52 protein-coding genes and 2 pseudogenes (1 of these 54 running past the window's edge) are annotated in these 56,108 nt (G+C 73.1%); 19 read left to right on the plus strand and 35 right to left on the minus strand.

The features are described 5' to 3' along the window. From ACTWPW_RS34830 to ACTWPW_RS34840, 3 genes are all read right to left on the minus strand, one after another. A partial coding sequence (locus ACTWPW_RS34830) for a serine/threonine-protein kinase (protein ID WP_443171124.1) occupies positions 1-1,269 on the minus strand: 1,269 nt, incomplete at its 3' end. Positions 1,270-1,665: 396 nt separating this feature from the next. Then, positions 1,666-3,288: an alpha-L-arabinofuranosidase C-terminal domain-containing protein gene (locus ACTWPW_RS34835; protein ID WP_443171125.1), complete on the minus strand. Its 1,623-nt coding sequence runs from the start codon at positions 3,286-3,288 to the stop codon at positions 1,666-1,668. 1 nt (position 3,289) lies between these two features. Next, positions 3,290-3,610 carry a carbohydrate ABC transporter permease gene (locus tag ACTWPW_RS34840; protein WP_443171168.1) on the minus strand — a complete coding sequence of 107 codons (321 nt, stop codon included), beginning with the start codon at positions 3,608-3,610 and terminating at the stop codon, positions 3,290-3,292. 331 nt (positions 3,611-3,941) lie between these two features. On the opposite strand from ACTWPW_RS34840, the gene ACTWPW_RS34845 reads away from it, so the two are divergent. Next, positions 3,942-4,925 carry an endonuclease/exonuclease/phosphatase family protein gene (locus ACTWPW_RS34845; protein ID WP_443171169.1) on the plus strand — a complete coding sequence of 328 codons (984 nt, stop codon included), beginning with the start codon at positions 3,942-3,944 and terminating at the stop codon, positions 4,923-4,925. Positions 4,926-4,935: 10 nt separating this feature from the next. Here the strand turns inward: ACTWPW_RS34845 and ACTWPW_RS34850 are convergent, their stop codons facing one another. Next, positions 4,936-5,130 carry a hypothetical protein gene (locus ACTWPW_RS34850; RefSeq protein WP_443171172.1) on the minus strand — a complete coding sequence of 65 codons (195 nt, stop codon included), beginning with the start codon at positions 5,128-5,130 and terminating at the stop codon, positions 4,936-4,938. A gap of 13 nt (positions 5,131-5,143) precedes the next feature. Beyond that, positions 5,144-5,677 (minus strand): annotated as a pseudogene (locus ACTWPW_RS34855) (SDR family NAD(P)-dependent oxidoreductase); the annotation flags it as partial. 146 nt (positions 5,678-5,823) lie between these two features. Here ACTWPW_RS34855 and ACTWPW_RS34860 point away from each other — a divergent pair. Both ACTWPW_RS34860 and ACTWPW_RS34865 read left to right on the plus strand, forming a co-directional pair. Beyond that, positions 5,824-6,627, plus strand: a complete 804-nt coding sequence (locus tag ACTWPW_RS34860; protein WP_443171126.1) for an SAM-dependent methyltransferase — start codon at positions 5,824-5,826, stop codon at positions 6,625-6,627. A gap of 307 nt (positions 6,628-6,934) precedes the next feature. Beyond that, positions 6,935-7,231, plus strand: a pseudogene (locus tag ACTWPW_RS34865) (hypothetical protein); the annotation flags it as partial. 299 nt (positions 7,232-7,530) lie between these two features. On the opposite strand, the gene ACTWPW_RS34870 reads toward ACTWPW_RS34865, so the two are convergent. Both ACTWPW_RS34870 and ACTWPW_RS34875 read right to left on the minus strand, forming a co-directional pair. Next, positions 7,531-7,983, minus strand: coding sequence for a hypothetical protein (locus ACTWPW_RS34870; protein ID WP_443171127.1), 453 nt, complete (start codon positions 7,981-7,983; stop codon positions 7,531-7,533). Positions 7,984-8,025: 42 nt separating this feature from the next. Continuing rightward, positions 8,026-8,220 carry a hypothetical protein gene (locus tag ACTWPW_RS34875; RefSeq protein ID WP_443171128.1) on the minus strand — a complete coding sequence of 65 codons (195 nt, stop codon included), beginning with the start codon at positions 8,218-8,220 and terminating at the stop codon, positions 8,026-8,028. A gap of 20 nt (positions 8,221-8,240) precedes the next feature. Here ACTWPW_RS34875 and ACTWPW_RS34880 point away from each other — a divergent pair, with 20 nt between their 5' ends. After that, complete coding sequence (locus tag ACTWPW_RS34880) at positions 8,241-8,921, plus strand: MMPL family transporter (RefSeq protein WP_443171129.1); 681 nt, start codon at positions 8,241-8,243, stop codon at positions 8,919-8,921. A gap of 907 nt (positions 8,922-9,828) precedes the next feature. Here the strand turns inward: ACTWPW_RS34880 and ACTWPW_RS34885 are convergent. Then, on the minus strand, positions 9,829-10,314 hold the full coding sequence (locus tag ACTWPW_RS34885) for a wax ester/triacylglycerol synthase domain-containing protein (RefSeq protein WP_443171130.1): 486 nt from the start codon (positions 10,312-10,314) through the stop codon (positions 9,829-9,831). A gap of 157 nt (positions 10,315-10,471) precedes the next feature. On the opposite strand from ACTWPW_RS34885, the gene ACTWPW_RS34890 reads away from it, so the two are divergent. After that, a complete protein-coding gene (locus tag ACTWPW_RS34890) occupies positions 10,472-11,302 on the plus strand; it encodes a phosphatase PAP2 family protein (RefSeq protein WP_443171131.1) in 831 nt (276 codons plus the stop codon). On the opposite strand, the gene ACTWPW_RS34895 is transcribed toward ACTWPW_RS34890, so the two are convergent. From ACTWPW_RS34895 to ACTWPW_RS34910, 4 genes are read right to left on the minus strand one after another with little or no spacing between them, the layout of a single operon-like run. Further along, positions 11,244-12,305 (minus strand): NAD-dependent epimerase/dehydratase family protein, encoded by a 1,062-nt coding sequence (locus ACTWPW_RS34895; protein WP_443171132.1) that lies wholly within the window; start codon positions 12,303-12,305, stop codon positions 11,244-11,246. The genes ACTWPW_RS34890 and ACTWPW_RS34895 overlap by 59 nt on opposite strands. Further along, positions 12,302-13,468, minus strand: coding sequence for a hypothetical protein (locus ACTWPW_RS34900; RefSeq protein ID WP_443171133.1), 1,167 nt, complete (start codon positions 13,466-13,468; stop codon positions 12,302-12,304). The genes ACTWPW_RS34895 and ACTWPW_RS34900 overlap by 4 nt, the downstream gene beginning before the upstream one ends. Then, on the minus strand, positions 13,434-14,654 hold the full coding sequence (locus ACTWPW_RS34905) for a beta-ketoacyl-[acyl-carrier-protein] synthase family protein (RefSeq protein ID WP_443171134.1): 1,221 nt from the start codon (positions 14,652-14,654) through the stop codon (positions 13,434-13,436). Before ACTWPW_RS34905 ends, ACTWPW_RS34900 begins: the two co-directional genes overlap by 35 nt. Beyond that, positions 14,654-14,902: an acyl carrier protein gene (locus ACTWPW_RS34910; protein ID WP_375112208.1), complete on the minus strand. Its 249-nt coding sequence runs from the start codon at positions 14,900-14,902 to the stop codon at positions 14,654-14,656. The genes ACTWPW_RS34905 and ACTWPW_RS34910 overlap by 1 nt, the downstream gene beginning before the upstream one ends. 204 nt (positions 14,903-15,106) lie before the next feature. On the opposite strand from ACTWPW_RS34910, the gene ACTWPW_RS34915 reads away from it, so the two are divergent. Beyond that, entirely contained in the window at positions 15,107-16,300 is a 1,194-nt protein-coding gene (locus tag ACTWPW_RS34915; RefSeq protein WP_443171135.1) for an aminotransferase class I/II-fold pyridoxal phosphate-dependent enzyme, read from the plus strand. A 112-nt stretch (positions 16,301-16,412) separates the two neighbouring features. Further along, entirely contained in the window at positions 16,413-17,369 is a 957-nt protein-coding gene (locus ACTWPW_RS34920; protein ID WP_375112206.1) for an NAD(P)H-dependent flavin oxidoreductase, read from the plus strand. Here the strand turns inward: ACTWPW_RS34920 and ACTWPW_RS34925 are convergent. Then, positions 17,366-17,533, minus strand: a complete 168-nt coding sequence (locus ACTWPW_RS34925; RefSeq protein WP_443171136.1) for a hypothetical protein — start codon at positions 17,531-17,533, stop codon at positions 17,366-17,368. The two genes, ACTWPW_RS34920 and ACTWPW_RS34925, sit on opposite strands and share 4 nt — an antisense overlap. Before the next feature lie 73 nt (positions 17,534-17,606). On the opposite strand from ACTWPW_RS34925, the gene ACTWPW_RS34930 reads away from it, so the two are divergent. From ACTWPW_RS34930 to ACTWPW_RS34945, 4 genes are all read left to right on the plus strand, one after another. Beyond that, the gene (locus ACTWPW_RS34930; RefSeq protein WP_375112205.1) at positions 17,607-18,851 is read left to right on the plus strand and encodes a PP2C family protein-serine/threonine phosphatase; all 1,245 of its coding nucleotides are present in this window, start codon (positions 17,607-17,609) and stop codon (positions 18,849-18,851) included. Positions 18,852-18,936: 85 nt separating this feature from the next. Continuing rightward, the gene (locus tag ACTWPW_RS34935; RefSeq protein WP_443171137.1) at positions 18,937-19,833 is read left to right on the plus strand and encodes an aldo/keto reductase; all 897 of its coding nucleotides are present in this window, start codon (positions 18,937-18,939) and stop codon (positions 19,831-19,833) included. Between the two features lie 59 nt (positions 19,834-19,892). Continuing rightward, complete coding sequence (locus tag ACTWPW_RS34940; RefSeq protein WP_443171138.1) at positions 19,893-20,639, plus strand: alpha/beta fold hydrolase; 747 nt, start codon at positions 19,893-19,895, stop codon at positions 20,637-20,639. Continuing rightward, positions 20,636-22,027 (plus strand): hypothetical protein, encoded by a 1,392-nt coding sequence (locus tag ACTWPW_RS34945; protein ID WP_443171139.1) that lies wholly within the window; start codon positions 20,636-20,638, stop codon positions 22,025-22,027. Before ACTWPW_RS34940 ends, ACTWPW_RS34945 begins: the two co-directional genes overlap by 4 nt. Here the strand turns inward: ACTWPW_RS34945 and ACTWPW_RS34950 are convergent. From ACTWPW_RS34950 to ACTWPW_RS34965, 4 genes are read right to left on the minus strand one after another with little or no spacing between them, the layout of a single operon-like run. Next, positions 22,024-24,075 (minus strand): hypothetical protein, encoded by a 2,052-nt coding sequence (locus ACTWPW_RS34950; RefSeq protein ID WP_443171140.1) that lies wholly within the window; start codon positions 24,073-24,075, stop codon positions 22,024-22,026. The two genes, ACTWPW_RS34945 and ACTWPW_RS34950, sit on opposite strands and share 4 nt — an antisense overlap. Beyond that, entirely contained in the window at positions 24,072-25,358 is a 1,287-nt protein-coding gene (locus ACTWPW_RS34955; protein ID WP_375112200.1) for an ABC transporter substrate-binding protein, read from the minus strand. The genes ACTWPW_RS34950 and ACTWPW_RS34955 overlap by 4 nt, the downstream gene beginning before the upstream one ends. A 37-nt stretch (positions 25,359-25,395) precedes the next feature. Continuing rightward, positions 25,396-26,247 (minus strand): carbohydrate ABC transporter permease, encoded by an 852-nt coding sequence (locus ACTWPW_RS34960; RefSeq protein WP_443171141.1) that lies wholly within the window; start codon positions 26,245-26,247, stop codon positions 25,396-25,398. Further along, positions 26,237-27,205 carry a carbohydrate ABC transporter permease gene (locus tag ACTWPW_RS34965; RefSeq protein ID WP_375112198.1) on the minus strand — a complete coding sequence of 323 codons (969 nt, stop codon included), beginning with the start codon at positions 27,203-27,205 and terminating at the stop codon, positions 26,237-26,239. Before ACTWPW_RS34965 ends, ACTWPW_RS34960 begins: the two co-directional genes overlap by 11 nt. Before the next feature lie 277 nt (positions 27,206-27,482). Here ACTWPW_RS34965 and ACTWPW_RS34970 point away from each other — a divergent pair, with 277 nt between their 5' ends. Continuing rightward, the gene (locus tag ACTWPW_RS34970) at positions 27,483-28,562 is read left to right on the plus strand and encodes a LacI family DNA-binding transcriptional regulator (protein WP_443171142.1); all 1,080 of its coding nucleotides are present in this window, start codon (positions 27,483-27,485) and stop codon (positions 28,560-28,562) included. Between the two features lie 251 nt (positions 28,563-28,813). On the opposite strand, the gene ACTWPW_RS34975 is transcribed toward ACTWPW_RS34970, so the two are convergent. Next, a complete protein-coding gene (locus ACTWPW_RS34975; RefSeq protein WP_443171143.1) occupies positions 28,814-31,357 on the minus strand; it encodes a beta-galactosidase in 2,544 nt (847 codons plus the stop codon). A 30-nt stretch (positions 31,358-31,387) separates the two neighbouring features. Then, entirely contained in the window at positions 31,388-32,020 is a 633-nt protein-coding gene (locus tag ACTWPW_RS34980; protein ID WP_443171144.1) for a TetR/AcrR family transcriptional regulator, read from the minus strand. Positions 32,021-32,129: 109 nt separating this feature from the next. On the opposite strand from ACTWPW_RS34980, the gene ACTWPW_RS34985 reads away from it, so the two are divergent. The 3 genes from ACTWPW_RS34985 (at position 32,130) to ACTWPW_RS34995 (ending at position 35,084) form a co-directional block, all read left to right on the plus strand. After that, on the plus strand, positions 32,130-33,440 hold the full coding sequence (locus ACTWPW_RS34985) for a cytochrome P450 (protein ID WP_443171145.1): 1,311 nt from the start codon (positions 32,130-32,132) through the stop codon (positions 33,438-33,440). A gap of 98 nt (positions 33,441-33,538) precedes the next feature. After that, a complete protein-coding gene (locus tag ACTWPW_RS34990; protein ID WP_443171146.1) occupies positions 33,539-34,609 on the plus strand; it encodes a C40 family peptidase in 1,071 nt (356 codons plus the stop codon). A gap of 118 nt (positions 34,610-34,727) precedes the next feature. Continuing rightward, entirely contained in the window at positions 34,728-35,084 is a 357-nt protein-coding gene (locus ACTWPW_RS34995; protein WP_443171147.1) for an ArsR/SmtB family transcription factor, read from the plus strand. Positions 35,085-35,112: 28 nt separating this feature from the next. On the opposite strand, the gene ACTWPW_RS35000 is transcribed toward ACTWPW_RS34995, so the two are convergent. Continuing rightward, positions 35,113-35,562 (minus strand): hypothetical protein, encoded by a 450-nt coding sequence (locus ACTWPW_RS35000; protein ID WP_443171148.1) that lies wholly within the window; start codon positions 35,560-35,562, stop codon positions 35,113-35,115. A gap of 218 nt (positions 35,563-35,780) precedes the next feature. On the opposite strand from ACTWPW_RS35000, the gene ACTWPW_RS35005 reads away from it, so the two are divergent. Further along, complete coding sequence (locus tag ACTWPW_RS35005) at positions 35,781-36,593, plus strand: peptidoglycan recognition protein family protein (RefSeq protein WP_375112190.1); 813 nt, start codon at positions 35,781-35,783, stop codon at positions 36,591-36,593. Positions 36,594-36,899: 306 nt separating this feature from the next. Here the strand turns inward: ACTWPW_RS35005 and map are convergent, their stop codons facing one another. Then, positions 36,900-37,763, minus strand: coding sequence for a type I methionyl aminopeptidase (gene map / locus ACTWPW_RS35010; RefSeq protein ID WP_375112189.1), 864 nt, complete (start codon positions 37,761-37,763; stop codon positions 36,900-36,902). Positions 37,764-37,965: 202 nt separating this feature from the next. Here map and ACTWPW_RS35015 point away from each other — a divergent pair, with 202 nt between their 5' ends. Further along, positions 37,966-38,316, plus strand: a complete 351-nt coding sequence (locus ACTWPW_RS35015; protein ID WP_443171149.1) for a peptidase inhibitor family I36 protein — start codon at positions 37,966-37,968, stop codon at positions 38,314-38,316. A gap of 55 nt (positions 38,317-38,371) precedes the next feature. On the opposite strand, the gene ACTWPW_RS35020 is transcribed toward ACTWPW_RS35015, so the two are convergent. Continuing rightward, the gene (locus ACTWPW_RS35020) at positions 38,372-39,286 is read right to left on the minus strand and encodes an alcohol dehydrogenase catalytic domain-containing protein (RefSeq protein ID WP_443171150.1); all 915 of its coding nucleotides are present in this window, start codon (positions 39,284-39,286) and stop codon (positions 38,372-38,374) included. A 62-nt stretch (positions 39,287-39,348) separates the two neighbouring features. Then, entirely contained in the window at positions 39,349-40,215 is an 867-nt protein-coding gene (locus ACTWPW_RS35025) for an NmrA/HSCARG family protein (protein ID WP_443171151.1), read from the minus strand. Positions 40,216-40,325: 110 nt separating this feature from the next. Between ACTWPW_RS35025 and ACTWPW_RS35030 the strand changes: the two genes are divergently transcribed. After that, a complete protein-coding gene (locus tag ACTWPW_RS35030) occupies positions 40,326-40,895 on the plus strand; it encodes a TetR/AcrR family transcriptional regulator (protein ID WP_375112185.1) in 570 nt (189 codons plus the stop codon). Between the two features lie 37 nt (positions 40,896-40,932). Here ACTWPW_RS35030 and ACTWPW_RS35035 read toward each other — a convergent pair whose 3' ends face one another. The 10 genes from ACTWPW_RS35035 to ACTWPW_RS35080 all read right to left on the minus strand — a co-directional run bounded on the left by ACTWPW_RS35035 (position 40,933) and on the right by ACTWPW_RS35080 (position 53,183). Next, positions 40,933-42,345, minus strand: coding sequence for a sensor histidine kinase (locus ACTWPW_RS35035; protein ID WP_443171152.1), 1,413 nt, complete (start codon positions 42,343-42,345; stop codon positions 40,933-40,935). A 288-nt stretch (positions 42,346-42,633) separates the two neighbouring features. Next, complete coding sequence (locus ACTWPW_RS35040; protein WP_443171153.1) at positions 42,634-46,362, minus strand: S8 family serine peptidase; 3,729 nt, start codon at positions 46,360-46,362, stop codon at positions 42,634-42,636. 142 nt (positions 46,363-46,504) lie between these two features. Beyond that, the gene (locus tag ACTWPW_RS35045; protein ID WP_443171154.1) at positions 46,505-47,311 is read right to left on the minus strand and encodes an MBL fold metallo-hydrolase; all 807 of its coding nucleotides are present in this window, start codon (positions 47,309-47,311) and stop codon (positions 46,505-46,507) included. A 52-nt stretch (positions 47,312-47,363) separates the two neighbouring features. Continuing rightward, entirely contained in the window at positions 47,364-47,981 is a 618-nt protein-coding gene (locus ACTWPW_RS35050) for a VOC family protein (protein WP_443171155.1), read from the minus strand. 133 nt (positions 47,982-48,114) lie between these two features. Then, the gene (locus tag ACTWPW_RS35055; protein ID WP_375112180.1) at positions 48,115-48,744 is read right to left on the minus strand and encodes a cysteine hydrolase; all 630 of its coding nucleotides are present in this window, start codon (positions 48,742-48,744) and stop codon (positions 48,115-48,117) included. Between the two features lie 197 nt (positions 48,745-48,941). Next, complete coding sequence (locus ACTWPW_RS35060; protein ID WP_443171156.1) at positions 48,942-49,640, minus strand: SDR family oxidoreductase; 699 nt, start codon at positions 49,638-49,640, stop codon at positions 48,942-48,944. 128 nt (positions 49,641-49,768) lie between these two features. Further along, positions 49,769-50,494 (minus strand): NADPH-dependent F420 reductase, encoded by a 726-nt coding sequence (locus ACTWPW_RS35065; protein WP_443171157.1) that lies wholly within the window; start codon positions 50,492-50,494, stop codon positions 49,769-49,771. Between the two features lie 99 nt (positions 50,495-50,593). After that, positions 50,594-51,658: an LLM class flavin-dependent oxidoreductase gene (locus ACTWPW_RS35070; RefSeq protein ID WP_375112178.1), complete on the minus strand. Its 1,065-nt coding sequence runs from the start codon at positions 51,656-51,658 to the stop codon at positions 50,594-50,596. A gap of 144 nt (positions 51,659-51,802) precedes the next feature. Then, the gene (locus tag ACTWPW_RS35075) at positions 51,803-52,366 is read right to left on the minus strand and encodes an NADPH-dependent FMN reductase (RefSeq protein WP_364122549.1); all 564 of its coding nucleotides are present in this window, start codon (positions 52,364-52,366) and stop codon (positions 51,803-51,805) included. Between the two features lie 394 nt (positions 52,367-52,760). Next, positions 52,761-53,183 carry a winged helix-turn-helix transcriptional regulator gene (locus tag ACTWPW_RS35080; protein ID WP_364122547.1) on the minus strand — a complete coding sequence of 141 codons (423 nt, stop codon included), beginning with the start codon at positions 53,181-53,183 and terminating at the stop codon, positions 52,761-52,763. 156 nt (positions 53,184-53,339) lie between these two features. Between ACTWPW_RS35080 and ACTWPW_RS35085 the strand changes: the two genes are divergently transcribed. After that, the gene (locus ACTWPW_RS35085; RefSeq protein WP_443171158.1) at positions 53,340-54,653 is read left to right on the plus strand and encodes a serine/threonine-protein kinase; all 1,314 of its coding nucleotides are present in this window, start codon (positions 53,340-53,342) and stop codon (positions 54,651-54,653) included. 78 nt (positions 54,654-54,731) lie between these two features. On the opposite strand, the gene ACTWPW_RS35090 is transcribed toward ACTWPW_RS35085, so the two are convergent. After that, positions 54,732-55,604 (minus strand): aldo/keto reductase, encoded by an 873-nt coding sequence (locus ACTWPW_RS35090; protein ID WP_375112176.1) that lies wholly within the window; start codon positions 55,602-55,604, stop codon positions 54,732-54,734. A 363-nt stretch (positions 55,605-55,967) separates the two neighbouring features. Further along, positions 55,968-56,108, minus strand: partial view of a winged helix-turn-helix transcriptional regulator gene (locus ACTWPW_RS35095; protein WP_443171159.1) — the end only. 321 nt of this gene lie beyond the right edge of the window; 141 of the gene's 462 nt are visible here — the last part of the coding sequence; the start codon falls outside the window, past its right edge — the gene reads right to left on this strand; the stop codon is at positions 55,968-55,970.

Below are 56,108 nucleotides of genomic sequence, written 5' to 3' on the forward strand. Positions count from 1 at the left end.
GATCACGGCCGCGCTCGCCAGCGTCAGCCCGCCGTCGTCGTCCTCCGCCAGCAGTCCCGCGTCCAGGAACCCGCCGAGGGGCGGGACCGGCTCGGGCGGCTCGCCGGGCTCGGCACGGCGCGGGCTGCGACCGTCCTCGCCGATCAGCCTGAGGAACGTGGCCGGCACCCGCTCCCGCTCCCCGGCGGAGAGCTTGCGGTACGCGGCCTCCGCGGCGTCCCCCAGCGCGGGCGGCCCGGCCAGGCCCGCCGGCACCCGCAGCCCCCGGGCCCGCTCCTCGCCCCGGACCAGCAGCTCCTCCAGGGTGAGCTCGTCGCCCTCGCCCAGGAAGTCGCCACCGGCGTGCTCGCCGCCGCGGCCGAGCCCCCGGCCGGGCCCGCCGCTGTGCCCGCCGCTGTGCCCGCCGCTGTGCCCGCCGCCGCCCGTCGAGCCGGAACCGCCTGCCGGGGCGGCGTCTCCAGCGGAGACGGTGCCGGCAGGTGGGGTGAGCAGGCGCAGGAGGAGGGCCTCGGCGGTGGGGCGGTTCGCCGGGTTCTTCGACAGGGCGGCGGCCACCGGCCGGCGCAGGACTTCCGGCAGTGCGGTCAGGCCGGGGACGGCGTGCGGGGCTCGGTGGATCGCCGCCGCCGCGTCGCCGCCCGGATGGGGCGGGAGGCCGGTGGCGGCGAACAGGATGATCGCGGCCCAGGCGTACACGTCGGCCTCCGGGCCCGCGCACCCGCCGCCGAACAGCTCCGGCGCCAGGTAGTGCGCGGTGCCCGGCAGGTCGTGCGAGGAGGTGCCAGTGAAGGCCAGGATCCGGGCCGCGCCGAAGCCGACGACCCGGGGGCCGTCCGGGCCGAGCAGGACGTTGTCCGGCCTGAGGTCCCGGTGCACGGCGCCGGCGGCGTGGATGGCGGTCACGGCGGTGGCCGTGCCGGTGGCCAGCCGGCGCAGGTCGTCGCCCGCCAGCGGGCCGTGCTCCGCCACCACCGCCCGCAGCGTCGGCCCGGCCACGAACTCGCTGACGATGTACGGCCGCTCGGCGTCCAGGTCGCAGTCCAGCACCCGGGCCGTGCAGAAGGAGGCCACCCTGCGTACGGCCGCCACCTCCCGCCGGGCCGGCCCGCCGGGGAAGCCGCCCTCGCGCAGCACCGTGACCGCCACCCGGTGGCCGGCCTCGTCGTAGCCCTCGTACACGTCGCCCTGCCGGCCGGAGCCCAGCCGTCCGGCCAGCCAGTAGGCCCCGACGCGGGCCGGGTCCTGCGCGGAGAGCGGGACGCGGGCCATCGCGGACCTCCGGGGAGCGGCAGGGCGGCCGGGCACGCGTCACGGTAGACCGGGGGCGGGCCGCGTGCCTCTCACCGCGGGCGTCTCGGTTCCGTTCCCGCCAGGAGTGCCCCTCCCCGACCGCGCGGCGGTCAGCAGCCCGTCGGTCTCCTGCTCGGTGCCGGTACCCCGCGCCACCCCTCCTCCGCCTCGGGCCGCAGGCCGAGCCCACCGATCTCCGACAGCACCACCGGCCGGCCCCGGCCGGGCAGGCTCGCCGAGCAGGGGCGACGCCGCGCACGGGCGGCCGGCCGGTCGGTCGGTGAGGACGCGCGCGGGCGGCCGGTGGGTCGTGAGAACGCGGCGCGCGGGCGGACCAGCTGGGGGCGGGGGTGGTCGGTCACGGTCTTCCCGATCTCAGAGGGCCAGCACGATCACCGAGTGCGGGGCGACGGTCCAGGCCCCGCCGCTCGCCTCGACGTCTCCCAGGTCACGTACGGCGATCGTGTCCGGCGCGCCGAGCGTGTTGACCGCGCCGAGGCCGGGCACGTCGGCGCCCAGGCTGCGGACGCGGGCGGTCGCGGGCGTGTTCGCCGCGGCGCCGTCGAGCACGATCCGCAGCTGCAGGGCCGCGTCGCGGTGCCGGTTCACCACCGCGACCCGGACCGAGCCGTCGTCGGCGCGGGTGGCCGACACGTCCAGGTAGGGGACGGTCATGGGCGCGGTGAGCAGCCGGCCGTCCGGGCCGCGGTTGTCCCCGAGCCGGACCGCGGCGGTCCGCGCGGGCCCCTCCACCTCGCAGGGCAGCACGGTGCGGCCGGTGTGGTGGCGGTAGAGATGCCACACGTGGTAGATGGCCGACCGCAGGGCGCCGCCGGGGCGGGCGACGACCAGGCCGTTGGCGTTCACCAGGTTCACCGGGTTGGCCATGGCGACCGGCGCGGGCAGGCCGGCGGTGCGGTGGACGGCGTGGAACACCCCGGCGCAGAAGAGCGCGTCGGCGACCGTCCTGGGGCTCCACCGGTTCACCCGGACCTTGCCGGGCCCCTCCACCTCGGGGGTCTCGCGCGGGGCGACGCCGCCGTCGTCGCCGGGCAGCGGCTGCGGCCACGCCTCCGGCTCCAGGTGGCGCATCGTCCACTCGTCCAGCGCGAGCGCGGGCGGGCGGTCGAGGCCGGCGTCGGCGGCCACCGCGGTGACGAGCTGGGAGTAGGTGTGGATCTCGCGCTCGAAGTAGAGCGACTGGGCCACGACGGCGTCGTAGTCGTCGCCGGTCCACAGGTGGGTGCCGGCCCCGTACAGGTGCAGGGACAGGTGGTCGAGCAGCGAGCCCGCGCGCTTGAGCAGCGGGCGCGTCCACTCCTCCTGCCGCCACGGGATGCCGACCCCGACCAGCCGGATCCCGGGGTCGACCAGGCGCATGAACAGGGCGTGCTCGCGGGCCGCGGCGGCATACTCCTCGGCCGTGCGGTGGCCCATCTGCCAGGGGCCGTAGACCTCGTTGCCGACACCCCAGTAGCGCACGTTCCACGGCTCGGCCCGGCCGTTCTTCGCGCGGCGGGCGGTGAGCGTGGTGTGCCTGGCGGCGTTGGTGTACTCGATCCAGCGCACCGCCTCGTCGACGTCCCGGGCGGAGTGCACCAGATACGGCTCCGCGCCCACCGCCTCGCACCAGGCCAGGAACTCGTCGGTGCCGAACCGGTTGGACTCCTGCCCGCCCCAGGCCAGCTCCAGCCGGCTGGGCCGGGACTCGCGCGGCCCGATGCCGTCCTCCCAGTGGTAGGCCGAGGTGAAGTTGCCGCCCGGCCAGCGGATCGGGCCGGGCCCGAGCTCGCGGCAGAGCTCCAGCACGTCGGCGCGCACGCCGTGCAGCGGCCCCGGATCGGTGACGGACAGGGGCGAGCCCTCGTCGAACACCCCGCCCTCGATGTTGCCGAAGAACGCCGACTCCAGGAAGTGCCCGTAGATGTCGTCGTCGACGCGACCGGCGGGACGGCGGGTGTCGATGGTGACGAGCGCCTCGGGACTGGGGACAGGCATGTCAGGAAGACTCCGTTCTGGTCATTGCTGCACCGCTCCCGCGATGCTGTCGACGAACTCGCGCTGCACACGGGCCCCCGCCGGTGAGGGTCCGCATCAGGTCGAAGACGTTGAACGCGGCCACGGTGTCGATCAGCGTGATGATCACCAGGAACGGGACCAGCAGCGGCATCCTCACGTGCCCGAACTCCGCCCAGGCGCCCGCGCCGTCGATCATCGCGGCCTCGTGCACGCCCTGCGGGATCGTCTGCGGCGCGGCGAGCCGGTAGATCAGGGTGATGCCCAGCCACTTCCACACCCACACCGCGATGCCGGCGTACAGCGAGGTGTCCGCGTCGGCCGCGAGGCTCGCGCCGGACTCGCGGCGCTGTCAGCGCTCGGCGTAGGCCCTCTGGTCGTGGTCCGCCGTGCCGGTGAGGGGGCGGGGCGATGCAGCCGGTCGCGGGAAACCCGCCCGTCGCATGGAGTCGGCCCGTCTCGTAGGCCTGCCGGTCTCGTGAAGTCGGCCGGTCTCGTGAAGCCGGCCCGGGCCGGCACGTGTCGCCTCCGCTCACCTCCGCTCGCCTCCGCTCACTTCCGCGAATCGATCGGGCACGAGGGGCCGATCCTCATGTGGCGTTAAGAATGGCCGCTTACCGTGGGCGGCTGTGTTGATGCGAGATGACGTGGAGACGGAGCGGCGGGTGCGGCCCCGCCGGGTGTGGCGGGTACGGCTGGCCGCCGGGCTGGCGGTGCTGTTCGCGGCGGGGACGGCCGTGCGGGCCGGTGGGCTGGAGGCCGGGGCGTTCCTGGTGCCGATGGTCTCCTTCACCCCTTACTTCGCGCTCGCGGCACTGGCCGGGCTGGGGGTCGCGGTCGCCGCGCGGAGCCGGGCCGCGATCGCGGTCATGGTCGCGGTGTGCGCCTGTCTCGCCTGGCTCGTGGTGCCGCGGGCGGTCGGCGGGAGCGAGGTCCCGGCCGGGGGTCGTCCGCTGCGGGTGCTGACCGCCAACCTGAACGGCGGGCGCGGGGACGCGACGGTGATCGTCGACCTGGTACGCCGGTTGAACGTGGACGTCCTGAGCATCCAGGAGCTGACGTACTCCGCCCGCGACCGGCTGGCGGCGGCCGGGCTCGAGGCGCTGCTGCCGTACCGGATGGGCCGGGCCGACTTCCGCGGCCCGGAGGGCAGCGGCCTGTACGCCCGCCACCCCCTGCGCGAGCGGACCGGCCTGTTCCAGCCGGTCGGGCACCACATGCCGGTGGCCGAGGTGTCGCTGCCCGGCGGCTCGGCCGTGGAGGTGGTGGTCGTGCACCCGGTCGCGCCGGTGCCCTCGACGGTGCCGGAGTGGGCGGCCGGGGTCGCCGCCCTGCCGCCCGCGCCCGCCTCGGGACCGCCGCGGATCCTGGCGGGCGACTTCAACGCGACCCTCGACCACGCGGTGTTCCGGCGGCTGCTGGACACCGGCTACACCGACGCCGCGGCCTCCACCGGTCAGGGCCTGAACCCCACCTGGCCGCAGGGCCGCGCGCTGCCGCCGCTGGTGACCATCGACCACGTGCTGACGGACGCGCGGGCCGGGGCGGTGGACGTGCAGGTGTTCGACGTGCCGGGCTCCGACCACCGCGCCCTCTTCGCCGATCTGCGGGTGAAGTGACGGGGGCCGTTCAGGAGCCCATCGGAGGAGAGATCATCTTCCGGCCGGCGGTGGCGCCGCCGTCCACCGCGACCGAGGCGCCGGTCTGGTACGGGAAGTCGTCCGAGGCCGGCCCCAGCACCGCCCGGGCGATCTCCCCCGCCGTGGCCATGCGCTCCATGCCGTCCACGTGAGCGGCCCCCAGGCGTCCCGGTACCGCGCCCACATCTCGTCCGTCAGCCCCGGGGGCCGGACGAAGGGGGTGTCGGTGGTGCCCGGCAGGATGGCGTTGACCCGGATCCCGCGGGTGCCGTACGCCAGGGCCGCCGACTTGACGATCCCCTGCACCGCGCGCTTGCCGGCGGCGTACGCGGCGCCGTTCGGGCGGGCCTGCTCGGCGGCCGACGAGGCGGTGCAGACGATTCCAGCGTGATCGCGTGCGGCTCGGCCGAGCCGCCGATCCCGGCGTTGTCGAAGGCGACGTCGAGGCGGCCGTACCGGGAGGCGACCCGGTCTACGAACGCCTTGACCTGGCTCTCCACGCGTACCTCCGCCCTGACGTAGACCGCCTCCCCGCCGGAGCGGCGGATCTCCGCCTCGACCTCCTCGCCGAGCTGCTCGCGCCGGCCGCAGAACCCCACCCTGGCGCCCTCCCCGGCGAACGCGACCGCGGCCGCCCGGCCGATGCCCGAGGTCGCGCCGGTGATCAGCACGACCTTGCCCCGGAAGCGCCCCCGCGCGGCCACCGGGGAGTCGATCAGCACGGGGACCATGCTGCTGAACGGCCCGCCCGCCCGGATTCCCCCCGCCGTCTCGGCTTTCCGGCCAGTAGGAGGGGACCGCGCCGCGAAAAGGATCGGTACGGCGTGATCTTTCACGTCATATGATCGTCCCCCACCCTTGTCTCCGGAGGTCCCGCATGACCGAGGCGCACCCCCACCCGCGGATCGACACGTCGGTCCCCCATTCCGCGCGCGTCTACGACTACTGGCTCGGCGGCAAGGACAACTTCGCCGCCGACCGAGCCGTGGCGGAGGCGACGGCGCAGGCCGCGCCCGGCGTCGTGCAGGGGGCGCAGGACAACCGGGCCTTCCTCGGCCGGGCCGTGCGCCACCTCGCCACCCAGGGCGTCACCCAGTTCCTCGATCTCGGGACCGGCATCCCCACCCAGGGCAACACGCACGAGGTCGCCCAGGCCGCGAACCCGGCCGCGCGGGTGGTGTACGTCGACAACGACCCCATCGTGATGATCCACGCCCGCGCGCTGCTGCGGAGCAACCCCGAGGGGCGCACCGCGTACATCGAGGCCGACCTGCGCGACCCGGACTCCATCCTCGGCCACCCCGACCTGCGCGGCACCCTCGACCTCGACCGGCCGGTCGGGCTGATCATCGTGGGCACGCTGATGTTCATCAAGGACCACGAGGACCCCTTCGGCCTGGTCGGCCGGTTCACCTCCGCCCTGGCGCCCGGCAGCTACCTGGCCGTCTCGCACGTCACCGCCGACTTCGCACCCAAGCAGGTGGGGGCCAGCGCCGACGCGTACAACAGCGACGCCCTGGCCTTCACCCCGCGCACCGCGGAGCAGGTCATGCGGTTCTTCGAGGGGTACGAGCTGGAGGAGCCCGGCCTGGTGCCGGTGTTCGACTGGCGTCCGGACGAGCCGGTGACCCGGTCGGCGGAGGAGGCGGGGGCGTACGGCGCGGTGGGCCGGAAGCTCTGACGACCGCGCTCCACCGGATTTCCCCGAACGCATAAACGCGCATTTTCCCAATTGATCCACCCATGACCCAGATATAAGACTCCTGCATGAAGTTGTTTAACCGGGAGCGGGAATTTAGGGTCTATGTGCCGGCCGGCATCTTCACTTTCAAGGCCGGAAGGTGGGCGGGGAATTGTCGGGTTTGTTGCGAATGGCGGTTGCGCGGAAAATCGCGGCCGGCGTGGTGTTCGCCTGGGTGGCCATCGCCGTGGCGGCCGTTCTCGCCAGCGGCCCCCTCGACGACGTCCGGGTCACCAGCGGCACCTCCATGCTGGCCAGGGACGCCGAGTCGGCCCGCGTGCTCGACCTGCTGGCCCAGCAGTCCGGCCGGGTGGTTCCCGCCCTCGTGATCTACGAGCGGCCCGGGCCGCTCCAGCCGGGCGACCTCGCGGCGGCCCGGCACGACCTGCGGCAGTTCGCCACCGTTCCCGACGTGCTCGGCACCGCGTCGGCGCCGGTCCCCAGCGCCGACGGGCGCGCGCTCCAGGTGACGGTGCTGCTGTCCGGCAAACCTGGCGTGCTCGTCAGCCCCCTGGTCGAGCGGCTGCGCCAGATCGCCGCGGAGGGCAGCCCGCCGGGGCTGGTCAGCCACGTGAGCGGCGCCGGCGGGGCGGCCGCCGACTACGTCGACTCCTTCCGCCGCGTCGACGGCACGCTCCTGGCGCTGAGCGTGGCCGTGGTGTTCCTGGTCCTGCTCGCCGTCTACCGCAGCCCCGTCCTGTGGATGATCCCCATGCTCGCCGTGGTGGTGGCCTACCTCGCCTCGGCGGCGGCGGTCTACGCGCTGGCGCGGGCCGGGCTGATGACGCTGCGCGCCGCCACGCCCGAGATCTTCACCGTGCTGGTGTTCGGGGTGGCCACGGACTACGCGCTCCTGCTCGTCGCCCGCTTCCGGGAACGGCTGCGCGTGACGGCCGATCCGGGGGCGGCGCTGAAGGAGGCGCTGTCCGGAGGCATCCGCACGGTCGTGGCCTCGGCGCTGACGGTGGCGGGCGGCGTCGGCTGCCTCGTGGTCGCCGACACGCACGCGCTGCGCTCGATCGGCGCGGCGGCCGCCGTCGGCATCGTGATCACGATGGTGGTGATGGTGACCCTGCTGCCCGCGCTCATGCTCCTGGGCGGGCGGCGGGCCTTCTGGCCGAACACGCCGCGTCCCGGCCAGGTGCCCCGCGACGGGCTGTGGCAGGGGGTCGCGGGCTTCGTCGGCCAGCGGCCCCGGCTCGCCTGGGCGGGCTCGGCGCTGCTCCTGACCATGCTGTGCATGGGGCTGACCACGCTCGACGCCTCGGGCATCCCGCCGTCGGCCCTGTTCACCATGCGCACCGACTCCGTGGCCGGCTACGACGCGCTGCGGCGCCACTACCCGGCCAGCGCCCCCGTGGTGGTCCTGGCCCGGCAGGACCAGAGCGCCGTCGTGGGGCGGGCGGTGCGCCAGGCGGAGGGGGTCGTGTCGGTGCGCCGGGGGCCGCCCGCGCCATGGCGTACCTTCGACGTGGTGCTGGCCGCTGAGCCGAACACGCCGGAGGCCCGGCGCCTGGTGGAGGACCTGCGCACGTCCGTGCGCGCCGTCGCCGGTGGGGCGGCGCTGCTCGGCGGGGTTCACCAGCGAACTCCTCGACATCAGGACCGCCGCCCTCGACGACGCCTTCCTCGTGGTGCCGCTGATCCTGCTGGTCGTGGGGCTGATCCTGATCGTCCTGCTGCGCTCGCTGGTGGCGCCGCTGCTGCTGATCGGCACGGTGGTGCTGTCGTTCGCGGCCACGCTCGGGCTCTGCTCGGCGCTGTTCACCCAGTTCCTGGGTTATCCCGTCATGGACGCGTCCTTCGCCCTGTACGCGTTCGTCTTCCTCATCGCCTTCGGCATCGACTACAACATCTTCCTGATGGCCCGGGTGCGGGAGGAGTCCCTGCGGCTGGACACCCGCGAGGCCACCCTGCACGCGCTGCGGGCGACCGGCGGGGTGATCACGGCGGCAGGGGTCGTGCTGGCGGCGGCGTTCTTCGTGCTGACCGTGCTGCCGCTGGTGCCGGTCGTGCAGCTCGGGCTGCTGGTGGCGATCGGGGTGGTCATCGACACCGTCGTCGTACGGTCGTTCCTGGTGCCCGCGCTCGCCCACCACATGGGGCGGCTCATCTGGTGGCCAGCGCGTGCAGCTCCTTCAGCTCCTGCCCCAGGAGCCCGAGCAGCTCCCCGGACCGCGACACCCGGGGATCGAACACCGCCGAGAACGACACCGTGCCGCCGACAGGCATGATCACCACCATCCCGGCCAGCCCCGGCGCCAGGCCGGGCACCGCGAACACCTCGCCCGGGGCCGCGAGCTCCTTGGGCAGCGGGATCGCGGTCACGCTGAGCCTCCTGGGCTCGTCCTTCCTGAACAGCGGCGACAGCAGCCGCAACATCGGCACCGCGACTGCGGCGGGCAGGCCGTAGAGCCGGCGGGCGGCCTGCCGCGCGTGCCCGATCCGCCTGAGCGTCGTCTGCTCGGTCACCCGCTCCAGCCGGGCCATGGTCGAGGGCTCGTCGCAGGGCATGGCGATGGGCAGGAGCCCGGTGTGGTTGCCCAGCGCGGTGTGCTGCCGATGCCCGCACAACCCGACCGGCAGCGCCACCACCAACTCCCGCCCCCGCCCCTTCCACCAACGCCCGCCACCGTCGCTCCCGCCGCGCCCCCCGCGACCGACGCCCCATACACCGCCGCTGTCGCCCCCGCCCCGCAACCGGTCACCATCGCTCCACACGCCACCATCGCCTCCGCCCCGTGACCCGGCACCGTCGGGCGGGTTCTGCGTGCGGCCGGGATCGCCGCCGTCCGGCGCGCGGTCGTGCCCCTCCCCGCCCCGCACCCCGTACAGCCCGCCACCGGGGCCGAAGTCCGGCCGGAGGTCGGGGGGCCAGGCGGTGGGGTTCCAGGCGCGCAAGGCGCCGGCGACGAGGGCGATGCCGATCTGGGCGAGGCTGGCGCCGGTGGCGCGGGCGATGTCGTGGAACGGGGCGCTGTCCAGGGTGGTCACCTGCAACTGGAGGTCCTGCCCCCCACCAGCGCGGGCGGTGAACCAGCGGGGCGAGGCGGCCCCCAGCCGGCCCAGGTCGGCCAGCGCGCGACGGGCCGGTCCCGGCGACCTCCAGTACGTCCCGCCCGCCTCGGGCGGCGGCAGCGTCTACGTCCCCAGCAGGACACGGGCGGCACCGGCGATACCCATGCCGTCCTGGAAGACGTGATGCGCCCGGTAGCAGAGCACATGTCCGGCCCCCTCGTCGTCCCCGTCCAGCACCATCAGGCTCCACAGCGGACGGTTCGGGGTGAGCGGCCGGACCCGCAGGGCGTCCATCACCGCCTGGTGGACGCCGATCCCGGGGGGCAGCCGATGGAACTCGACGTGGTGGGCGGGATCGAACGCGGGATCCGGCTCCCAGCGTGCCCGCCGTCCCCGCCCGGCCAGCCGGTAGGCCAGCGCCGGCGCCCGTACGCGCACCTTCTCGGCGACGTCCGCGCACAGCTGCGCGGGATCCGGCGGGGGCCCCGGACGGCGTACGGCGATGCCGTAGTGCATGCGGGAGTCGTGCACCGCACCCGCGCCGAGCCGGATCACATAATGGTCGCCGAAAGTCAGGGGTATCGCACCGGCGGCGAATTCGCCATTCACGGTCGGCCAGGTTATCTTCCGGCGTACACCGAGTGAAGCAATTCCCGTCCGGCGAGCCGCCGATATATTTGACCTCCAGCGAAAATCACCGGAAGTCGGGGGGCTAATTGTGGAAATTCGACCGGTTGAAGTGCTGTTGTTGGGCTATTTCGGGCTCATGGCGCTCATCGCGGCCGTTTCCCTGGACCGCCTGGCCGGCGGCCCGGCCCTGCTCGCGGGATACGCGCTCGCCGCCCTGTTCCTGATCGGCCTCGCCCACGCGGAGCGCCGCCTGCCGGGCGTCAGGGCGGTGTCGCGCATCCGGTTCGCCGGGCCGCTCCTCGTGCTCCCGTTCGCGTACTCCGCCGCCGCCCGCACCGCCCCCGTCCTGCACGGCCGCTTCGTCGACGACGCCGTGCAGGCCTGGGAGCAGGCGGCGTTCGGGATCTCGCCGAACGCCGCGATCAGCGTCCTGGCCAACCCACCGCTGACGGAGCTGCTGACCTTCTGCTATTTCTCCTACTACGCCTGCTTCCTGCTCCCGGTGATCCTCTACGCGCGAGGCCGCCGGCAGCTGGCCGAGCGCTACCTGTTCGCCGCGCTCACCGCGCTGCTGACCTGCTACGCCGGGTTCGTCCTCGTCCCGCTGGCCGGCCCGGCCCTGGCGGCGCCGGAGCTGTACGCCGCCCACCGGCCCTCCGGCTACGCGATCACCGCCCTGCAGAACCACATCATGGCGACCTTCGACCCGCCCGGCGCCTGCTTCCCGTCGCCGCACGTGGCGGGCGCCTGGATCACCCTGTTGTGCCTGCGCCGGTTCGTCCCGGCGAACGTCCGCCTCCTCCTGTGCGTGCTGACCGCCGGGCTGACGGTCGCCGTCGTCTACGACTGGTATCACTACTTCTCCGACGTCATCGCCGGCCTGGCGGTGGCGCTGGCCGCGCACGCCGTCACGAAGCGGTACGCGGTGCGGCCAGAGCAGCCAGAGCGGCCTCGAATCCCTGCCTGAGCGTGGTGGCGGGGGCGAAGCCCAGCTCGCGTACGGCGTCGTCCGGCGCGCAGGTCCAGTCGGCGCGGCGCATCTCGCGGGCCTTGTCCCGGTTGAGCGGCGGGACGGTCCCCGCGGCCAGCTCGGCCAGGGCGGCCACGGCCCCCACGACCGGCACCGGCAGCGGCAGCAGCAGGGGGTCGCGGCAGCCGGCCGCCCGGGCGAGGGCGCGGCAGATGTCGGCCCAGTGATAGGCGTGGCCGTCGCTGATCGGGTACGTGCCCCGCCGTGGATCGTCCGGATGCAGGGCGGGGCCGTGGTCGGCGGCGGCGAGCAGCGCGGTGCACAGGTCGTCGACGTAGACCATGCCGTAGCGGCGGCGGCCGTAGCCCGCCTTGACGACCACGCCGAGCCGGACCATGGGCAGGAGGGCAGGCAGCAGCGCGGCCTCCCCCGGGCCGTAGACGATGGCGGGGCGCAGGATGACCGAGGGCACCTGGTGGGCGTGCTCCCTGGCGACCTGCTCGCCCGCCCGCTTGCTGGCCCCGTACAGGGAGATCGCCGGGCCGGCGGCCAGGGAGGAGCAGAGCACCAGGCGCGGCGGGCGGGGTCTGGTGGCGAGCGCGCGGACCAGGTGGGCGACGCCGTCGCGGTTGAGCGCCCAGAACTCGGCGGCGGTGCGCGCCCTGAGCGCGGCGGCCAGGTGGATCACCCGGTCGGCTCCCTCCAGCGCCTCCGGGATGCCCCGGCCGGTGGCCAGGTCCCCGTCGACCACCTCGACGCCCAGCTCGCGCAGCGCCCGCGCGCGCGGGGACGGGCGGGCGAGCGCGGTGACCCGGCCGCCACGCGCGAGGATCATCCGCGTCAGCCGCCCCCCGACGAAGCCGGTGGCCCCGGTGACCAGGTAACGCCGCCCGCCCGCCCACGCCGCCGACGCGTCCTGCCACGACAGGCCGTGCCGCGAGCCCGCCCCGCGCGCGTCCTCCTGCCGCGAGTCCGCCCCGCGCGGCTGCGCGGGCGTCACAGGTCGCGGCCGTAGATGCGGTACGTCTTGCTGTGGGTGCAGCCGGCGCTCTCCAGGTAGCGGTTCACGGCCGAGTTGTCCTCCAGCGTCCACCCGTGCTCCATCCCGCCGTCGTACCCAGCCGCCCTGACCGCCTCCTGCCCCCGGGCGAAGAGGGCGGTCTCGATGCCGCGGCCGGACAGGTGCGGGACGACACCGAACAGGACGCCTCGGACCCGGTCGATCCGGCGCGCGGCCAGGGACAGGCGGACCAGCCCGATCGGCAGGCCGAAGCGGGTCAGGCGGCCCCGGGCGGCGGGCAGGGCCTGGTTGAGGTCGGGCAGCGCGAGGGCGACCGCGACCGGCTCGCCCGCGACCTCGGCGAGCTGGACGAGCCCGGGTTCCATGACCGCGCGCAGCCGGCCCGCGACGGCGGTGAACTCGGCGTCCGTCATCGGGGTGAAGCCCCAGTTGCCCTGCCACGCGCGGTCGAAGACGTGCTTGACCCGCATCATGTCGGCGTGGAAGTCGCCCGGGTCGAGGGATCGTACGGTGAGCTGGTGGCTCCGCTCGGCGTGCCGCGCGATCCGGGCCAGCCGCTCCCCCGGCGCCCCGTGACCCCCCTCCCACGCCCACAGGTCCTTCGCCTTCGCCAGCCCGCACGACTCCAGCAGCCCCGGATAGTAGGCGGGGTTGTACGGCATCATCACGCTCGGCGGCGTGCCGAACCCGTCCACGAGCACCCCGCACTCCTCGTTCGTGGTGAAGTTGACCGGCCCCAGCATGGTCCGCAGCCCGCGCCCGCGCAGCCACCGGCCGGCGGCGTCCAGCAGCTCGCGCGCGACCGAGGGGTCGTCGGCGCAGGCGAACTGGCCGAAGAACCCGTCGCGCGCCCCGTGGACGTCGTTGTGGCGCGGGTTGTCCACGGCGGCCACCCGACCTGCCACCCGCCCGCCCCGGCGTACGGTGAACAGCTCGACGTCGCCGTAGGCGAAGAAGGGGTTGCGCCGCCGGTCCAGCAGCCGCCGGCAGTCGCCCCGCAGCGGGGGCACGAAGCAGGGGTCGCGGCCGTGCAGCGTGTACGGCAGCTCGACGAACTCCCGCAGCCGGCGGCGCCCCCGGACCGGTTCGGCCGCCGGGGCCCGCCCGCTAGGTGCCGGACGGGACGAAGACGAGACTCGCATTGTGGCCCCCGAAGGCGAACGAGTTGGACACGACGGCACCGGGCGCGAGCGGGCGCGGCCGGCGTACCACGTCGATCTCGCACTCGGGATCCTGCGCGTCGAGGTTGATCGTGGGGTGGATCAGGCGCTCGTGCAGCGTCAGCACGCCCGCCACGGCCTCGATCGCGCCCGCGGCGCCGATCGCGTGGCCGACCACGCTCTTGGTCGAGGTGACCGGCACCTGGCCGGGGCCGAACAGCCGGGCGATCACCTGAGCCTCGGTGACGTCGTTGAGCGGGGTGCCGCTGCCGTGGGCGTTCACGTGCGCCACGTCCCCCGGCTCCACGCCCGCGTCGGCCAGCGCCTGGCGGACGCACCGTTCGGCCCCGTCGCCCTTGGGATCGGGCGAGGTCAGGTGGTGGGCGTCGGAGGTGCGGCCGTAGCCCGCCAGCTCGGCGTAGACGCGGGCGCCCCGGCGTACGGCGTCCTCGAGGCGTTCGAGCACGACGAACGCGGCGCCCTCGGCCAGCACGAAGCCGTCGCGGTCGGCGTCGAAGGGCCGCGAGGCCCGCTCCGGCTCGGCCACCCGCTGCGACAGCGCGCCGCAGCGGTGGAAGGCGAGCAGGACGGCCGGCGAGACGCACGCCTCGGTGCCCCCGGCCACCACCAGGTCGGCCGACCCGTCCCTGAGCAGGCGCAGCCCCTCCCCGATCGTGTGGCCGCCGGAGGCGCAGGCCGTCGAGACGGTCAGGCTGGGGCCGAGGATCTGGTGGCGCATGCTGACGAACGCGGCCGACGCGTTGGGCATCTTCCTCGGGATGTAGAGCGCGCCCGGCTGCCCGTCGTCGCCGAGCAGGGCGGCCTCGGTGGTCTCGTTGCCGCCCAGCGCGGTGCCGGTCACGACCGCGCGCCGCTCGGGCAGGACCGCCGGCTCACCGGCGTCGGCCAGCGCGTCGTCGGCCGCGCACACGGCCAGCAGCGTCGCGCGGTCCATCCGGCGCGCCTGCTTGCCCGTGACGTAGGGGGAGGTGTCGAAGCCGGGCACCTGGCAGGCGAAGTCGACCGGCAGGCCGGCGGGGTCGAAGGAGGTGATCGTACGCGCGGTGGAGCGCCCGGCGACCAGGGTGCTCCAGAACGTCCGGAGATCGTTGCCGGCCGGGGTGCGCACGCCCAGGCCGGTGACGGCGACGCGGACCCGCCCGCGCATCAGCCGGCCTGGGCCCCGGCGTGGACCAGGGCTGTCACGTCGGCCAGGGTGCGCGCCTGCTTGGCGGTGTCGAGGTCGACGACCAGCTTGAAGCGGTCCTCGCTCGCCGCGGCCAGCTCGGCCATGTCGAGGCTGTCGGCCTCCAGCTCCTCGCGCAGGTCCGTCTCCGGGGTGATGAGTGCCGGATCCACCGAGAGGATCTTGGCGCAGATGGCGCGGAGCTGGTGGAAGATCTGTTCCTCGGTCATGCGTACGTCCTTGTCGGCTGTCGCTGTCGTGCATCGGGGCTGAGCCGGGGCTCGAGCGCCGCGCGCCGCTGGGCGCGCTCATGCTCGGTCCAGACCAGCGGCGATTACTATACTATTACCGACAGTCACTGTCAGCTACGATCACCCGATGCGGAGTGAGTCGCCGGAATGCTTCGGACAGAGCCGGAAAGTGAATGCCGGGCCGTGCCGGACCCGTTCAGCAAATGCCGGGTCCCGCAGGAGATAGCGGGGCTGGTAGCGCCGGGCGTCTACCCCTTCTACCTGCCGGTCGAGGAGCGGCCGGGCGGCGGGGAGGTGGTGGTGGGCGGCCGCCGCGTGCTGATGGCCGGCTCCAACGACTACCTGGCGCTGTCGGACGACCCGCGGCTGAAGGAGGCCGGCGCGGACGCGCTGCGCCGGTTCGGCGCGGGCAACTCCGGCTCGCGGGTGCTCAACGGCACGCTGGTCCTGCACCAGCGCCTGGAGCAGGAGCTGGCGGAGTTCCTCGGCCACGAGGCGGCGATGGTGGTCTCCACCGGCTACCAGGCCAACCTGTCCCTCGGCGCGTTGTTCGGGCCGCGCGACGTCCTGCTGGCCGACCGGCACATCCACGCCTCGCTCCTCGACGCCGCCCGGCTCGGCCAGGCGCGGCTGCGGCGCTTCCGGCACAACGACATGGCCCAGCTCGGCGCGCTGCTGGAGGCCGCCGGCCCGGACGACGGGGTGCTCGTGCTCACCGAGGGCATGTTCTCGGTCGGCGGCGACCTGTGCGACCTGCCGGGCATCGCCAAGCTCGCGGCCCGGCACGGAGCCCGGGTCGTCATCGACAGCGCGCACGACGCGGGCCTGCTGGGCGCCGGCGGGCGGGGCGCCGCCGAGCACTACGGCCTGCAGCCGGCCGTGGACGTGCAGACGGTCACCTTCTCCAAGTGCTTCGGCACGCTCGGCGGAGCCGTCGCCGGGCCCCGGCACGTCATCGACTACCTGCGGCACAGCGCGCGGGCCGCGTTGTTCTCGGCCTCGCTGCCGCCGGCCTGCACCGCGGCGGCGCTGGCCGCCCTCCACATCATCCGTACGGAGCCCGAACGCCGCCGGGCGGCCCTGACCGCCGCCGAACGCCTGCGCTCGGGCCTGGTCGCGCTCGGTTTCGCCATCCCGCCGGGTGGCACCCCCACCGTGTCGCTGCAGGTGGGAGACGCCCTGGAGTGCAGCCGGTTCTGGGCCGGGCTGCTGGACGAGGGGGTCTTCGGCAACGTCATGCTGCCGCCGGGCGTGCCCGAGGGCAAGGCGCTGATCCGGCTGAGCGTCACCGCCGCCCACACCGGCGCGCAGGTGGACCGGGTGCTGGGCGCGGTGGCCGCCGTCGCCGGCCGCCTGGGCACGCTCACCCGGCGCTGACCGCACGCGTCCCGACCCGCACTCCGGCGGGGCCGACCGGGTCGGCGCTTCCACTAGCCTGGCCCCGCGGAGCGGCAGGCGACGGTACCTGTCGCGGACGAATGGGAGGACGATGGTGCGGACCTGGCTGACCGACCGTTTCGGGGTGGAGGTGCCGTTGGTCGGGGCGCCGATGGCGGGGGTGGGTGACGGGCGGCTGGCCGCGGCGGTGTCCGCGGCGGGCGGGCTGGGCGTGATCGGGGCGCCCCCGAAGGCGCCGGCCTCGTGGATCTCCCAGCAGGCCGCCGTCGCCGCCGCGAGCGGGCGCCCGTACGGCATCGGGCTGATGGCCTGGGCGCTGCGCGACAACCCCGGCCAGCTCGACGCGGTGCTGGAGGCCCGGCCCGCGCTGGCCTCGGTGAGCTTCGGCGACTTCGCCGGCTACGTCGAGCCGCTGCGGCGGGCCGGGATCGTCGTGGCCGTCCAGGCGGGCACCACCGAGGAGGCGCGGGCGGCCGAGCGGGCCGGGGCGGACGTGGTGGTGGCCCGTGGCGCGGAGGGCGGCGGGCACGGGCGCAACGAGGTGGCCACGCTGCCGCTGCTGCAGGGCGTGCTGGACGCGGTGAGCGTGCCGGTGCTGGCCGCGGGCGGCATCGCCACGGCCCGCGGTCTGGCCGCCGTGCTGGCCGCCGGGGCGGAGGGCGGCTGGGCCGGGACGGCGTTCCTGGGGTGCGCCGAGACGATGCTGTCCGAGGCGGGCCGGGAGCGGGTGCTGGCCACCGGGGAGACGGGCACCGCGTACGGGCGGGTCTTCGACGTCGCGCAGCACCTGGCCTGGCCTCCGGAGTTCGGCGGGCGGGCGCTGCGCAACGCGTTCTTCGACCGGTGGAACGGGCACGAGGAGGAGCTGGCCGCGGACGAGGCGGCGCGGGCCGAGCTGGAGTCGGCCCGCGTGGAGGGTGACTTCGACACCGCCTACGTCTACGCGGGCCAGGCGGTGGGCCTGGTGGAGCGGCAGCGCACCGCCGCCGACGTGGTCGCCGCCTTCGCCACCGCCGCCACGCTCCTGGGCCGCTTCGCTCGTCCCTAGCCGCCCGCCATCGAGCTGCCGGGCGTTTCGGGGAGCCGGGCGAGGACCGCGTCCAGCTGGTCCCAGCCGTCCAGCTCGGCCCCGTCACCCACCCGCAGCACACCCCCGGTGTGCAGGCCCGCTCCCCCGGCCAGCCGCCGATACGCCCCCTTGCGCCGCACCATGCCGGCACCTTACCGGCCTGTGCGCGGGCCGGTGGGCGGTGCAGTGGGTAAGGGGCTGTGTGGAGGTGAAACCGTGAGCGGTGACGACGTCCGGGACGCTGGTGAACGCGCCCTCAGCGGTCTGCTGCAGACCATGCACCTGGCCGCGATGGAGGACCTGCCGCCCCGGGCGGCCGAGCACGCGCGGCTGGTCGGCTTCTCCGACCTCGCGATCTACGTGACCGACCTGCAGCAACTGCTCCTCGTGCCGCTGCCGGGCCAGCGCGGCGCGGACGGCGAGCCGCTCGACACCATCCGGATCGACGGCACCATGCCGGGCCGCGCCTTCCGCGTGGTCGAGATCGTCCGCACCCGTGCCGTCGGCGACCCCGAGGGAGCGGTGCGGCGGTTGTGGCTGCCGCTGCTGGACGGCACGGAGCGGGTCGGCGTGCTCGGCCTGACCGTGCCCCAGGACGCGGCGTCCCGGGACGGGGCGCTGCTCGAGCAGCGGGCCAAGGATCTCGCGTCGCTGGTGGCGCTGATGGTGATCAGCAAGCGGCCGCACAGCGACTCCCACGCCCGGCTGGTACGCGCCCGCCCCCTGACCCTGTCGGCCGAGGTGCTGTGGAACCTGCTGCCCCCGGGCACGTTCGCCAACGACGACGTGGTGATCAGCGCCGCCCTGGAGCCCGCGTACGAGATGGGCGGCGACGCCTTCGACTACGCCCTCGACGGCCACACCCTCTTCCTGTCCGTCTTCGACGCCATGGGGCACGACACCTCCGCCGGGCTGACCGCGTCCGTCGCCATGGGCGCCGGCCGGAACTGCCGCCGGCACGAGATGGACCTGCGCGCGACCGGCGAGGCCATCGACGCGGCGATCAAGGCGGAGTTCACCGGCCGGTTCGCCACGGGCATCCTGGCCGAGCTGGACCTGCGCAGCGGGGTGCTGACCTGGGTCAACCGGGGGCACCACCCGCCGCTGCTGATCCGGGAGGGCCGGCTGGTCGCGACCCTCGACAGCGTCCCCGACCCGCCGATGGGCTTCGGCCTGGACGCGTCCACGGGCATGCTCCGCTACCAGCTCCAGCCCGGCGACCGGCTGCTGTTCTACACCGACGGCATGATCGAGGCGCAGAGCCCGGACGGCGAGCTGTTCGGGCTGGAGCGGTTCATCGACTTCGTCATCCGGCGCGAGGCGGACGGGATGTCGGCCCCGGAGACGCTGCGGCGGCTGATCCAGGCCATCCTGGAGCACCAGCGCGGCCGGCTCCAGGACGACGCGACCGTGCTGACGGTGGAGTGGCAGACCCGGCGCCGCTACCAGCTCACCCTGTGACGTCACGGCACATGCGATGATCGTGCCGCGAAATCAGACGATCGCGGTGAGAGGCGGACAGTTGCCGGAGCAGCAGGGGCGTCGGGTGCCCGGAGCGGAAGGCCCGTTGCGGGCGGTGACCCTCGGCACGTCGGGGCTCGGCCGCCGGCCCGGCGACGACGAGTTGGCGGACGCGCTGCTGTCCGGCCGGTTCCGGCAGCTCGACACCTCCAACGAGTACGCGGAGGGCCGCAGCGAGACGCTGATCGGGCAGGCGCTCAGGAAGGCATCCGGCGAGGCGCAGGGGGTGACGATCTTCTCCAAGGCGGACCGGGACCCGGACACGGGGGTGTTCGACGGTGACCGGGTCATGCGCTCCTTCGAGGAGACGATCTCCCGGCTCGGCGTCGAGACCCTGCCGATCTACCACCTGCACGACCCGATGACGATCACGGTGCGGGAGGCGATGGCGCCCGGCGGCGCGGTTCCGGCCCTGGTGTCGCTGCGCGAGCAGGGGCTCGTCGGCGCGATCGGCATCGCGGCCGGCGGGTGGGGCACCATGGTGCAGGACTACATCCGTACGGACGCGTTCGACGCGGTCCTCACCCACAACCGCTACACCCTGGTGGACCGGCGCGCGGAGGACATCCTGCGGCTCGCCACGGACCGGGACATGACGGTCTTCAACGCCGCGCCCTTCGGCGGCGGCATCCTGTCCGGCTCGCCGCGCCACGCCGGCACCTACGGCTACCGGCCGATCTCGCCCGAGTTCGGCCGGCACGTCGAGCGGGTGCGGGAGCTGTGCGAGCGATGGCGGATCGGCCTGGCGGCGGCCGCCCTGCACTTCTCCCTGGCCGAGCCGCGCATCCACTCCACGGTGGTCGGGATCACCTCGGTGCGGCGGCTGGAGGAGCTGGACGGCCTGGTGGACACCGTGATCCCGGACGGGTTCTGGGCCGAGCTGGCGGCGCTCGGGACGCCGCCTCCGTCGCCGGTCGACTGAGCGGACGTTCGCGCGATCACGGTTCGGGTAGGTGGGCAGCCCCCTGAGAGAGGAGAGGCGTGCCGCTCGAACAGCGAGTCCACAGCGCGCTGGGCATGAGGGTGACCAGCTGGCGCGGCCACGGCCCGGGCCCGGCGGTCGTGTGCGTGCACGGCGCGGGGGTGTCCAGCCGGGAGCTGCTGCCGTTCGTCCGCGTGCTGGGCGCCACGCACGACGCCTGGAGTCTCGACCTGCCCGGGTTCGGCCGCAGCGAGAAGCCCGCCGAGCCCCTCACCCTGGAGACGCTCGCCGACGCGGTGGCCGACTGGCTGGCCGTGACCGGGCTGGAGCGGCCGTGCCTGCTCGGCGGGTCCTTCGGCTGCCAGGTCGTCGTGGACCTGGCGGCCCGCCACCCGGGCCTGGCCGGCGCGCTGGTGCTGACGGGCCCGACCGTCGACCCGCACGCGCGCACGCCCGTCCGGGTCGTGGGCCAGTGGCTGCGCAACTCGGTAGGCGAGAGCCCGCGCATGGCACCGCTGAACGTCGCCGACTACCTCGACGCCGGGCCGCGCCGGGTGCTGGCCAGCTTCGGCGCCTCGATGCGCGACCGGATCGAGGACAAGCTGCCGCACGTCGCCGAGCCCGTCCTGGTGGTGCGGGGCGGCAAGGACCGGATGGTGAGCCAGGCGTGGGCCGAGGAGGTCACGCGGCTGCTGCCCAGGGGGCGGCTGGTCGTCATGGACGGCCTTCCGCACATGGTCCCGTACCGCGATCCCCGGGGGCTGGCCCGCGAGGTCGCGGCGTTCCTGGAGGAGGTGGCCGCGTGAGGCCGGGCAAGGCGGTGGCGTCGTTCGACTCGGCGACCGGCATGTTGCGGGCGCTATCGCGGTTCCTGCACGACAAGGACGTGCCGCTGCTCGGCCAGGGCCCGGCGGCGCTGGAGCCGGTGGCGGCCGCGCTGCTCGGCGGGGCGGGGCGGCTGCCGCGCAAGGCCAAGGAGCGGGCGTACGCCGTGAGCGGCTGGGCCGAGGCCGTGCCGATGCGCCGCGTCCCCGAGATCCGCTCCGAGGAGCTGGCGGGGTGGGTGACCGGGCACTACCCGCGCCGCCCGTACCCGGTGGCCTTCGTCGGCTCGTCCAACGGCGCCCTGGTCCACCTGGCCGCGGCGCTGCGCGCGCCGTGGCTGCCGCAGACGCTGCTGCTGCCGGTACGCCGCCGCGGCGTCCGCCCCGACGACCCGCGCGGCGACCTGCGGGTGACCCAGGGCGCCGGGCGGGCGCTGCTGGACGCGAACCCCGACCTGGTGCTGCACCACATGCACGACGCCAACCAGGACCGCCTGATGATCGCGGGCATGACGTACTTCCGGGTGAAGTGGCGGCGTCTGGCCGAGGCGTACCGGCGGTTCCTGGAGGAGTCGCTGCCGCCCGGCGCGACGCTGGTGGTGGTGGACTGCGGGCTGCGCTGGCCGGCCACGGAGGTGGGCCCGCGCCACCTCTTCCAGCACGGCGCGCTCGGCGGCGCGACCCGCGAGGAGTACGAGCACGGCGGCCCGCGCGTGGCCGGCTACCTCGCCCGGTACGGCGCCGGGCGGTCCGCGTGGGACTACCCGGAGGCGGACGGCGAGCACCCGGAGGCGGAGTGGGGGTTCCAGCCGGAGCTGCTCGGCGACCTGACGGAGCTGGCGGAGCGGAACCGGTGGCAGCTGGTCCGCATGCGGTTCGGCGAGCCCGAGGACCTGAGCCCGGTCGTGGCGGACCTGTACCGGAGCTGGTACCGGACCCGCGGGCTGCCCGGCGACCGGCTGCTGGTGGAGTGCTTCCTGCTGCTGGAGCCGTGGTGGACGCTGCGCAGCGGGTCGGTGCCGTACTGGATGGTGTTCAACACCGATCAGTCGCACGCGCACGCGATGTCCTACCTCGACGACGTGGACCCGTTCGACGAGATCAGGCTCATCCTGTTCTCGCACGGCGTGGACTCGGTCGGGCTGGCGGGGATCGACGACTGGCGCGCGCTGCTGGCGCGGGGCCGCAAGCTCGGGGTGTTCACCGGGGTCGACACCGACGCCTACCCGCGTGACTTCGCCGGGCTCGTGCGGGCGCACCGGGAGCTGGCGCGGATCCGCACGACGTACCCGATGCCGCTGCCGCTGGAGTGGCCGGTGGCCGAGGAGTTCCTGGCCAAGCGGGAGGAGCTGGAGTGGCACGCCGGTTAGGGCAGGCGGAGCAGCCCCTCGTGCCGGACCGCCCAGGAGGCGGGGAAGCCGGGTGAGGGCGGGCCGCCGTCCCAGCCCCTGGCCATGAGGGCGACCGCCGCCAGCAGGCCGCCGTTGCCCGGCAGGTAGACGGGCAGGGTGGCGCTCTGCCGGTTGTGGCCGTTCGGCAGGTACGCGTTCTTGGCCACGGGCCGCAGCAGCGCCTCCACGGCGGTGGCCGGATCGCCCAGCCTGGTGGCGGTCATGGCGATCGCCGGGTGGTCCCAGCCCCACGTCGTCTCCCAGTCCCAGGTGGCCAGCACGTCGGCGAGCGTGGCGCGCATCGTGCCGGCGTCGATGAGGCGGGTCTGGGGGACGAAGCCGAGCGCGTACAGCATGGAGGGGTGGTCGTCGCGCACGGTGTACGGCGGCGCGTCCATCGCCGCGTACACCCCGCCGCGCACGCGGGGCGCGGACATCCCGGCGGCCACCTCGGCCCAGTGCGGGTCGGGGCCCAGCCCCATCAGCCGCCGCCAGCGCTGCGCCACCTCCAGGGCCCACGACCAGTACGCCAGCTCGAACGTCGGGTTGGCCGCGCTCGCCCGCACGTCCGCGTACGACTCCTGGGCCGGCACCAGCGGCGGCCCCAGCCCGTACCCGCCGGGCCCCTCGACCGCGAACGCCGCCATGAACGCGGCCGTGTCGAGCACGAGGTCCGCGTACCGGGCCAGCGCCCGCCGGGTGCCGACGGCGCGGCGGACCAGCTCGGCCAGGAAGATCGGGTGCGGCTGCTGCCAGAGCAGGAACGGCCCGATCGGGCTCGGGCTCTCCCGCCCGTCCGGGCCCACCTGCTTGGGCCAGCGCGCCCCGGGGCAGCCCTGCGCGGCGGCGGTCTCGCGGGCGCGGGGCAGGACGGCGGCGTACCAGCCGAGGCTGCGCTCCAGCAGCCCGGGCCGGCCCCAGAGCGGGAAGTGGGCCGCGTGCCACCAGTGCATCTCCAGGTGGAAGCGGCCGCGCCAGCTGTTGGCCATCAGCCCGGTCTCGGCCGGCGGGGTGGACCCGGCGCAGTGGATCGCCGTGAGGTACTGCGACAGCACGATCCGCCGCTCCAGCTCCGGGGCCCGCTCGTCGCGGCTGCCGGACAGGTCGACCGCGCCGCCCGTGCTCCAGAACCGGGCCCAGTGCCGTCCGGACGCCGCCATCACCTCCCCGAACTCCGGCAGCCGCCCGGCCCCGCGCGCGTCGAACCCGATCACCAGCTCGGCGACCGGCTCGCGGAAGGTGATGAGGAACTCGTGCGGCCCGCACCGCGCCACCTCGCCCCCGCCGGTCACGGCCACCGCCACGTCGTAGGCGGTCCCGTCCAGCACCCGCGCCACCGTGAACCCGCCCGCCGAAGCCCGCAGCTCCGACGTGTGCGCCTCCGGCCGCGACCAGTCGGCCGCGTTCCCCCACGCCTGCGACCCGTATGGGAACGCCAGCCGCACCCCGTCCTCGGTCAGGCCGGGCGACTCGATCCGCACGGCCAGGACGTCCCGCTCGGGGTGGCAGGCGGTGACGACCCGGTAGGGCGTGCCGCGCAGCCGGAAGCGGCTGGTCAGCGTGCCGGTCCACAGGTCGAGCCGCTGGCGGGCCCCGCTCAGGTCGGCGGGCGACAGCGGGGCGGCGCCGGGCCGGGCCAGCCCGATCCGCCCCAGGTCCAGCCGGTGCGGGTTGGCGCGCAGCCACGACTCGGCGGCCGAGGCGGGCGCCTCGGCGGAGCCGCTCAGGTCGCCGCGCATGTCCACGTACGGCACCGGCCCGCGCGGCGTCCTGTAGGTGCGCATGGTCTCGGCCAGCCCGTACGAGCCGGGGACGCTGTGCCAGCCCCATGACGCCATGGTGGCCAGCAGCGTCCCCGGCCCGGTGCCGGAGCGGTCCTCGACCGGGTAGGAGGCCGGGAAGGTCTGCAGCCCGGTGACGTCCACCGTGAAGCAGAGCTCCCCGTTGCCCACCGACAGCGGCGACTCGGGCAGGATCCCGGTCACCTCGACGGCGTGCCGCCCGGCCAGCTCGCGGCGGTCGATCACTGCTTGATCGCCGTCCCGACCTGCTGGATGAAGTCCGCCGCCGCGGCGGCGGGCTGCTCGCGGCCGAACAGCACCTCGGCGTTGACCCGGTCCAGGATCTTGGGCGTGTCGGTGGACCCGGCCGGCCCGATCACCAGCGGCGGCCCGGCCTTCGGCGTGAGCGCGTCGATGAACGCGGCCTGCGCCTTCTCCGGCTCGCCGAGCACGCCCTGGACGGCCGTGCGGACGTCGGAGTTGGCCGGGATGCCCCGGTCGGCCAGGATGATCTTCCCCGCCTCCGGGCTGTTGACCAGGAAGTCCACGAACTTGGCCGCCTCCTGCGGGTGCTCGGACTTGGCGTTGATGCTGTAGATCTGCGACGCCTGCAGCCACATGCCGGGCTGGGCGGCGCCGCTCTCACCCGGCACCCGCATCAGCCGCAGCGGCTGCCCGGCGGCCTTGCTCAGGGCGCTGAGCTGGTTGCTCCAGTCGAACTGCATCGCGGCCTGGCCCCGGCCCATCAGCGACTGCTCGGGCGCGGGCTGGGTGATCAGCTCGGCGGTCTGCGAGGCCGGCGGGGTCGCCCCGGCGCTCTGCAGCTCCAGCGTCATGGTCCACCAGTCCACCAGGGTTCTGTCGCTGATGCCGACCTTGCCGTCGGCGGTGTAGAGGGCCTCGCCGCGCTGGCGCGAGTACACGTCCAGCATGTCGGTCCTGGTGGGGTCGGCCAGCGCGAACGTGCCCTCGGGCACCTTCCCGGCCAGCTCCTTGGCGATGCGCTTGAAGTCGTCCCAGGTCCAGGTGTCCTCCTCGGGCAGCGGCACCCCGGCCTTGTCGAACACGGCCTCGTTGACGACCACGGCGATGGCGTTCACGCCGGTGGGCACGCCGTACTGGACGCCGCCGAACTTGCCGTTGTCCAGGGCCGCCGCGCCGATCCTGTCGGTCTTCAGCCCGACCTTGGCCAGGTCGAGCAGGGCGCCGCGGTCGCCGTACTCGCGGGGGTAGGCGCCGCCGAGCGTGATGACGTCGGGCGCGCGCCCGCCGGCCACCTCGGTGGCCAGGCGGTCGAAGTAGGAGTTGAAGTCGGTGAACGAGCCCTTGACCTTGATGCCGGGGTTCTTGGCCTGGAAGGCGTCGATGACGCGCTGCGTGGCGGCCGCCCGGTCGTTGTTGCCCCACCAGCCGAAGCGCAGTTCGACGGTGCCGTCCCCGCCGCCGGACGAGCCGCCGCCGCAGGCGGAGGCCGCCAGCAGCACGCCGGCCAGGCAGAGCGCCGCCAGGCCACTGGATCTTGTCGGCATGGCCCTTCTCCTTCTATGAGAACGTTTTGATCGCGGATCAGCGAAAGCCGGTCGTGGAGATGCCCTGCGTCAGATAGCGCTGTCCGGCGAGGAAGAACCCGAAGATCGGCGCCAGCCCCACGATCGACATGGCGAAGAGCTGGCCCCAGGCCGTCTCGCCCTGGCCGTCCATGAACGAGCGCAGCGCCACCGGCATGGTCCACAGCTCGGGGTCGGTCAGGAAGATGAGCTGGCTGAAGAAGTCGTTCCAGGTCCAGATGAAGGTGAACAACGCCGAGGTGGCCAGCGCCGGCACCGACAGCGGCATGATGATCCGCCAGTAGATCCTGAAGTGGCCGCAGCCGTCGATGCGGGCCGCCTCGTCCAGCTCCTTCGGCAGGCCGCGGATGAACTGCACCATGAGGAAGACGAAGAACGCGTCGTGCGCCAGGAACTTCGGCACGACCAGCGGCAGGTTGGTGTTGATCCAGTCGAGCTGGGAGAACAGCACGTACTGGGGGACGATGAGCACGTGGATGGGCAGCATCAGCGTCGCCAGCATCATGGCGAAGAAGATCTTCCTGCCCCGGAACTCCAGCCGCGCGAACGCGTACGCGGCCAGCGAGCACGACAGCAGGTTGCCCGCCACGGCCAGGATCGCGATGACCGCGGAGTTCAGCAGGTAGTAGTGGAAGGGATGGTCGAGCGCCGTCCAGCCTTCGACGTAGTTGCCCAGGTCGAGCCGGCTGGGCCAGATCGACGGGTCGCGGAAGATGGTCTCGGTGGGCTTGACCGAGCTGGACACCATCCACAGCAGCGGATAGAGCATCACCAGGCCGAAGCCGATGAGCAGCGCGTGCTTCGACAGGCGCCGCGACCGGCCGCCTGGGGCCCTGAGCTCAGTTGCCATAGAACACCCACCGCTTGGCGAAGAGGAAGTTGATCCCGGTCAGCACGGCGATGAGGACCAGCAGGACCCACGCCATCGCGGAGGCGTAGCCCATGTCGAACGAGCCGAAGCCGCGCTCGTACAGGTAGAGGGTGTAGAGGAGGGTGGCGTCCGACGGCCCGCCCCGGCCGCCGCTGATCACGAACGCCTGCGTGAAGCTCTGGAAGGCGCCGATGAGCTGCAGGACCAGGTTGAAGAAGATGATCGGGGTCAGCATGGGCAGCGTGATGTGGAAGAACCGCGACACCGTCCCGGCGCCGTCCACCTGGGCCGCCTCGTAGTAGGAGGCGGGGATCTGGCGCAGGCCGGCCAGGAAGATGACCATGGGAGCCCCGAACGTCCACGCGTTGAGCAGGACCAGCGTGCCCAGCGCGAAGTCCGGGTGGGCCACCCAGCTCACGCCGTCCACGCCCACCGTGGCCAGGAGCTGGTTGACCAGGCCGTCCTTGCCGAAGATCTGCCGCCACAGGATGGCGATGGACACGCTTCCGGCCAGGAGCGAGGGCAGGTAGTAGACCGACCGGTAGAAGCTCAGGCCCCGTACGCCGCGGTTGAGCAGGAGTGCCAGCGCCAGCGCCAGGACGAGCTGGATGGGCACCGACACGAACACGTAGACGAACGTGACCAGCAGCGACTTGTGCAGCCGCGGGTCGTCCAGCATCTGGCGGTAGTTGTCGAGCCCGAGCCATTCGGGCGGCTTGAGCAGGCTGTACTCGGTGAACGAGAGGTAGAGGGAGGCCAGGATCGGCCCCACGGTGAACAGGGCCATGCCGATGAACCACGGCGTGAGGAAGAGGTAGCCGACGCGGTCCTTGGGCGGGCCGCTCGGTCGCGGTGCCGGCGGCTGCTCGGCGGGGGGCGGGTGTGGGGGTGTGAGCGGGGTGACGGTGGTTTCGGGGGGATCCAAACGTTTGCTCATCTATCACCCTTCGCAGTCGCGCTGAGCCGCACGCGACCGGGATAAGCAGGGGCACAAGCCGTGATGTCTTGTGAGTAACCAGTTTCTAACATCGCCCACATCGGGTGTCAACGCTCCGTTAGCGAAGCACTGAACTGGGTGAACAGGTCTTGCGCGCCTCTTGGCAACCGGTTGTAATGCAAGGTGAGAAACCGGTATCTCAACGTCGGTGCCCGGCCGGGGGCGTCCGGCGATTTAATGCATGCAGCAAACGGGCCCGAGCGTGCGGGGAGAGCGGATGAGGGCGAGCGCCGGAGACGGTGACCAGGACGGGTCGGCCAGGGAGGAGACGCCGGTCGCTCCCGCCCGCCCGGGCGGACGGCGCGGGCCGCGACCGGCCGGCCCGGCCACGATCAGCCGGGTCGCCGAGGCGGCCGGGGTCTCGCGGGCGACGGTGTCGCGGGTCATGAACGGCTCGCCGACCGTGAACCCGGAGCTGGCCGCCCGCGTGCGGGCCGCGGCCGAGGAGCTGGACTACGAGCCGAGCGTGGCCGCCCGCCGGCTCGCGCTCGGCCGTACCGGCACGGTCGCGCTCGTCGTCCCCGACCTGGCCAACCCGCTCTTCCAGGGCGTGCTGCGCGGGCTCAGCCAGGCCGCCGGCAAGGCGGGCCGCCAGCTGCTGGTGGCCGAGTCCGACGAGGACCCGGAGGAGGAGGTGATCCTCGCGCTGGAGGCGCGGCGCAACTCCGACGGGCTCGTGCTGGCCTCGCCCCGCGCGCCGGGCGGGCGGCTGCGCGCGCTCAGCGACAGGCTGGCGCCGTTCGTGCTGGTCTACCGGGAGATCCCCGATCTGGGCGCGCCGTCATTGTCGATCGACAACGCCGCGGGCATCGGGGAGATCGTGGCCCACCTCACCGGCCTCGGCCACCGTCGCGTGGCCTATCTCGCCGGTCCGCCGGGCAGCGCGGGCAACGCCGAGCGGCTCGCCGCGCTGCGCGCCGCGCCCGGCCTCGACCTGACCGTGCTGCCGTGCGGGTCGATGTTCGACCACGGCCACGCCGCCGCGCCCGCGGTGGTGGAGTGCGGGGCCAGCGCGGTGGTGGGCTTCAACGACATGGTGGCCTCGGGCGTGCTGACCGGCCTGCACGAGCTGGACGTACGGGTGCCCGGCGAGGTGTCCGTCACCGGGTTCGACGACATCCCCTTCGCCCGCTACACCACCCCGCCGCTGACCACGGTGTCGATCCCGAAGAGCGAGCTGGGCCGGCAGGCGTGGGAGCGGCTGTGGGCGCTGATGAACGGCGAGAGCGGCGGTTACAACGTGCGCTACCAGCCCCGGCTGCTCGTCCGCGACAGCACCGGGCCCGCGCCGTCCTGAGCCCTCCGGCGGCGGGTCACCACTCGGCGAAGGAGCCGTCCGGGTGGCGCCAGATCGCGCCGCGCCAGCGGTGCCGCGCTTGGCCGCGCGCTCGGCCGCGCGCTCCACGGCCCGCCTGCCGGGCGGGCACGCCGGGGTGCTGCCGGCGGTGGGCAGGCAGCGGCCGAAGGCGGCCGAGACCGCGATGCGGGTGCTGGTCGGGCGTTCGATCGCGGACGTCGGTCTGGCCAGGAAGGTCCACGGCGACCGGGTCAGCGGGCGCCGGCCCCGACCACGGTGCGGGACAGCGGGACCAGCGTGGCCCCGCGCAGCTCCAGCACGCTGCCGCCCGGGTAGGCGGGCGGGCGGGCCTGCGGGGACAGGTGGACGGGGGCGTCCTCGCGCAGCGGCAGCAGCCTCAGCTCCAGCCCGTGCTTCAGCAGCTCCGTACGGAACCGGCGCAGGCCGATCTCCCAGGGCGGGCCGTACCAGAACTGGTCGGCCACCAGGCGCCCGCCGATGTAGGCGCGGCCCACGTCGCCGACCCAGTCCAGGCGCAGCAGCACCTCGTCGTCCCCTTCCAGGGCCTCCGGGGGGACGGTGAGGTGGTAGACGGCCGCGTCGTCGAAGTCGGCGTCCACGGGCGCCGAGGCCCGGCCGGAGGCCGGGTCGACCACCGGCCGCCGCGCCGGCCCCGCCTCTTTGACGACCTCGACCGTCACGACCCGGCCTTCCCCGCCCACGGGCCCGGGCACCGGCAGGACCCCGAACACGCCGTCGGTCTCGCCGGCGAGCTCCGGCGCGGGAAAGACCAGCACCCTGTCCCCGGTCACCCCCGGGGACCTGGATCCCGCGCTTCGGGAACGGCCGGCGCGCGCCGTCTCGCCCGCGCCGCCGTACACCACGAGACGGTCGTCGTCGATCACGGCGGGCCGATCGCTCAGGACGAGCCGGTCGGCCCCCCAGAGCCGGCCGCGCGTCGCCGTGAGGGCGCTGTCGTGATCCAGCACGAGCACCGCCGCCGTCCCGCCGCCCGCATCGGTCACCCGGAGCAGGCAGCCCGGCCCCGGCCGCAACCCGCTCACCACGACCTCGCCCCCGTCCCGCGTGATCGTCGCGGGACGGTCGTCCCCTTCCCGCGTCACCGTCGCGGGCCCCTCGTCCCCTTCCCGTGTGACCGTCGCGGGCCCCTCGATACCGGCGACGGTGGCGGCGTCGAAGACGAGCTCCACCGGGATGCCCGCCGTCTGCGTGAAGACGTGCACGGGCTCCCCCGCGCCCCGGGCGGCCTCGGGCGCTGCCGCATCCGCCCCGATCACGCACACGGGCTGTGCCGTGGCGGTCAGCAGCACGCTCCGCCCGACCCGCCGGGCGAGCGGCCAGGCGAAGAACGCCCCCGGCGGCACCGTCACCGGCTCGCGCGGGACGACGAGCTCGCGCCCGTCCAGCTCGACCGCGAACCGGACGCCCTCATGGGCCGGCAGCGTCTCGACGGGCTGGTGGTTGTTGACGAACAGGAACCCCGAACGCCCGTCGGACCGCACGGCCCAGCGCAGGGCGTCGCGGTCGGCGGTGTCCTCGGGCGCGCCCGGCGGCATCGTCAGCGTCATCGTGGCCAGATCGGGCCCGTCGCAGCCCAGCCACAGGTGCTGCAGCCGGAGGTGGCGGTAGGACTCGCGGAACTGGCCGAACTCGCCGAGCGGCGCCTGGAAGTCGTAGCTGATCACCGGGCAGTCGTTGGGGTAGCCGGTGGCGTGCGACTCCTGCAGCGTGGACAGCGCGCCGACCTTCTGGGACGCCCCGTGGTACATGTAGTAGCCCTGCCACACCGACCCGCTCCCCAGCTTGACCAGGGCCAGGGCCGCGACGTCGGCGGCCGCCACGATCGGGCGCCGGTGGTAGGAGGTGTACATGCCGCCGCCCAGCTCGCAGGTGGCGAAGGGGTAGCGCGCCGGCTGGGCCTCGTCGGAGGCGGCCACCTCGGTGGTACGCAGGTCGGCGCCGATCGAGTCGTCGTCCCGCCCGGGGCCGAAGAAGTAGTGCGCCCGGCTCTGCCGCGGCCAGCCGTCGTGCGCGGTGTCCCAGGCGGCCTCCGGGTAGCCGCCGAACAGCGGGATCAGCTCGTCCGGCGGCAGCACGGCGTGCCCCCAGCCGGTGGCCGTCCACAGCGGCGCGTCGATGCCGGCCTCCTTGGCCAGGCGCTTGAGGGTGAGCAGGTGGCCGGGCTGGTCGTGCAGCTCGTTCTCCACCTGTACGGCCACCACGGGCCCGCCGTGCGCCCGGGTCAGCCCGCGGAGCCGGGCCCCGATCTGCTCGAAGAACGGCCGGACGAGCGCGAGGTAGCGGGGGTCGTCGGTGCGCGGCACGCAGCCGTCGGCGAGCAGCCAGTCGGGGAAGCCGCCGTTGCGCGACTCCCCGTGCGCCCAGGGGCCGATCCGCACGACCAGGTCGAGGCCCAGCTCGGCGCAGATCATCGCGAAGCGTTGCAGGTCACGGTCGCCGCTCCAGTCGAAGACGCCGCGGCGCTCCTCGTGCAGGTTCCAGAAGACGTACGCGGAGACCGCCGTCACGCCGCCGGCGCGTACCTTGAGCAGCTCCTCGCGCCACTCCGCGGCCGGGTAGCGGCCGTAGTGGAACTCCCCCGTGACCGGGAACCACGGGCGCCCGCCGCGGGTGAGGTGGCGCGAGTTCACGGTGATCGCGCCGGGCTCGTCCGGGGGGTCGCCGAGCCGGAGGTGTCCCTGGAGGGGCGGGGGTGTCTCGCGCGGCACGGTGACCCGCCGTACCGCCGGAGCCTTGGTCTGCCATCGCGCCACGAGTTCGTACAGTACTACTGACGAGAACTGTCAACGCAGCCGGTGATCCAGCGCGGGCGCGAGGTCCGTGGTGGTCAGCAGCAGGGCGACGACGTAGTCGACGAGATGGTCGCGATCGGTGTCCACCTCGCCCCGGAACCACGCCGACAGCAGCTCCCACAGGCCGCTCACGATGGTCAGCGCGGTCATGGCGAGATCGGTCTCGCTGAGCGGCACCTCGTCGAGGAGCTCGTGGACCTGCGCGGTGAAGATGCCCGCCAGCACCCCGGTGATCCGCCGTCGGCGCTGCTGCAGCAGCGGGCTGGCCGGGAACTCGTAGGCGAGGATGCGGGCCCGGCGCGGGTCGGCGGCCAGGAAGTCCACGATCGCGGTCACCACGGCCGTGGTGCGGGCGCGCAGGCGGCGCGGGGCGCCGTCGGCCACCGCCTGGATCATGTCGGTGGCCTGCGCGGCCTGGTCGTCGACGACGGCCAGCAGCAGGGCGTCCAGGTCGGCGAAGCTCTCGTAGAAGTAGCGGTCGTTCAGCCCCGCCCGCGCGCTCACCCCCCGCACGGTGGCGGCGGCCCAGCCCTGGGTGCCCAGCAGGTCGAGGCCGGCCGCCAGCAGCGCGGCCCGCCGCCCGGCGCGGCGCTGCTCGGCGGGCACGCCTCGGTACGGGCGCACGGGAGGGCGGTGAGGCGTCACAGCCCCGATTCTGCCGTAGCCCTTGACGGGTCCGGGTAAATCTGGTGATGGTTAACACCAAGTTCCCCTGTTGCAGAGGCGGTGGATCGTGGCCACGGAACAGCAGCCTGTGGACCTCTCTCCGGCCGACATCGATCTGAGCGACCTGCGGTTCTGGGAGCGGCCGGCGGCCGAGCGGGCGCGGGCGTTCGCGATGTTGCGCGCCGAGCCCGGTCCGCGGCTCTTCCGCCTGCCCAAGGTGCCCTTCCTGCGCCAGGACCCCGGGGCCTGGGCCCTCGTCCGCCACGCCGACGTCCTGGAGGCCAGCCGCCACCCCGAGATCTTCAGCAGCGAGCCGAGCGCCACCAGCCCGACCGACCTGCCCCGCTGGATGGACGGCTACTTCAACTCCATGATCGACATGGACGACCCGCGGCACGCCAAGATCCGCCGCATCGTGTCCCGGGCGTTCACGCCGAAGACGCTGGCCAAGGCGGAGGACGACATCGCCCGCCGGGCCGGGCGCATCGTGGACGAGCTGATCGCGGCCGGCCCCGGCGACTTCGTGGCCCGGGTGGCGATGCGGCTGCCGGTCGAGGTGATCTGCGACATGCTCGGCATCCCGCCCCGCGAGCACGCCCGCGTGGTGCGGCTGACCAACATCGTCGTCGGCTACACCGACCCCGAGTACGTCGGCTCCCCCGTCGACTACACCGGCGCCAGGGCGAAGGTCGGCCGGTTGCGCGCGGCCCGCCTGCTGGGGACGGTGGCCCTGGCGGGCTGGCAACTGCACCGGCTGGCCGCCGAGCTCGGCAGGCAGCGGCGCGCCGCCCCGACCGGCGACCTGACCTCCGCCCTGGTCAACGCCAACATCGACGGGGAACGGCTGAGCCCGCGCGAGTTCGCGGCGTTCTTCCTGCTGCTCGTGGTGGCCGGGAACGAGACCACCCGCACCGCGATCGCCCACGGACTGAAGCTGTTCACCGACCACCCCGAGCAGCGTGAACTGCTGCTGTCCGACTTCGACGCCCGCATCGGCGGCGCCATCGAGGAGATCGTCCGGCACAGCTCCCCGGTCGTCTTCATGCGCCGCAACCTCACCCGCGACCACGACCTGAACGGCCACCTGTTCAAGGCCGGCGACAAGGTCACCCTCTGGTACGCCTCCGCCAACCGCGACGAGAGCGTCTTCACCGACCCCGACGCGTTCGACATCACCCGCTCCCCCAACCCGCACGTGGGCTTCGGCGGGCCCGGCCCGCACTTCTGCCTGGGGGCGAACCTGGCCAGGCGGGAGATCGCGGTGATGTTCCGGGAGCTGTTCACCCGGGTGCCGGACATCAGGGCGGGCGAGCCGGACCGGCTGCTGTCCAGCTTCATCAACGGCTACAAGCGCCTGCCCTGCACGTTCCGCTCCTGAAGTTCAAGCGGTTCCATGCCGTCCGCGCATGCTCCGGCTGAACACCACCCGGGCGGCCCGCGTATCTCCCCATGAGACGACGCGGAGGAGGCGGCGGAGTGACGGTCTCGGTGGCGGTGTCGGTGGCGGTGTCGGCGGCGGTGTCGGCAGCGGTGTCGGCGGCGGTGTCGGCGGCGAGGTTCGTGACGGGATCCGTCACGGGGCTCGTGCGAGCGGCGGCGGCCGTGGCGCTGGCCGCGACGCTGACCGTGGCCGCCATGCCGGGCGCCGCCGTGGCCGACCCGTCGCCCGCCCAGGCCAGGGCCAGGCTGGTGAAGCTGAACGAGCAGGCCGACCAGCTCGTCGAGCGCTTCAACCAGGCGACGGAGACGTACAAGAAGGCCAGGAAGAAGTACGAGACGCTCGACGCCGAGCTCGCCGGCAAGGCGGCGCAGGCCGACGCCCTGCGCACGGAGCTCGTCACGGTGGCGGTCCAGGAATACCAGTTCGGCTCCGGGCTGCACTGGCAGCGGTTCGTCATGAAGGGCACTCCCGAGGAGATCCTCAGCGGCATGGCCTCCCTGGAGCAGATCGCCCAGGACAGGGCGGCGAAGCTGCGGGCCTTCGAGGCGGCGACCAAGGACCTGCGCGACCGGCGCGACGCGGCCAGGACCGCGCTGGCCGAGGCCGACGACGCGCGCGACAAGGTACGCCGGGAGCAGGCGAAGGTCGACAAGCTCGTCAGCGCGCAGACGAAGCTGCTGCGCCGGCTGGGCGCCTTCCGGACCGGCAACCCCCGCAGCACCGGCCTGACCTACACCGGCCCGGCCTCCGGCAACGCCCGCGAGGCCCTGCAGTTCGCCTTCGCCCAGGTCGGCAAGCCGTACCGGTACGGCGCCACGGGGCCGAGCTCCTACGACTGCTCGGGCCTGGCGCAGTCCGCCTGGCGCGCGGCGGGCGTCCAGCTGCCCCGCACCACCTACACGCAGTGGAGCTGGGGCGCCGACCGGCGGGTGCCCCTTGACCAGGCCCAGCCCGGCGACCTGCTGTTCAGCCGGGGGCTGGGGCACATGGGGATGTACGCGGGCGACGGGAAGATGGTGCACGCGCCGCAGACCGGGGACGTCGTCAAGGTGGTCGACCTCGACGACTACTGGCGCAACCGCCTCATCGGCGCGGTGCGCCCCTGATCGGTGCCCCCTGATCGGTGCCCCCTGATCGGTGCGGCTTGGTCGGCGCGGCGTGCCCGCTCGTTCGACGCCCGTCGTAGTATGGCGTGCCGGCCCTGATCGCGGAGGAGGAGACCACGTGCCCCGACCGAAGAGCACCCCGCGCACCGTGGACAACCCCTCCGTCTCCGAGGTCACCCTTCAGCAGCTTCTCGAAGCGGTCGCCGACCCCGTTCGCCGCTCGGTGATCGCCCAGCTCGCCATCGCGGGCCACGACCTCAGCTGCGGCACCTTCGACCTGCCCGTCTCCCGCTCGACCGCCACCCACCACTTCAACGTGCTCCGCGAAGCCTGCGTCATCAGCCAGCACTACCAGGGCACCACCAAGATGAACAGCCTGCGCCCCGACGAGCTCGACGCCCGCTTCCCCGGCCTCCTGCGAGCCGTCATCGACTCCTGCGTCCGCGAGACCGGCCAGGTCGCCGAGGCCCGCTAGGGGCGGTGCCGGCAGCGGCCGGCACTGGCTATATCGGGGCGCGGTGGTAGCGCTCGGCCTGGGCCTCCGCCTCGGTGCAGAAGATCACCGAGTCCAGGGGCGTCACGCTGTAGGAGTCGTCGCCGGGCAGCCGGTAGCTCCTGGCGGCGGCGAAGTCCGTGGCGACGAGGGGCAGGCCGCCGCACCTCAGCACGTGGATCGGGTAGCTCGCCATGGCGTGGGTGAGCGGGACGGCGAGCGCGATCCCGTACACGATCACCGCCGCGATCAGGGCGCGGATCCAGTGCGTCGGCACGCGGAGCACGGCCAGCGGGATCAGGGCCACGACGAAGGCCAGCACCATCAGCACCAGGAACCAGAACGAGAACACCCACCCCCGCCGCCAGCCCAGGGCGACCACCATGAGGGCCAGGCCCAGGAGCGGCAGGCCGAGGACGAATCCCGCCAGCCAGGCGGTCGCGCGGGCGAAATCTGCCATATCCCAGTGTCTCCCGGAGGACCGTCGCGGGCCGATGGGGTTCCCGATTCTTCCCATCGCGCTCGGGTACGGCATGCTAATGATCGGTAAGCGTCCGCCTTTGCGGCAAAGACGCGGTCATCCGCCCACCCAGCGGTGATCACCCAAAGCCATAGCGTGACTACTCGTCGTCAATCGAAGGTTGTGAGACTCATCGAGACGCATGACGGAGGTCTTCGATGCCCTACTTGACGCAGCTCGCCGACGTCGCCCGCCGCACCGGCCACCCGGTGACCGAGGTGGCCGGCTGGAGGACGCGCGGCCACGGTCCGCAGCCCGAGGTGCAGGGCATCGTCTGCCACCACACCGCGGGCCCGGCGGGCGGCGGCGACTACCCCTCGCTCGCCGTGGTGCGCGACGGCCGGCCCGGGCTCGACGGGCCGCTGTCGCAGTTCGGGCTCGGCCGGTCCGGCCGCATCTACGTCATCGCCGCCGGGCGCTGCTGGCACAACGCCCCCTCGACCTCGCCCCGACACGACAACTCCAGCTCGATCGGCATCGAGGCCGAGAACAACGGCTCCCAGCCCTGGCCGCAGGCGCAGCTGGAGGCGTACCGGCAGCTGTGCGCGGAGCTGTGCCGCGAGTTCGGGCTGCCCGCCTCGCGCGTGAAGGCGCACCGGGAGGTCAACACCGCCAAGCCCGACCCTCACTCCATCGACATGAACGACTTCCGAGCGGCGGTCGCCGCCCTCATCACCGGCGCCCCCGCGCCGGGATCTTCCTGGACGGAGGAGATCGTGAAAGAACTGCCGCTGATCCGGCTCGGCGACGACAACTACGACGTCAAGACCGTCAGAGGCTGCCTGTTCGCCCGGGGCCACGTGCCTCCCGCCGCGTACGCGAGCGTCGAGGACGGCCTGGAGGGCTGGCTGAAGTCCACCCGCTGCGACACCGGCCTGATCGAGCTCGTCCGCGGGTTCCAGCGGGCCGAGGGCATCGGCGAGGACGGGCTCGTCGGACCGAAGACGTGGGCTCCGCTGCTGCGCGTGTAGCCGGCCGGGCTCGATCCAGGCGATCACCGGCCGTCCCTGGCCCTCCCTGGCCCTCCCTGGGCGTCCCTGGGCGTCCAGCGGCATCGCGCGGCCCCGCAGCGCGACAATGCCTTGCTCAAAGGCGGTTTACCAGGGCGTTTGGGCAGGTCAGCCGGGGTAGGTGCGGATCGTGCGACGGGTTCAGCGTGCGGCTGGACTGTTCTCCGTGGTTACCGGCCGCTCCGACATACCAGTGCGGAGCGGCCTCCGCGGGAAGTGAGACCCGCGTTGACCGGTGAGCGATCACGTCCCGCCGCGGGAGCGCGATCAGCGTGACGAGGCGGCCGAGGACGGGTGCAGGGCGGCTTGGGCGTCCTTTGCGGACAGCCGGCCGGCGGAATCAGCCCGCGTTGCCGGGGTCTCCGATTCACGCCGGGTGAGCACCAAGGGTGCGTCCTCGGTGATGGCCACCGTGTGCTCGGAGTGGGCCGTGCGCGAGCCGTCCGCCGACCGGATCGTCCAGCCGTCGGCGTCGTAGACGATGCGGTCGGTCGTGCGGGCGAGCCAGGGTTCGAGCGCGAGGGTCAGGCCCGGCCGGAGCGTGAGGCCGCGCCCGGCCCGGCCCTTGTTCGGAACGTGCGGCCCCTCGTGCATGGTGCGGCCGATGCCGTGGCCACCGAACTCGGTGTTGACCGGGTAACCGTAGTCGTGGGCCACCGCAGCGATGGCCGCCGAGATGTCACCCAGGCGGTTGCCCGGACGTGCCACCTCGATCGCCGCCTCCAACGCTTCCTCGGTGGCGCGGATGATCCGCAGGTCCTCCTCGGCGGCGGTCCCGACGACGACCGTGCGCGCCGAGTCGGCCACCCAGCCGTCGACGCTGACCGCGAGGTCCGCGCTGAGGACGTCGCCGTCACGCAGCGTGTAGTCGTGGGGCAGGCCGTGCAGGACGGCGTCGTTGACCGACAGGCAGATGACGTTGCGGAAGGGGCCGTGCCCGAAGGACGGCGCATAGTCCCAGTAGCACGACTCCGCCCCGCGCCGTTCGATCATGCCGCGTACGTGGCGCTCCAGGTCCAGGAGGTTGACGCCCACGTCGGCGAGCCGGCCGACCTCGGAGAGCACCTCGGCGACGAAACGCCCGGCCACGTGCATGCGCTGGATCTCGGCAGGCGTCTTGAGTTCAATCACGAGTACCTCGCGTAACAGGGTGTTGGTATTATTATACCGGTCACCCTAACACCTTCCGGTATAATAATACCAACCGGATCCTCGCCGGCGAACCCTGAAGACGGCCGCAAGATCCACAGCCCGCCTAAATCAATGGCGCACCGCCACTCGTGAGCGCATGATGGTCACTGAAAGCGACGACTCAGATCCGCGGAGTGCTCACGTGTTCAAGATTCGTACCCTCATGCTCGCCCTCGCCCTCGCTCTCGCCCTCACGCCGCTCCCGCTCGCCGGACCGGCGCGCGCCGCCGACGGCTTCAGCAGATGTCCGAACGGCCACTTGTGCCTGTTCAGCGAGTTCGACGGAAACGGCACCATCGCCTGGTTCCAGTCCGGCGCGCCGAACCTGGAACCCTTGGGCGTCAAGGACGCCCGCTCGGCGTGGAATCGGACGGGCCGTTCGTTCTGCCTCTTCGCGTCCCCGAACTACGAGGTGCACAACGCCACCGTCCCGCCAGGGCACAAGGAGGGGCTCAATCCCGAGATCGCCTACAACTCCGTGCGGGCCTGCTGACGCCTGGGTGACAGCGTTCCCCGCATCAACCCGCATCAGCCCGCATCAGCCCGTATCAGCCCGTGAGGACCCATCGGCCGCGGTGTCCGCCGGCGCGGAAGGCGCGGTACGCGTACGCGGCCTTGTCCAGGGGCACCGTGCCCGCCCGGCGCGGTTCCAGGGTGCCCCGCGCGGTCAGCGCCAGTATCTCCCCCAGGAGGGTGCCGTCGGGGACCACCACCGCGGAGGTCACGGTGATGCCGCGTACGGACGCGGGTTCGAGGCCGGGGAAGACTCCCACGTACGCGCCATGATCGCGGACCGGCCGCAGCGCCGCCTCATTCAGCAGGGCGGTGTCCAGCACCGCGTCGAAGCCGATCGCCCGGTCGAGGGTGGTGATCGCCTCCGCCGCTCCGGCCCTGGTCAGGAAGTCCTCATCCGTCGCGCGGGCGAGCGCGGTGACTTTCCACCCGGCGCGCGCGGCGAGTGCGACCGCGTAACCGCCGACCCCGCCGGCGGCGCCGGTGACCAGCAGTCGCCGGCCCCGGGACGGGCCGAGCAGGGCGAGGAGCTGCGCGGCGGTCAGCGAGTTGAGCGGAACGGTGGCCGCGTCCAGCAGCTCGACCCCGTCCGGGACCGGCGCCGCGTCGGCGGCTGGGACGATCACGTACTCGGCGGCCGTTCCCGCGGTGGCGTGCGGAGCGTGCGGGAAGTGGAGTGCCGCGACCGGCGTGCCGAGGGCGAGGTCGTCGACGCCGGGCCCCACCATGTCGACGATCCCCGCCACGTCCAGCCCCAGGCCGCCGCGCGGTGTGGGGCCGTCTCCGCCGGCCGCGCCGCGCGAGGCGTCGATGATGTGAAGATCGGCCGCGTTGACCGCGGCCCCGGCCATCCTGATCCGGATCTGCCCCGCCGCAGGCTGCGGATTGGGCAGATCCACCATCTCCACCTCGTCGTCCGAACCGGGGTGAGCGGTGACGATCGCGCGCATGTCAGTGACTCTCTTTCTCGTATGGTCGTTCGGCCGTGCGCCGGGTCGGGCGGGCCGGCTCGTCAGCGGTGGTCGTGGCCCTGGAAGTGCTTGTCCAGCAGCGGCTTTCCCGCTCGTGAGAGCCAGCCGCCGAAGTCCAGCAGACCCGGGTGGAGCTTCCGCAGGGCGGGGATGTCGGCCTGCCAGTCGCAGAACGACGTCGTCCCTCCGGGCCCGCCGGGAGGCGGAGCCGGCAGGGCCACGTCATGTCCGGTCGCCCGGCCGATCGCCGAGGCGATCCGGTGCGGCGCCAGTTCGTCGCCGGCCAGTTCCAGCACCCGGCCGAGGAACCGGTCGGGGGCGGCGAAGGCCAGCGCGGCGAACGCGCCGACGTCCTCGAGGGCGATGAGCTGGACCGTCACGTCGGCCGGGAACGTCCGGATGAGGGAGGCCGCACCGCGGACGCCGTACGTCGGGTCGGCGAAGTTCTCCATGAACGTCACCGGGCGCAGCACCGTGGCCGGTACGTCATGCGCCCGGATGTACTGCTCGATCTCCCACTTGATCTCCCAGTGGGGGATGCCGGTGGCCCGGTCGGCACTGGCCACGGACGCGTAGACGAGGTGCCGGACGCCCGCGGCCATCGCGGCGTCGACGACGTTCAGCCCGCGTCGCAGCTCGTTCTCGGCGTAGTCGGGCGCGATGAAGGCGGGCTGGACGCTGAACACGCCGTACGCGCCGCGGACGGCGGCGTCGATGCCGTCCCGGTCGTCCATGTCCCCGGCGATCAGCTCGGCGCCGGCGCGGGCGAGCCGCGCCGCCGCCGCGGTGCCCGGGTCCCGGACCAGTGCCCGCACGTGCCAGCCGTCGGCGAGCAGGCGCCGTGCGGTGGCGCCGCCCTGCTGCCCGGTCGCTCCCGTGACGAGGATGGGGCGATTTGCCGTGATCATGTCTGCTCCATGGGTACGCTGGTCAGCAGTGGCGGAGCACCGCTCCGCCGCTGTCGCGTTGGAAGAATACGGAGCACTGCTCCGTCGGTCAAATCATCGAAGGAGAGCACGTGACCGGCACATCCCGGGCCGACGTACGACGCAACAGAGAACGACTCCTGGCCTCGGCCCGCGACGCGTTCGCCACCGACGGAACCGACGCGTCGTTGCGCGAGATCGCCCGGCGAGCCGGGGTCGGGATCGGCACGCTCTACCGGCATTTCCCCACGCGCGAGGCTCTTCTTGAGGCCATCCTCGACAGCAACTTCGACACGTTGCGCGAGCGCGCCGAGCAGCTGCTCGCCTCGCCGTCGCACACCCCGCACGAGGCGCTGCTGACGTGGCTGAACGACCTGGCCGCCAGCACGCGCACCTATCAGGGACTACCGCAATCGATCATGACGGCGCTGGCCGACGAGAGCTCCGAGCTGTACGTCTCGTGCGCCGCCATGCGAGCCTCCGGCGCACGGCTGCTCGGGCGCGCCCAGGAGGCCGGGCAGGTGCGCCCCGACCTCACGGTCTATGAGGTGATCGCGCTCGCCATCGGCCTGGCATGGGCGGCGCAGCAGCCAGGAGGGCCGTCAGACCTGATGGAGCGCCTGCTCTCCACGGCGATGTACGGGCTGGCGGCGCACGGGTAGCCCCATGCGCGTCCCCGCCGATCGACAGGACGTGACGCTAGGCAGGGGCTCCACGCTCGGCGGCCGGTTCCGACACCGGCAGTCGGAGCGCGAACCGCGCGCCGTCGGGGCAGTCCTCGACGGTGAGGGATCCGCCGTGCGCCTGGCAGGTCTCCCGGCTGATGGCCAGCCCGAGCCCGCTGCCGCCCGGATCGAGGCGCAGGCTCTCCGGCAGCCGGACGAAGGGGTCGAAGATGCGCTCGCGATCTTCGGCGGCGATGCCCGCGCCGTCGTCCTGCACGGTCACCACGGCCTGATGGTCCACCTGCTCGACGGTGACGTCGATGTGGGAGCGGGCGTGCCGTCGCGCGTTAGCCAGAAGGTTGGTCAGCACGCGGCCCAGCTGCACGGACGAACCCCGTACGGTCGGGCGGCAGGTCACCCGCAGCCGGATCGGGATGCCCTCGCGGGGCATGCCGGCCACCTCGTCCTTGACCAGGGCGGCCAGGTCGAGCGGCTGGTACGCCTCAGGACGGGCGTTCTGGACCCGGGTGTAGGCCAGCAGGTCGTCGATGATCGCCTCGAGGCGTTCCGTGCTGCGCAGCGTGTGCTCGAGGGCCGCGTGCGCGTCCACGTCGCCGGGATACATGAGCGCCTCCTCCAGCTGGGTACGCAGCGCGGTGACCGGGGACCTCAGCTCGTGGGAGGCCAGGGAGGCGAACCGGAGGTATGCGTTCACCGCCTTCTCCAGCCGATCGAGATAGGCGTTGGAGGCGCGGGCGAACTCGGCGATCTCGTCATTGTGGAGCGGTGCCGGGACGCGCATGGTCAGGTCGTTCGCCGTGGCCTCGCGCATCTTCGTGCTGATCGCCTGCACCGGACGCAGGGTCCGGCCCACCACGACGCGCGTGCCCAAGGCGGCCATCAGGGAGGCGACCAGGGCCGCGGCCCCGAAGCCGGCCTCCAGGTAGGGCCTGGCCAGGGCGGGAGGTTCCACCGTACCGGCGTAGATGTAGTGCGGCTCGCCCCTCAAGGGCACATCGGGCATCTGGCCCTCAAGTCGCAAGGCCGTGACCAGAAGGCACGTGCCGTTGTCCCAGGGCGGGCACACCGTGAAGTCGTGCATGCCATCACCGGGGGCGGGCTTGAGCGTGCTCAGCGGGGCCTTTCCGGCTGCGGCGGCGTTGGCCACCACCACCTGCCCCCGGGAGTTGACAAGCTGGAGATACCGGACGCGCGCGCTCGGCCTGGGCGGCGGGATGTAACCGGGCCGCATCCTGCTGACCCAGTCGACGATGGCCATGTGGACGCCTTCGGCGAGGTCGGCCGCGATCCTGTGGCGGATGCCGTAGACGGCCAGCGCGCCGACCGCGCTGAGGAGCGCCAGGAACAGTGCTCCGACCGCGAGGGCGAAGCGCACGCGGATGGACTGCGGGTACGGCCAGCGCCGCCTGCTGACCAGCGGTGACATGCGTCCCCCTCTCCCACTGCCCTCCGCGCGCGGTTGCTCGAAAGCGGCGGTTGCGGCGGCCCCCGCCTGGACGGACGAAGGCGTCCGGCGGTTCTCTCCGGAGCGGCGGCATCGGCTCTTCAGGGGACCCGGCGGACCACACTGTGACGGTATCCGCAGTCTCCGTGATGTATGCGAATGCTTGTCCTACTGTGACCGTGTGTGTGGGCAGTGATGGGGCTCATCAGGCGATGGCGTGGACGGGGATGTCGGTGGGAGGGCCGGACGGCGGCCCTCCCACCGACGGCGTCACTTCAGACCGAACGCTCGGGTGATGGTCTGGGTGACGGTGTTGCCCCGGGTGTCGCCCGCGGCGGTGCGGAGCGTGACGAACAAGGCTCCGGCGGGAGCGTCGAGGCGGGTCCGCCAGCCGTCCCTGCCCCGGTCGAGGCGGGCCTGGTGCCAGGTCGTCCCGTCGTCGTAGGAGATCTCCAGGGTGAGGGTGCGGAGGTCACCCGCCCCCGCCACGCCGTCGAGGTGGGACGGGACGACGGTGAGGTCGGCGCGGCGGCGCGCCTTGCCGGCCACGTCGGTGTCCACGGCGTAGTCGAGCTGGATCAGCGGCAGCCGCTCCACCGCGCCGGAGGCACCCGCCTCGGAGGTGAAGCCCCACTCGGTGCGGGTGGCGGTGGAGTAGGGGTTCGCCCAGGTGCCGCGGGAGTTCTCCGACACCAGGCGGTACGGCAGCCGTTCCGGCCGCAGGCCGCCGACGACCAGCTGGTCGTAGGGTGCCTCGCCCAGCAGGCCGTCACCCTGGTACAGCTTCAGCGAGTTGGACACCATGCTGTTGAGGAAGGTGTCCCCGATGTGGCCGGCTCCCGAGTCGCCCCAGCCGGGCAGGACCACCTGCAGGGTGTCGTCCAGGCGCAGCGGCGACGCGCCGGGCGCCGAGCGCGGCCGGTGGACGGGGCCGAACCAGTGCAGATCCGTGCTGGTGCCCGCCCGGTACGTCACGGGACGATCGCTCTGCTGGCCGACCTCGCGGTTGATCGTCGCCTGCTCGTGCCAGCGCACCCCGGCCGTGACCCAGTCGGTGCGCTCGCCGATGGCCGGCGCCTCCGAAGCGGCCACGTTCGTGGCGGAGGTGTACCCGAAGCGCCAGTAGTCGTGGCGGGCCTCGATCACCCTGGACTGCCGGTAGTTACGGAACGAGACGTCCACCCGGGCCAGGTCCTTGGCCCTGGGCCGGTACGTCGGGTCCGCGGGCACGGCGTCCTCGAAATAGTGGACCAGGTCGTAGACGTACTCGGTGGTCGGGTTGGACGTCACGTCGAGCAGCGTGCGCCGCCCGCGCTGGATCTGCGCGATCAGCTGCTCGCCCTCGTCGAGGCCCAGCGAGGCCACCGCCAGCGGTGCCAGGTTGGGCGCTCCGTAGAGCGGGTCGTTCCAGGGGGTGATGCGGCCGGGGCCGTCGTTGACGACCAGCAGCAGTTTCGCTCCCGCTGCCGCCGCCGCGGCGGCCTGCTCCTCGCGGCCGACCGTGCCGTTGTTCCGGACGACCACGGCCTTGCCCGCGGCACCCCTGGACGGGTAGGCGGCGGCGCCGCCGTCGCCGGCGAAGATCGCCTCGAGCGTGTGGCGGCCCTTGGGCAGCGGGGCCGCGCCGCGGTGCACCAGCGCGTCGTCGAAGACGTGATCCGAGGTGGAGACGGTCAGGGCCGGCTGGTTCAACCGCCAGTGCCCGCCGACCTCGAACTCGCCCACGCCCACCTTGCCGCCGGTCGGCAGCGTCCAGACGCTGTCGTACGACGCGTCCGGCCACCGGCTGCTGGCGGTGTAGTCGTCGTCGGCGACGCCCCGGTAGACGTCGACCCGCATGCCGTCCAGGGAGCTGGGCTTGGGGGTGACCGCGGTCAGGCGCCGGGCCTTGCGCGCGTCGATGACGACGGTGCGATCCCGGTCGAGTGCGATGTCGGTCACCGTGAGCAGGCCGAAGCCGCGTGAGTGGGGGCCGTGCGTGCCCTCCACGTCGGCGTCCAGCCAGGTGGTGTAGGTGCCTTCGGGGATGCGCACGCTGCCGGTGCCGGACTCGTCCAGGTAGAGCGGGGCGAAGAACTTCTTGCCCGTCAGGATGAGCTCGCCGCCCATCGGCCGGCCGGCGCGGTCCTTGGCGGTGAGGGTGAGGACGTGTCGCGCCCCCTCCTCCGCGGCGCCGATGAGGGTGCGGGCCCGCGGTGTGCCGGAGGCGTCCGTGGCCTCGACCGTACCGGTGACCGTGGTGTCGGCCGGCACCTCGTCGTAGTGCGCCGTGACGCGTACGGTGGCCGTGCCGTGCGCCGGGACGGTGATCTGCCGCTGCGACAGCGTGAACGCGTCCTGCGGCGCGCCCGTAACGCGGGTGGTGAGATCGAAGGTGACCGGAGTGTCCCCGATGTTGGTGTAGGTCACGTCCTTCGTGCTCGTGGTGCCCGGTTCGATGGGGTACGCGTGGTAGCCCGCGAACGCGCTCGCTGTCGCGAAGACCGTGGCCGCGCTGGTGGCGGCGATGTCCAGGCGCCCGCTGCCGGCCTCGGCGGCGGTGTAGCCGGGGGTGGGCTTGGCGGTGCTGACGAGGGCGTCCTTCAACTGGCCGCCCGTCCAGTCCGGATGCCGTGCCGCCAGCAGCGCCGCCGCGCCCGCGACGTGCGGCGTGGCCATGGAGGTGCCGCTCATCGTCTGGTAGTGGCCTTCGCCCTCCGCGGCGTACTGCGAGCGTGCCGCGAGGATGTCGACGCCGGGAGCGGTGATTTCCGGCTTGAGGCCGCGGTCACCCGCGCGCGGGCCCCGGCTGGAGAAGTCGGCCAGGCGGTCCGCGCCGTCCACCGCGCCGACGGCGAGGGCCGCGTCGGCCGCGGCGGGCGCGCCGACCGTGAAGCCGGTGGGGCCGGAGTTGCCGGCGGCGATCACGAACAGGGCGCCCGTTTCGGCGCTGAGCTGGTTGACGGCCGTGCTGAGCGGGTCCGTGCCGTTGGTGGGTCCGGCGCCGAGGCTCATGCTGATGATCTTGGCGCGCTCGGTGCGGGCGGCCCATTCCATGCCGGCGAGCACCCAGGACTCCTGGCCCTCACCGGCGTTGTCCAGAACCTTGCCGACGTGCAGACGGGCGCCCGGGGCGACGCCGCGCTCCTTGCCGCCGGAGGCGGCGCCGGTGCCGGCGATGGTGGAGGCGACGTGGGTGCCGTGCCCCTGGCCGTCCTCGACGGTCTGGTCGGGCACGAAGGTCTCGGCCCGCGCCACGCGACCGGCCAGGTCAGGGTGAGCGGTGTCGACGCCCGAGTCCAGGACGGCGACGTCCACCCCTTCGCCGGTGTTGCCGCCCGCCCACACCTGGGGCGCGCCGATCTGGGCGGTGCTCTCGGCGAGCTCCGCCCGTACCTTGCCGTCGAGCCAGACCTTGGCGATGCCGCCCGAGAGCGCCGGCTCGGCGCTCGTGCGGCCAGAGGCGTCGGGGACGCGGGCGTCCTTCGTGAGCGCGGCCCAGAACCCGGCCGAGCGGTCGGCGTCCACGGCGGCGCCCTGGATGCTGGACAGGGCGCGCACCTGCCGGGCGCCCTGGGGCAGGGCCGAGGTCCGGGCGCGGGCGGCGGCGTCGGTGTAGGAGACGATGAGCGGAAGGCGGTCACGCCGCGCGTCGTCGTATCCGTCGGCCAGCAGCCGGGTGACGTTGAACAGGTCCCGGTCCAGCAGACCGGCCGCCAGGTACTTCAGGGCGGACCGGGGGTAGACGTACGTCTCGCCGCCTTCCGCGTGCGTGACGGCGTCCACGGGGCGCCCGTCCGGGCTCAGCACCGTGCGGGTCACGCCACCGTCCGGCGCGGTGGTGACGGTCACCTTGTCACCGGTGATCAGGGTGACCGTACGCGCGGGCGCGGCGGCGGTGGAGGGGGATAACGCCGGGGCCGCGGTCGAGGTGGCGCCGGCGGGTGGAACGGCCGCGAACGCGGCCAGGGCGATGCTCGATGCTGCCAGCACATGCTTGTGCCGGGATGAGAGTGACAAATGTGCCTCTATGGTACGGAAGGGATAGAACCGGGGGGAATCTTAGGGAAGAGAAAGCGATCTTGACCAGGCGCTGTAAATCCCAATGCCGTATCACATACGCAACAGATCTTGCCGGGTGATCGGGTGACGCGTCAGGGCGTCAGCGGTGCAAAGGTGTCCAGGTGCCGTGCGGGGCCGTCCGAAGAAGCGCGGTCAGGCCGGCTTCGTCGAAGGCCAGCTCCAGGTCGGCCAGTCCCTCGGAGAAGTGGGCCCAGCCGTCGTAGTGGGCCGGAATCACGAGATCCGGGTCGAGGACGGCCGCGGCGGCCGCGGCCCGCCGGCTGTCGAACGTCAGGGGGCGCCCGCCGAACTTCGCGGGCACGCGGGCCGCTCCGGCGTGGAGCACGGCTACGTCGATGTCCGGCACGCGGCGGGAAATCTCCGCCACGGTACGGATGGAGGCGTTGTCGCCGCTGATGTAGACCGTGGGGAGTCCCGGGCCGGACAGGACGAACCCGGTGACCTCGCAGTTGACGTTGCCGTCGGCATCGCGATCGCCGTCTTCGGGGCCGTGGACGGCGGGCACCGCCTGGACGGTGAGATGGCCCGCGCCGTCGCCGCGGAGCACCTGGTAGCCGTTCCAGCCGGCGAGGCCGACCGCGGGAGGACCGAGTCGTGCCGCGGAGAGCGGGCCGGTGATGACCAGCGGGGCGGTTCTGGCGAACACGCGTCCGCGCTCGTCGAGGTTGTCCGGGTGGCCGTCGTGGCTGACCAGCACCAGGTCGATCGCGCCCAGGGCGTCCTCGGGGACGGCGGGACCCGCCGTCTTCGTCAGGTATCCGTGCGGGCCGGCCTCGTCGAAGGTCGGGTCGCTGACGATGCGCAGACCCCCGATGTCGATGACAGCCGTCGGCCCGCCCAGGACGGTGATCGCACATTCCTGCCGGGGCAGCCTGGTCGTGGTCATCCGATCAGCTCGAACGGTCGCGGGCCGGTGACGGCACGGTGGGCGCGCGCGCTCACGACGGGAGCTCGCTTCCGGCCTGCTCGCGTACCAGGTAGTCGGCGTACCAGTCCGGCCAGTTGGGGTCTTCGGCGCCGGTGCGCGCCTCGTGCTCGCCGTGCGCGGCCGCGGCGCGGCGCAGCGCGTTCGCCAGGTCCGAGGCGGAGGCGTAGGTGGTGGCGGACGGGTCCAGCCGTCCCGGGAGCCGGGTGGTGACCTCCTGCAGCACCCAGCCGTTGCCGTCGGGGTCGCTGAACGACAGGAACGAGCCGTAGCTGCTGCGTTGCGGATCCGGGCCGGGCACCCGGGCGTCGGTGCCGCCGTGGTGGAAGACGCCGCCGGCGTCGTGGAAGACCTCGCTCGGGCCGGCGCCGAGCCGCTTCAGCTCCTCGTACGCCGCGGCGATGTCGGCCACGATCAGGTGCAGGCCCTGCGCCGAACCCGGCGCCTGGGACGTGACCGACGTACCGAAGATGACCGAGGCCGGCGAGCCGGGCGGGGTCACCTGCACCACCCGGAAGTCCTCACCGGTGGCGACGTCGGCATCCAGCCGCCAGCCCAGCGCCGTGTAGAAGTCCTTGGCCCGGTCGACATCCGCGACCGGCACCACGACCACTTCGAGCTTCATGTCCATGACCTGCGCCTCCTGCGCTCGTAACCAAGGCCGGCACGACGGGATTCGTGCAGTCTGCCCCCGGGTGATCCAAGGAAAACGCCCTGGTCACCCAAGGTCGGCAGGCGCCGCGGAAGCCGGTGGAGCACCGGCTTCATGCGTGCGCCCCCTCGAACGCGGCGGTGAGCTCCCCGGTGGTGGTGATGGCGTGGGCGAAGGTGGGGCCGTTCAGCTCGTGGGCGGCGTGCATCATCTCGGGGAGGAACGCCGCGGTGGCGTCGCGCACCAGGGTGACGTGGTAGCCGAGTTCCATGGCGAATCGGCCGGTGGACTCGATGCAGGTGTTCGCCAGCAGGCCGACGAGCACGACATGGGTGATGCCGTGCTGCTTGAGCTGGAAGTCGAGGTCGGTGTTGGCGAACCCGCTCTGCGCCCAGTGCTCCCGGGCCACGACGTCGCCGGGCTGCGGCTGGAAGTCGGGGTGGAACTCCCCGCCCCAGGTCCCGCGGGCGAAGCTGTGCCGCTCCATGATGGCGCGCTGGGTGGGGTTGGGGTGATCCCATGTCTCGTAGTCGCCCGGCTCCCAGCGACGGTGCGGAACGATCATCACCCGTACGCCGGCCTCCCGGGCCGATGCGATCACGGATCGCAGGTGGTCCAGCAGACCGACCTGCTGCGCCACGGACGCCACGCGCGGCCAGATCTTGCCGCCCTCGGACAGGAAGTCGTTGTAGGGATCGACCAGCAGCACGGCCGTGTGGCGCGGGTCGTACGCCTGGGGCATGGCTCCTGCTCCTCGCTCTGGGCGATACAAACGTCCAGCCCAAGGATCAATCCCATCAGCCACAGAAGCAAGAAAGCCCTGGTCAAATACCACTTTGCGCAGACGTGGATGATGCTCGTCGTCCAGCTGCCCGGTGATCCCACCCACCGCTCCCCGTAAAGGCAGGGCCGACATGGGCCGCGGGCCGAAGCGCCGGATCAGGGACCGGACGGCCCGCCGACCGGCTCCGACAGTGCGGCCTTGACGCTCCGGCTCTGCTCGTCGGCCAGGACCTCGAACCGGTCATGGATCAGGGCGTCCATGGTCAGCTCGGCCACGGTGCCGGCGCTGATCTTCGGCGCGTCGGTCCAGGCGCTGAGATCCGTGTCCACGAAACCCGCATGCACCCCGACCACCAGGGTTCCCTGCTCGCCCAGCGCCTTGCGCAGGGCGTCCGTCAGCGACCACTGCGCGGCCTTGGAAGCGGCATACCCGGGGAACTGCGGCTGACCGACCCAGGACGCCACCGAGAGCATGTTGACCAGGGCTCCGCCCCCGTTTCTGGCCAGGATGGGAGCGAAGGCGCGGGACACCGCCCAGGTGCCGAAATAGTTGACCTCCATCGCCTGGCGCGCGCCGTCGAAGGCGCCCTCCATCAGCTTGGTGCTCGCACCGCCGATCCCCGCGTTGTTGATCACGATGGAGACGTCGCCCGCGGCTGCCGCGGCAGCCGCGACGCTCGCCTCGTCGGTGACGTCCAGGCGCACGGGAACGACGTCGGCGTCCGGCACGCTCGCCGGGTCGCGGACGCCGACGTAGACCTTCGCCGCACCGTGGTCGATGAGCGCGCGGGCGAACGCGCGGCCGATTCCGCGATTTCCGCCCGTGACCAGGGCGACCGATCCCTTGATTCGCATGGTTCTTCCTCATCGTGCGCTTGTCATGCCCGCATGCCGTGCGGGCCGGCTCGGGCTTCCCCGGGCCGTTCCGCCCGGCATCGACGCCTCTGAGGCGCCATCCTAACGCCTGAGTTTATATTTGCAACTCAGGCTTGGAGGTCAACGCTCCACCGCCCCGAGGACGTTCCCCGCCGCGCGCGGAGCACCTCGCGCCCGCGCGGCGACTCGGGGAACCGGTCGAGCATGGCGCGCAGCTCGGCTGCGCCGACGTTCGCGCCGAACGGCTCCGTCCCCGGCTCCAGGCGGACGCCTTCGGCGAGCGGGCCCGCGATCACCGGGTCGAAGCCGAGCGCGTCCACGATCGCGGCGGCGACCTCCACGTCGTCCGGATCGTCCCCGGCGACGGCGATCGCGCTCCGGCCGGCGGCGCCGGCCGGACGGGCGCCCTCTTCGAGGTCGTGGTAGCCCATGTGGTTGAAGGCCTTGACGACCCGGGCGCCGACCAGGAAGTCCTGGACGATCTCGCTGGAGGACGTACGCAGGTCGGTGAGGTCGTCGCGCACCCCGTCGATCTCCCACCAGTAGTTCATCGCGTCGAGCACCAGCCTGCCCCGCAGCGCCTCGGCCGGGATGTCGCGATGCTTGCCGAGCGGCAGGGCGAGCACCACGACGTCCGCCTCGGACGCGGCCCGCGCCGCGGTCACCGCCGTCGCGCCGGGCGTGACGACCTCGACGATCAGGGAGATCCGCGCCGCCTCGCCGGAGCCCGCGATCAGGACGTGGTAGCCGGCCGCGACCGCGAGGCGGGCCAGCACGGTGCCGACCTTGCCGGCGCCGAGGATGCCGATGGTGCGGACGTCGCCGGGTTTCATGGTCGCTCCAGGTCGCTGTCGGGTGGCGTCATCGTCCTGCCCGGAGGTGAAGCCGCCTCGTCCGGGTGTCTTGTTCGGGGTGCCGTGAGGGTTCGGGCGTCAGGAGCCGGCCGTGTCGGCGGCGAGCAGCTCACGGACACGCGGGGCGACCTCGCGGCCGAGCAGCTCGATCGTGCGGGCACGGGCCTCGCGAGGAAGGTGCATGATGTCGTACTTGAGGTCGAAGCGGCTCAGGTGGAGGTCGCGGGCCATCCGGACGATCTTGCGGGCGACCGTCTCCGGCGATCCGACGAAGAGCGCGCCGTGCTCGAGCTCGGCCTCGTACCGCTGCCGGCTTGGCGCGTAGAAGCCGCGCTCGGCCGCGAGCGCCGCGACGACCGGCTGCCAGGACGACCACCAGGTCTCGACGGCCTCCTCGTCGGTGTCGGCGACGAGGCCGAGCGAGTGCTGTCCGATCGGCAGCTCGGGATGGCCGAAGCGCTCGAGCGCCTTGAGGTAGAGCGCGACGTTCCTCGCGAAGCGCAGGGGCTGTCCGCCGATGATGGCCATCATGAGGGGCAGGCCGTGGCGCGCGGCGCGCACCACGGAGTCGGGGCTGCCGCCCACGCCGATCCAGGTCGGGATGCCGCCCGGGCGCATGCGGGGGTGCAGCCGCTGCCGGGTGAGGGGGGTCCTGACCGTTCCCGACCAGGTCACCTCCTCCTCCCGTTCGAGCCGGAGGAACAGGTCGAGCTTCTCCTCGAACAGCCGCTCGTAGTCGGCCAGGTCGTAGCCGAACAGCGGGAACGACTCCGTCGCGGAGGCGCGGCCGAGCACAATCTGAGCGCGGCCGTCGGACACCGCGTCGAGGGTGGAGAACTCCTGGTACAGCCGGACCGGGTCGTTGGTGCTCAGCACGGTCACGGACGTGCCGAGCCTGATACGCCGCGTGGCGGTGGCGATCGCGGCGAGGAGCACCGGGGTGGCGGAGTCGTTGTGCCCCTCCCGGTAGTGCTCGCCCACGCTGAACACGTCCAGCCCCACCGCCTCAGCGAGCCGGGCCTCCGCCACGAGCAGGCGCACGGTCTCGGCGTCGCTGAGCACGCGTCCGCCGTCCGTCGCGACCTCTCCGAACGAGTTGAGCCCCAGCTCGAAATGTGGGTGTTCGACCCTGCCGACGCTCACGGTTCCTCCTGCTCTGTGGTGTTCCAAGGTGATCGACGCCCAGCTCGGGCGTCGCGGCGGGAGGCCGGACGCACCGGATCTCCGCGGGCGGTGGTGCCGTGCCGGCCGGGGCGTGTGTGGGGAAAGGCCCCGGCCGGCACGGGTTCAGGCGGCCTGGCGGAGCGGGGCCAGGGCGCGGCTCCAGGCGACGACCTCGTCGAGCATGGTCGTGAGGGCCGCCACCTGGTGCTCACCGGCCGCGAGCTTGCTGAAGTCGCGGAAGTCGGTGAACAGCGACAGGGCCACGTTGGTGCGCACGTCGGCGAGCTTGAGCTCGCCGCCGATCAACCGCAGCTGCTCCGCCGCCCGGGCGCCGCCGACGCTCCCGTAGGACACGATGCCGAAGGCCTTGTGGTTCCACTCGGCGAACAGGTAGTCGATGGCGTTCTTCAGCACGCCCGAGGTGGAGTGGTTGTACTCCGGCGTCACCATGACGAAGCCGTCGTAGGAGCCGATCTTGGCGGCCCACGCCTTGGTGTGCTCGTTCTGGTACTGGCCGTAGGCCGGCGGCATGGGCTCGTCCAGGTGCGGGAGCGGGTAGTCCAGCAGGTCCACGAGCTCGAAGGCGGCGTCCGTGCGCCGGGAGGCGTGCTCCAGCACCCAGTGCGCCACCTGTTCGCCGTTGCGGCCGGGGCGGGTGCTGCCGAGGATGATGCCGATGCGGGTCATTGCATGGTCCTTTCAACAGGGATGTGTCGCGGTAGTCATGTGTGACATGGCAGGCGACCCGTGTTGTGGGGTCGCCAAGGAAGCCCTGGAGCAGGGCGGGGCGGGAGCATGACGCGGTGGGGTGCGCGCGATCGGGCGGCGGGGGCCGGCGTTTCCGCGGTGCGGGACCTCGCGGGCCGGTCGGAACTCTGGATCACCTGCCCGGTCGGCAGGTCATCGCCGAGCCGTCGATCGGCTCAGCGGGTGGGCGAAAACATACGATCATCTCCCGTACGTGCGCCGACGGCTGGAGCAGTGCTCGCCGCCGGCCTCAGTGACTTCCAAGTACTGACTACACGCCGGTGATCGGTAACTTCAACTGAACCGTGGTCACATCGGGTGAACCGGCCAGGGCTCAGTCGAGATCGTCGGTGTCGTGTCCGGCCGCCTTGTCGAAGGCGTGGCGGTTGGCGCGAATCGTGTCCTGGTTGTCGGCCGCCCAGCGGGCGAGCACCAGGACGGGCTCGGACAGGGTGCGTCCGAACGGGGTGACCTCGTACTCGACCCGGGGTGGGATCTCCGGATAGACCACGCGCTTGACGAGCCCGTCACGCTCCAGGCTGCGCAACGTCAGCGACAGCATGCGGCGGGAGATGCCGGGCGCCGTCCGCAGCAGCTCGGTGAAGCGCATCGGCTCCTTCTCGAGCAACCCGATGAGGATCAGGCTCCACTTGTCACCCACCCGGTCCAGCACGGACCGGAGAACATCGGGGTCGTGCTCGAGGCACGTCCTGTCCAACGAACGCAGCACCCTGTCCGCCTCAGCCTGGTGCGACATGGGCTCCCGCCTCCTCCGTCACCTGAAAGTGACCAGGTCACGTTGCTGTTACCGGTTATCGAAGAGTACATCAGTGACCAAAAGTAACTCCCGGAGGAGCCCTCCATGACCGCCCGGGACCGAGCAGCACGGCACGATCAGGAGAGGTGACACACCATGCAGGATCTTCCTGTGCCGGACCCCGAAGGCCCGGCACACGTCAGCGGCTACCACCTGGTGAGACGACTGGGCGAAGGCGGCCAGGGCGCGGTCTTCCTCGGTGAGTCCCCCGGTGGGCGGCAGGTGGCGATCAAGATGCTGCACACCTGCTTCGCCGCCGACTCCCATGTCAGGGAACGATTCCGCCGGGAAGCGGAGATCGCACAGCGGCTGGCCACCTTCTCCACGGCCCGCGTGCTGGAGACCGGCTTCACCCAGGAGCGTCCGTACATCATCAGCGAATACGTTCCGGGGCCGTCGCTGGAGGCGCTGGTCAAGGAGGGCGGGCCGCGGAGCGGCAGCGGGCTGGAGCGGCTGGCGGTCACCACGCTGACCGCTCTGACCTCGATCCACGCGGCCGGGATCGTGCACCGCGACTTCAAGCCGAGCAACGTGATCATGGGCCCGGAAGGGCCAGTGGTGATCGACTTCGGGATCGCGTACGCGCTGGACGCGACCACCGGCTCGACCGAGCCGGCCGGCACGCCGGCGTACATGGCGCCGGAGCAACTGGACGACCAGCCGCTCACTCCCGCCTCCGACATGTTCTCGTGGGCGGGCACGATCGTCTTCGCGGCCACCGGCCGACCGGCCTTCGCCGGCGGTACGGTGCCGGCGACGCTCAACGCCGTCCTGCACGCCGAGCCCGACCTTTCCGGCCTGCCCGACGAGCTGCGCCGGCTGGTTGCCGCGTGCCTGGCCAAGAATCCGGCGGCTCGTCCGGCGGCCGTGGAGGTGCTGTGCGGCCTCGTCGGCGGCGACCGCGGGCCGTCATCCGCCGTCAGCGACACCGCTCCCGCGCGCGATGTCCGGCCTGCCAGCCGTCATCGGCACCGTCAGCAGCGTCACCAGCACCGCAATTTGCACCGCCCCGAGCACCGTCCTGAGCACCGCCCTGAGCACCGTGCCGCCGGCGATTCTGGGCGGGGCCGGGTGGAGGGCAGGCATGCGGCGTCGCCGGCTTCGGCGACGACGACGCCGACCGCTCCCGCGTCCTCGAGGGCCGATCGCCGGAGGCGCGGCGTCGCGCTCGTGGCCGCCGGCGCGGCTGTGGTCGCCACGGCCGGCACGCTGCTGTTCTCATCGGTGTCCGGCAGTCCGGCGGACGCGCAGGACAGCTGGACGCGCGGCTCCGCCACGCCGCCGGCCTGCGTGACCGGCGGCCCTGCCGCTCATCCGCTCCGCCGGACCCCGGCGCCCCCCGATCCTGCCTCGGCCGGCTGCGCCGAGGAGACCGGCGGCCCAGGTGACCCGGTGCCGTGGGCCCCATGAGGGCGTCGCTCGCCGAGCCCGCCGTTCCGGCCGCCCGGAACGGGAGCGGGTGCCCTCACCGGGGGTGTATCGCCGAGGTCAGCTTGGCGACGTGACGGCCGCGGTCAGCTCGGCGACGTCGTCATCGGTCACCTGCAGGCCCGCGGCGGCCACGTTCTGCTCCAGGTGATCGACCGACGAGGTGCCGGGAATGGGCAGCATGACCGGTGAGCGGTGGAGCAGCCACGCGAGCGCGAGCTGTGACGGCGTGGCCGACAGCCGGGAGGCGATGGCTTCGAGCGGTCCACCGGCCTTCGCCAGACCGCCGGTGGCCAGCGGGAACCACGGGATGAAGGCGATGTGGTGGCGTTCGCAGTAGTCGAGCACGTTCTCGGCCGCGCGGTTGGCCAGGTTGTACAGGTTCTGCACGGAGGCGATCGGCGCGATGGCGCGAGCCTGTTCGATCTGGTCGACGCTCACCTCCGACAGGCCGATGTGCGCGATCTTCCCTTCGTCCTTCAGCGCTTTCAGTTCGCCGACCTGGTCTTCGATGGGCACGTCGGGATCGACGCGGTGCAACTGGAGCAGCGCGATCCGTTCGACTCCGAGGATGCGCAGGCTCATCTCGCACTGCTGGCGAAGGTAGGCCGGCCTGCCGACGGGTGTCCACATGTCGGGGCCCTGCCGGGTGAGCCCTGCCTTGGTGGCGATGACGATGCTCTCGTCGTACGGGGCGAGAGCGCGCCGTAGCAGCGGCTCGGCGACCAACGGGCCGTAGGAGTCGGCGGTGTCGAAGAGCGTCACACCGAGCTCCGCCGCCCGGCGCAGAACCCGCACGGCCTCGTCCTCATCGGCCGGCGGCCCCCACACGCCGGGGCCGGTCAGCTGCATGGTCCCGTAGCCGAGGCGGTTGACGGGGAGAGCATCGTCGATCATGTACTGGCCCGATGCGTCGGCCCTCACAGAAGTCATCACGGGGTTCCTTTCTCTGCTTGCCCGCCAAGGCCTGGCGTGCCGGCGGTGCAGGACCGGACGCCCACCGGCCGGGCACCTCCTGCCGCATATCCACCCCGTGCCTGCCCGGTGACCCCGCGCCCTACCTCAACATCCGGCAAAGCCGCGCCCCCAAGCCCCTCCGGCGTTCAGCGCCCGGCCACCGGCAGGCCGAGGTGCCCACCGGCGGGCAGCGAGAGATCCCGCGACTGCTGCCCGAGCGCGTCGCTGGGTGACCACTGCGCCACCTTCCGGGTCACACCTTGGCTCCGGGCCCGACGTGGACGGGCAAGGGCCACCGGAGCGGATGACCATGGAGCTCGTGCAGTATGAGGACCGGCCTCAGGGGCGGATGTCGAGATGCACGTCCGCGCCGGCCACCTCCTTGCCGGCGCTGTCGACGAACGCGACCCGCACCGGCTCGCCCGTGGAGCGCGCCCTGCGCAGGGCCGAGGGCCCGGCCGATCGGGCGCGGTGGACGTC

It is taken from the genome of Nonomuraea sp. KM90 (genome assembly GCF_052246675.1).
Taxonomy (GTDB): Bacteria; Actinomycetota; Actinomycetes; order Streptosporangiales; family Streptosporangiaceae; genus Nonomuraea.

Bases quoted from the DNA above. Each gene is read 5' to 3' on its own strand.
- ACTWPW_RS34835 (WP_443171125.1), bottom strand. From the start codon at position 3,288: ATGCCTGTCCCCAGTCCCGAGGCGCTCGTCACCATCGACACCCGCCGT.
- ACTWPW_RS34845 (WP_443171169.1), top strand. From the start codon at position 3,942: ATGCGAGATGACGTGGAGACGGAGCGGCGGGTGCGGCCCCGCCGGGTG.
- ACTWPW_RS34860 (WP_443171126.1), top strand. From the start codon at position 5,824: ATGACCGAGGCGCACCCCCACCCGCGGATCGACACGTCGGTCCCCCAT.
- ACTWPW_RS34870 (WP_443171127.1), bottom strand. From the start codon at position 7,983: ATGGTGAACAGGGCCGACGGCGGGATGCCCGAGGCGTCGAGCGTGGTC.
- ACTWPW_RS34890 (WP_443171131.1), top strand. From the start codon at position 10,472: ATGGCGCTCATCGCGGCCGTTTCCCTGGACCGCCTGGCCGGCGGCCCG.
- ACTWPW_RS34900 (WP_443171133.1), bottom strand. From the start codon at position 13,468: ATGCGAGTCTCGTCTTCGTCCCGTCCGGCACCTAGCGGGCGGGCCCCG.
- ACTWPW_RS34905 (WP_443171134.1), bottom strand. From the start codon at position 14,654: ATGCGCGGGCGGGTCCGCGTCGCCGTCACCGGCCTGGGCGTGCGCACC.
- ACTWPW_RS34910 (WP_375112208.1), bottom strand. From the start codon at position 14,902: ATGACCGAGGAACAGATCTTCCACCAGCTCCGCGCCATCTGCGCCAAG.
- ACTWPW_RS34920 (WP_375112206.1), top strand. From the start codon at position 16,413: ATGGTGCGGACCTGGCTGACCGACCGTTTCGGGGTGGAGGTGCCGTTG.
- ACTWPW_RS34925 (WP_443171136.1), bottom strand. From the start codon at position 17,533: ATGGTGCGGCGCAAGGGGGCGTATCGGCGGCTGGCCGGGGGAGCGGGC.
- ACTWPW_RS34955 (WP_375112200.1), bottom strand. From the start codon at position 25,358: ATGCCGACAAGATCCAGTGGCCTGGCGGCGCTCTGCCTGGCCGGCGTG.
- ACTWPW_RS34960 (WP_443171141.1), bottom strand. From the start codon at position 26,247: ATGGCAACTGAGCTCAGGGCCCCAGGCGGCCGGTCGCGGCGCCTGTCG.
- ACTWPW_RS34965 (WP_375112198.1), bottom strand. From the start codon at position 27,205: ATGAGCAAACGTTTGGATCCCCCCGAAACCACCGTCACCCCGCTCACA.
- ACTWPW_RS34970 (WP_443171142.1), top strand. From the start codon at position 27,483: ATGAGGGCGAGCGCCGGAGACGGTGACCAGGACGGGTCGGCCAGGGAG.
- ACTWPW_RS35000 (WP_443171148.1), bottom strand. From the start codon at position 35,562: ATGGCAGATTTCGCCCGCGCGACCGCCTGGCTGGCGGGATTCGTCCTC.
- ACTWPW_RS35005 (WP_375112190.1), top strand. From the start codon at position 35,781: ATGCCCTACTTGACGCAGCTCGCCGACGTCGCCCGCCGCACCGGCCAC.
- ACTWPW_RS35020 (WP_443171150.1), bottom strand. From the start codon at position 39,286: ATGCGCGCGATCGTCACCGCTCACCCCGGTTCGGACGACGAGGTGGAG.
- ACTWPW_RS35025 (WP_443171151.1), bottom strand. From the start codon at position 40,215: ATGATCACGGCAAATCGCCCCATCCTCGTCACGGGAGCGACCGGGCAG.
- ACTWPW_RS35035 (WP_443171152.1), bottom strand. From the start codon at position 42,345: ATGTCACCGCTGGTCAGCAGGCGGCGCTGGCCGTACCCGCAGTCCATC.
- ACTWPW_RS35045 (WP_443171154.1), bottom strand. From the start codon at position 47,311: ATGACCACGACCAGGCTGCCCCGGCAGGAATGTGCGATCACCGTCCTG.
- ACTWPW_RS35050 (WP_443171155.1), bottom strand. From the start codon at position 47,981: ATGGACATGAAGCTCGAAGTGGTCGTGGTGCCGGTCGCGGATGTCGAC.
- ACTWPW_RS35055 (WP_375112180.1), bottom strand. From the start codon at position 48,744: ATGCCCCAGGCGTACGACCCGCGCCACACGGCCGTGCTGCTGGTCGAT.
- ACTWPW_RS35060 (WP_443171156.1), bottom strand. From the start codon at position 49,640: ATGCGAATCAAGGGATCGGTCGCCCTGGTCACGGGCGGAAATCGCGGA.
- ACTWPW_RS35065 (WP_443171157.1), bottom strand. From the start codon at position 50,494: ATGAAACCCGGCGACGTCCGCACCATCGGCATCCTCGGCGCCGGCAAG.
- ACTWPW_RS35075 (WP_364122549.1), bottom strand. From the start codon at position 52,366: ATGACCCGCATCGGCATCATCCTCGGCAGCACCCGCCCCGGCCGCAAC.
- ACTWPW_RS35080 (WP_364122547.1), bottom strand. From the start codon at position 53,183: ATGTCGCACCAGGCTGAGGCGGACAGGGTGCTGCGTTCGTTGGACAGG.
- ACTWPW_RS35085 (WP_443171158.1), top strand. From the start codon at position 53,340: ATGCAGGATCTTCCTGTGCCGGACCCCGAAGGCCCGGCACACGTCAGC.
- ACTWPW_RS35090 (WP_375112176.1), bottom strand. From the start codon at position 55,604: ATGACTTCTGTGAGGGCCGACGCATCGGGCCAGTACATGATCGACGAT.